Source organism: Fictibacillus sp. b24 (assembly GCF_030348825.1).
Lineage (GTDB): Bacteria > Bacillota > Bacilli > Bacillales > Fictibacillaceae > Fictibacillus.
The window spans coordinates 691,303-748,973 of the sequence record NZ_JAUCES010000005.1 but is presented as its reverse complement, the minus strand read 5'-3'; the positions used below and the strand labels follow the sequence as shown (position 1 = coordinate 748,973).

The following is a 57,671-nucleotide window of genomic DNA, read 5'->3' as shown; positions in this document are numbered from 1 at the left end:
CATCTATATTTGGACCTGTGCTTTTTTCATTATGAGAATTTTTTTTATTAATTACATCTTGTATGTATGTTTCACTTTCAAGTTGTTGTAATGCTTGAACAATCATTTCTTTGCCTAGCTGTTCTCTTCCAAGATGTCGATGTTGTTTAGCTTCCTGTATAGCTCGCTCCAACTTTTCAATAGCTTTTGGTTCGAAAGGGTTTGCCTTTATGTATTCTTGTGTCTTTTCAATTGCCTCTGCAACATTCGCTGATTGCTGTACTTGTTCTCTCGTTTCCCGTATTACTACTTTTGGTTGTAGTTGTATATCTGCTTTTCTTGTTATTACTTCTGATAGTTCATTTTCGATTTGTTCCAGCGCATGAATAATCCTTTCTTTTCCTAACTGTTCTCTCCCAAGTTGTTGATATTGTCTCGCTTCTTGTACTGCTCGTTCTAACTTTTCTAAAGACTTTGGTTCTAGAGCTATTGACTTCAGCATTTCCTGAGTTTTTTCTATCACTTTTATGACTGTTGGTAATTGTTGTACATGTTCTTTCGTTTTAAGAAGAACCTCTTTTGGATGTAAATCTGATATTTTACTTCCCACTTGAAAAATAATCTCTTTACCTGCTTTATTAGTAGATTCTTGCATGTCAGCATCTACTTGTTGAAGAACTTGAATTAAGCGATCTTTAACATTTTGAAGTTTATCATGTGAAAGGCTTACATTTAATTCTTTAAAAAGGGCACTTAGCTCTTCACTAGTTTGTGGATGTATAAATGGAGCAATCCTACCAAGCGTTTGATTAACCTGTTTTACTACATAAACAGGATTTGTCTCATTCTTTATTGCATTAGTAGTAACTCTTACTTCGTTTTGAATAGCCTTGAATACACCTTTATTAAGAAGGTTGAGATGTTCATCAAATTTTCCAGAAAGAGCTTCCTTTATATGATTGTTAATTGCAATATCAGATTGTAAACCTTTTTTATTCATAATAGTTAAGAGTGGACCAGAAGCCTTGTGATTACTGATTATTTTTCCTGTTTCTATAGATTGAAGACTATTATTACTTTGAGTATCTAAACCGTTCCTTAATGTAACTTTAGATTCAACTTGTATTGTATTTTCAGATACATTTAAAACTTTTAACCTAATCTTTTCAGATTCGGGAATTTCATTTGTAAAATCTGCTTGAAATTCTTGTCCTCTGATAACCAGAATAGCTTTAGTAGCAGATATCTTTTCTTTTAAAGTTGCAGTAGTGGTTTCACCTTGTTTAATTGGAGTTGTACTGTGTATTTGACTGGGGTTTAAATGATTGTGGATATTCATAGTTCACTCTCCGAATAAATGACCTTTCATTATATATCGGAAAAGTATTTGTGTATTTAATAGGGATATGGGTTTATAAAGCGATTAGGTAGCAGAAGAGCAAAAAGAGATCTTAGATAAACTAAGATCTCAGAATAATAAATTTTAATTAACGAAGAAGTTGAAGAACACCTTGTGGTTGTTGGTTTGCTTGTGCAAGCATGGCTTGTGCAGCTTGTCCAAGAATAGAGTTCTTAGTTTGTTCCATCATTTCTTTCGCCATGTCTACGTCACGAATACGAGATTCCGCAGCAGTTAGGTTTTCAGAAGATGTGTTAAGGTTATTGATAGTGTGCTCCAGACGGTTTTGGTATGCACCCAGTTTAGAACGCTCTTTTGAAACTTCAGTAATAGCACTTTCAATGTTTGTAACTGAAGCTTTTGCTGCAAGGTGGTCTGTAACGTCAACACGGCCAGCGGTTGCAAGATTAAGCACACCATCCGTTTTCATGTTACGAATATTTAAACTTAGATTTTGGTCTTCATTAGCACCAATTTGGAATGTAACTGAACCAGCATTAACTACAACATTACCAACTGCATCATCAGCAGTATATCCTGCATTTGTTTTTAATGTTATTCCAAAATCAGAGAAGTTTAATTCTTGAGCACCACTAGCGTTTGTTATTGTCTGTGTTTTTGTACCAGCACTGTTAGTCATAGTTAATTCACCAGCAGCACCTGAAGATATAGTATAAGTATCTGCAATAGCACCATTTGTTGTTGCACTAGCAACACCAGTAACTGCTAATACAGTTGTTGTTGTTGCATCTTGATCAACAGTACCACCCAGACCACCATTAAGCAAAGTCTGTTTGTTAAACTCTGTTGTATCACCGATACGGTCAATTTCTTTCTTTAATTCAACTAATTCTTCCTGAATAGCATCTCTATCTTGTGTTACGTTTGTATCATTCGCACCTTGAACAGCTAGCTCACGCATACGTTGAAGGATTGAGTGAGTTTCGTTAAGAGCACCTTCAGCAGTTTGAATCATTGAAATTGCATCTTGTGAGTTACGAGATGCTTGTTCTAATCCCCTAACTTGTCCACGCATTTTTTCAGAAATTGCTAGACCTGCCGCGTCGTCTCCTGCTTTGTTAATACGAAGACCAGAAGAGAGTTTCTCCATCGACTTCATTTGAGCATTATTAGCTCCACTTAATTGACGATGCGTGTTAAGAGCTGCGATATTGTGATTAATTCTCATTTTAATTTCCTCCTTGAAATTTGAACCGCCCACGTCCTTGTGGTTGGTTGGATGTGTTTTTTATAAAACGAGCGTACATTTACCGGCCGCTAAAAGTACAACTTGTTTCTATATGTTATATCGGAGAATGGAATTAATCTTTAATAGTTTTAGTAATATTTTTTTGTGTTTTTAACTGTTTGAATGTGTCTAGTGAAGTTTGGGATGCTTGATTGTTTTCTTCTTGTATAGAAAGATAGATTTCTTTTCTATGAATCTCTACATTTCTTTGAGCATTAATGCCTAGTTTAACTTGGTCTCCCTCAACAGCAAGAACCGTTATCTCAATATCGTGACCAATTTTAATAGCTTCTTGTATTTTACGGGTTAATACTAGCATGATTAACCCTCCTGTCTAACAAGAGATTCTGTTAGTTTATGTCTTGTTCTATAATGATTATCTGTCAAAATAACTTGCTTACAAAGATTATTTTTTGAATTGATTACAACAGGAGCTTGAAGATTTGCTGTTGATTTTTCATATGGGTCTTGGACTGTAATAATTACTTGTACAAAGACATCTTTTTCATTTTCTAACTTTAAAGATTCTATGTCTGCTTTACTTAACTCAAAGTCATACGTTTTAAAAAATTGAAATGGATCAGTCGTTATAAAGGCTAAATCCCTTGTCCCGATTGACTGAAGCAGTGACAATTCTGTACCTACTATGGGTAGCAAAACAAATTGTTTTTCATGCTCAAATCCTGGCAGACCTTGTTCAAACGATAATATATCTGACTCTTGTATTTCGATCACTTCTTGAAATTTCGTCTCAAGTTTCATGTTTTCATCCCTTTACTTTTTTTGATCAATATTTAATCCTATAACCTCTATATGTAAAGATGGCATCTGTTTCATTTTTCCTCGTACGACACCTGGTGAATAATGATGACGAGGTTTGTTGACTTTTACGTTTATATCTGGCTGATGCGTTTTCCAATTAATATTCACTTTAGCTGGTCTATAATTCATTTTAACGCTAAAGGCAGATGGAATAAATCCTACATTGTAATCTAAAATAGGCGATTCACTATTCATCTTCGCTTGAGAGATTAATGGGTTACCCTTGTTTTCAATCCTCATAAGTTGATCTCCCTGAGATGAGGTTTTCGCTAGATAAGATAACCAATCTTGATATCCGTTTCGAGCGTACTCTTCGATTCGCTTAAAAATGTGCATTAAATTCATATCTGCCCAAGCCTGGGTTTGATCGATGATCAGTTTTCCTGGTGTTGTCTCAATATCCATCTCCGCTGATCGTTGTCTAATCGTCATATCTGCTTGTGGCTGCTCAATCTGTTGAACAGCTTTTGTAATGGTTAATCCTAATTCACCTTTTGTTGACTGCATTCTTAATTGAGGAAAGTTCATACTGTTTCCCTCCTATATAGAGAAAGAGCTATCAGTTGATAGCTCTTTTTTCTTATCTGAGAAAGTCCATTAGTGATGGCTGAATAATTCTTGACCCAACAGCCAGTGCGGCACGGTGCACACTTTCTTGCATCTTTAGATCGGTTATCACTCTTTCAATATCCGCATCTTCATTGTCAGATAGAATTTTGCTAGAGATTACTTCTTGTTCACTTAAACGGCTGTCCATCAACTCAATTCGGTTATACCGGGCACCTAGTTCAGAACGTTCTGAACCAATGCCTGAAATATGGTTATCAATTTTGGTCAGAAACTGATCCAAATCCGGCGCACCATTTTGTAGAGCAGCCTCTAGATCTTCCATATCTTTAAACAATTGTTTAGAAAAAACGTTTGTCGGGTTAATGTTAACAGGTATTTTAATCCCATCAGATAGTTCGAATTCAACTGCATTTTGATTCGTAGAAACATTGACGTTGTTACTTGCTAAGTTAATTCCGTCAGACAGTTTCAGCATTATAGGATCCTTATCTGTTGGAGTAGGGGTTGAACCATTTAAATCAATTGGTTTATTTTTCGTATCGTTACCGTTGAATATATACTTACCGGCCACTTGGGTATTTCCAATCGAAGCAAGGTGTTCTTTCAACTGAGTAATTTCCTTTTGTATCATACCTTGCTGACCTTCTTCGTATGTTCCATTGCTTGCTTGAACAGTAAGATCACGTACACGCTGAAGGACACTTGTCGCTTTATCAAGTGACGAGTCAGCAGCATCCATCCAGTTATATGCTTCTGATAAATTGCGGCGATATTGCTCGACTTGATTTAGAGACGTTCGATAAGTCATACCTTTCATCGCTACAACAGGATCGTCAGAAGGTCGGCTAATTTTCTTTCCTGTCGAAAGCTGATCTTGATATTTTCCCATTCTTTGAAAGCTGTTACTTACATTTCGCAACATATTATTGCTTAACATATTTTGAGTAACTCTCATCCTACTAACCTACCTCCCTCCAACACCCATGCCATTAATGATCTTATCTAGCATTTCATCAATGACCGTTATGTTTCTAGCAGATGCATTATACGCATGCTGAAACTGAATCATGTTTGTCATCTCTTCATCTAACGATACACCACTAACAGACTGTCTCCTCTTGTCTACTGTATCTGTTAACATGAGTGAATTGTTGCTTAGTCTAACTGATTCTTGAGAGCTAACAGCCATGCCACCAATCATAGATTCATATTTACTTTTTAATTGAGTGGTATCCTTTACATTTGCAAGAGCAAGTGCGTTGCTACCGTCACCAGAATAAGCAACCGTATCTGTTCCTTTAGGGGAAGCTGCTGCTATCTTGTCTAGATCATTTTTAATAGGATTAGAGATTTTCAGTTTGCCTGCTAACCCTGTTAATTGATTAGCATCAATTTTGACGTCATTTCCTGAAGCATCTTTAACCGCGAAAAAATCAATCCCGTTGCCTTTTAAGCCTACTTCTACATCATCCATCGTCCACCCTGCGTTATGAACGCTGTTAAATGAAGTTGCAAAATCATAAGCTAACTGATCTAAATTAGCCAACATTTCTGGGAACACAGTATTATACGCATCAGTTAATCCTTGAAGTTTCCCTCTAAATTCAGTGGATGAGAGCGTAGTTGCCGTTGCTCCATCATTTAGCTGGTAACCTGAAACAGTCCCATTAGACTCTACTGTTTGCAGTTCATTACTTGTTAAAGCAGTCCCGTCAACTAATTTTCCTAAAGACGCACCATTCTTATCGATTATGTCGATTGTATATTTACCTTCAGAAATAGCTATAGCATTACCACCACTTTTTACAGGTGTTACTTTGATATTCACTAGTTGTGAAAGACGATCAACCAGGTTGTCTCGCTCATCATAAAGGTCGTTAGGAAGATAACCATGCGGCTCAATCTCATTGATTTGAGAATTTATGTTGTTAATTTGAGTGGCTAATGAATTAATTTCTTTAACCGTTAGATCAATTTGACTCTTGTGGTCATTACGAATGGCATTTAAAGAGTTTGATAGGTAATTAAACGTATCACTAACCGCTTCTCCACGCTGCCTCACTACCGAACGTGCACCATCATCTTCTGGATGAACGGATAAATCCTGTAAAGACTGCCAGAAACGATCAAGAGTCTTTGATAAACCATTATCCGAAGGTTCATTCATGATATCTTCCATTTTAGCTAACGCTTCACTTCTTGTATTCCAATAACCGAACTTGTTATTCTCTTCGCGAAATTGTGTATCCAAAAAGCCTTCACGAACCCGTTGAATTGATCCAGCTTGCACTCCCGTTCCCATCTGACCCGGAATGTTCGGGCGGTTCATGGCAGCTGCTGGATATGGTTCTGTTTGTGTAAAGTTTACTCGTTGACGTGTATAGCCTGGAGTATTTGCGTTTGAGATATTGTGACCCGTCACCTGTAGAGCAGTTTGTTGGGTAAACATACCTCGCCGAGCGGTTTCCAGTCCTTGAAAAGTTGAGCGCATTGTAGGTTTCCTCCGTAGGATTTAAGCTTTTGAGTCAAATAAAGAAATACTGTTAGATGAGTACTCATCAGTAATGTTCTTAGAGTATAGATCTGGTTCGTATTGTGGTTGAAACATGCTAAGAGACATATTCACATACTGCAGTGATTGCTCTAACAACTCCTGATTGAGTTGATTTCTGTTTTTTAAAGATTCATACATCTCAATAAGTCTGTTTTGAAGAACCAGTAATCTTTCTTTTTCGGGCTCTTCTGCTTGCTCTAAAACGTCACTCAATGTCACATTCGCAAACTTAAGCATTCTTTCTTTTTCGATGATTTGAAGTTTCTTTACCTGCAGATCTTCTTCTTTCAATAAAACATCCAGTGATTTCATATCACCTAATTTAAGCACTTCTGTTTTGCGTTCCCCTAAAGACATGAGATCTTCGTGAGATTTAAACAAACGTTCAAGAAGTGATATCATATGTGCGGTTTCCATGAGGGTTCTCCTTATGCCTTATAGTAGTAACTAATGATGGATGCAGCGGTTTTTGCAACATTCACTTTAAACGTTCCACTATCCACTTGTTGTTTTATTTCCTGTACTTTATCCATTCGGTCTTGTTCAAATTTAGAAGACGATAATAGCTTTTTCGCTTCATCTGAAATTTGAATTTCGTCCTTTTTGTATGCAGACTTTACATGAATCTCATTCATATGCGGCACCTGTTTTTTGTATGGGTTGTTTTGTATCGTTTTAAAATGATTAATTCGCATATTTAGTCACCTCATTTAGAGACTTTTATTCTTAGTTTTTATATCGGCTATCTCAAAAAAATCTTTAAGTTATGAAAAGAAATTTGGTTAATTGTCATCCGTATGGTAAGAAGGTAATGCTTCTTCTTGTTTTCGCTTAATAAAATCCTCGATGGAAAGTTCCGACTTCAGTTTGTCCTTGCACGTTTGGCAGAGTCGTCCATCATTTATTGGGTTGTGGCAACCATCACAAGGATACGTAAAGTTTGGATACCCCTTTACCCGAATCCTTCCTTGATGGATGAAGTAGATAATCTTATTTTCTGAAACCATTGTTGCTTCACTAACATCAACGATTGTTGCGTTGCGGTTTACACTTTTTCTTATAAAACGGTAAATCTTGTCATAATCTCGCTCTTCTTCTTGAAAACATACATCGCACTTTTCACGAATGTATTTTACAAAAAGTCTTCCGCACTGCGGACAGTTCATTAAATTGTCCATTACGTATCCGCTCCTTAACAACTCTAACTTCTCTTTATATCGGAGTACGATACGCAGGTTTTAACAGGTCATTCGTTTTATTTATCGAGCAAGAGTGATAGATGAAACTTCTTTGGCGCCCGCATCTAACAGGACTTTCGCCGCATATCGGATTGTGCTGCCTGTTGTATAAACATCATCAACTATAAGAATGCTTTGATCGAGCACTTTTTCTGCAGCAATTACTTCAAAGGGATTGTCTTTTTGCAGCATTCTTTCTTCACGGGTCTTCTTACTTTGTTTTTCTTCATGCATTTTTCTTTTTAACAGAAGTGCTGGTTGTGCGCTAATTCCTCTCGCTAAAAGTTCAGCTTGGTTAAATCCTCTTTCGTAATGTCTTTCATCACTTAAAGGGATCGGAACAACGATTGCATTTTGGGAAATCTTTTTAAATGCAGGTTTAGCGACTGGGTAAAATGCTTTAACGATTTCAGCATCTCCACGGTATTTCAACTTCGCAATAACCTCTTTTAGAAAGTCGTTATAGACATAAAGTGACCGATTTTGCTGTAGAACGCCGTTCCATGTTGGATTTCCCTCCCACCGAATGCAGTCAAAGCAACAGTCACCCTGTCGATATTGCTCGGGAAATAATGAAAACCCACGACCACATTTTCTACAAATCTCTCCTTTAATCAACTCCAACTCACCTTCACAGTCCTGACATAACAATGGTGAATTCACTAAGCCGAACAGAGCCTGCCATGACCATGTCTCCGAGTATGATTCATGGCAAAATAAACAATAACTCAAGATTCAGCCTCCTTGTTCATTTCTCTTATATGCTTAATCGCTCTCACCATACTCAACGATTTCCCATAATGAAAAAAGACTACTCGCCCATCGTGGTCGTCTTTACTTCTCCCTGCTCTTCCTGCTATTTGAACGAGAGCACTCTCAGAGAAAACATCATGGTCTGCCCCAAAAACCGCTACATCTAAAAAAGGAACTGTAACACCACGCTCCAAAATAGTTGTCGTAACTAAAAGCTGTATCTCTTTTTTCCTGAATTTCTGTACTTTCTCTTTTCGTAGAGGATCTTCAGCATGAACACTATCTAACTGGACGGATACGTGTTTTTTTATGATGTCAGTCACTGTATCGAGCATAGATACAGACGATACAAAGATCATGGCTCGCCTCCCACTATCTGCTTGTTTCTTCACCCACTTCTCAAAAACAGTCGGCAATTTCCCAGCGGCTATTCGCTTTCTCCACTCTCCGCTCCAAGCCATCTTTGGAACAGGTAACGGATAACCGTGAAACCGCTGAGATATCTTAACATAAGGAAGCTGGCATTTCTCTGTAGCTTTTTTCATTGTTAGAGAAGGCGTTGCAGATAAATATAGAGTGAAGTTCTTAGGGAAAACGGCAAGAGAAACTGCATGCTGAAGGGTTTTATCGTAGGAAAACGGAAAGGCGTCCACTTCATCTACAATCATTATGTTAAACGCTTGTTTAAATCGGTACAGCTGATGAGTGGTAGAAATGACGAGTTGAGCAGGTACCTCTCGTTCATCTGATCCGCCATAATAACTGGCTACTAGTGTTTCAGGAAATACAGCTTTTAGTCGAGGAGCCAATTCTAATACAACATCTGTTCGAGGTGTTGCGATGCAAACGCGTAAGCCCAACTTTAATGCTATCTCAATTCCTTTAAAAAGCACTTCTGTTTTCCCTGCTCCACACACAGCCCAAATTAACAGTTCACCCTTACCACCAACTCCATCAACAAACCTCTGTGACGCAACTTGCTGTCCACTTGATAACTTGCCATCCCACATAAGATTATTTTTATCAGACCATTGTATATCTGGTCCATTCCACGTCAATAAAGGCGTACACTCGCTTACTCTTCCCATCATGATACAGTTTCGGCAATATACACATGCATCACTTTTGCATCTATAACAAGAAAAAGAAGCAAACAAGTGACTTTTCTCATTACCACACCGACTGCATGCATAACCATACTTGCTCTTACGTACACCAACTGAGTATTGTAAATATCCATTCTCATAATGCTCTTGAATTCTTTCTACTATAAAGGGAAGTTCATCAAACAGAAGTGACTTACCATGAAGGATTTGCTGAAGGTTTTCATCAAACGAAAATGCTGGATTTAAGGTTGTTTGATTAACTGATGGAAGTTTACTAAACGGAACTGCTTTTAAACTGGAGTCATTCACGAGGTGTTCAGGGGCGATTGTTAAACGATTGTTTAATAAAAAGGAGACAAACCTCATTGTGTTGTCTCCCGATGTGTTAGAGATTTCATTTTCATCTCTCCAATGGTTATTCTTTTATCCACGTAATTCCGAGTGAACCTTCGCCTAGGTGAGTACCGATTACAGGTCCAAAGTAGCTAACCCAAACATCCGCGTTCACAAACTTTTCGCGAAGCTCTTCAGCGATTTCAACGGCTTCAGCCTCACGCTTGGCATGAATCACACTAATTTTTATTTTGTCATTAAGCTTTACATCTTCATCCATGATGTCGAAAATACGCTTTAACGCTTTTTTCTTTGTACGGACTTTTTCAAACGGAACGATCTTCTTGTCTTCAAAGTGAAGAATCGGTTTAATTTGCAGCAAATTACCTACAAAAAGCTGAGCTGTGTTTAAACGACCGCCGCGATGCAGATGGTTTAAATCATCTACCATGAAGTACGCTGGAATTCCATTATTCTTCATTTGCAACAAGTGATTCATAATGTCATAACCGTTATAACCTTCACTTGCTAATTCAGCAGCTTTCAATACGTAAAAAGCTTGTGGTGAACAGCTAATTTCAGAATCAAACACGTGAAGTTTGATTCCTTCAACCATCTCTCCTACCGCAACCGCACTTTGGTAAGTACCGCTTATGCCACTCGATAACGTAATCATAATAGCTTCATCATAATTCTTTGAAAGCTCTTCTAATAGTTCGACGAGTTCGCCAATCGCTGGCTGAGATGTTTTTGGCAGAGTTTCCTCTTTACTCACCATATCGTAAAAATCGTCTGCTTTAATTTCGGCTTCTTCTTTGTATGTTTCATTGTCAAAAACCACGTTGAGCGGAATCATTACAATATTTTTTTCGTTGCGGATATGTTCGGGTATGTATGAAGTACTGTCTGTAATGACGGCTACCTTGCTCATATTTTTAGTCCTCTCTTGTGCAAAAATCTTGTTTTATCTCCTCTAACAGTGTACACCATCAGGAAAACTAATTCACTAAATTCACTTTTTATTAAAGACTGTTTTTGCCATCATTGTAGTTCTTGAAAGTAGTTGATCTCCGCTCCAGGATGCTCACTTTTTGGTGGGCGTGCGGTGAGCCTCCTGCCGCTTTGCGCCATTAGGAGTCTCCATCTGACCGCTCGTCCCGTAGGAGTCTCGCATCCTTCAATCAACTTGTCAATGAAGTAAATGAATAAACCAAACTGTTGAAGAGGAATCTTAAACTAACTATTCGCCTTCCCCTCTTTCTATCCTTTATAGGGATTCATTACGGTTTCCTTCATTTTGTTTTGACTACATAAAAATGTTGGTCATTTACTTAAGGGAGTTTAATAAATTCCGAAATAATACATGAGCTATTTTTAGTATTTATATATTTTTTCAATAACTATAAAAGTGATACATTTAGGGTGTTCATTATTCAGCACGCGAATACTTAAACTTTTTAAAAGTTTTTTTCGAAGTAAGAAGGAATTTGTAAGAAATGGAAGAATTTACAATGTTAAACAGGATTTAAGGGAGGGTTAGGACCATTGGATCATAATCTATATATCGTAATATTATCTCTATTCGTTTGCTTTCTGTTTGCTCTAGTTTCTATAGACTGGGCATTAAGTCACTTAGAAAAGCAAAAGTCGCAGCTCTATTTCTTGTTAGTAGGTTCCGTTACAATGGGTATCGCTGTGTGGGCTACGCATTATATGGGAATGTTATCTATCCAGAGCCCTGTTCCGTTTGTCTATAAATTGCCTACGATGGCTGCCGCATTTGCTACCGGCATCGTTTTTTCTTACTTGGCTTTTTTCCTATTCACCTCACCAAAAGTTCAAAATAAACGGTTGGCACCAGCTCTTACTTTTGCCAGTGGTCTTATTTCCGTCCATTCGATTGGGATGTTTTCCATGCACATTCATATGCCGTTTCAGTCAAATACATTTTATCTCGTCCTCTCTGTTGGTTCTGCTATTGTTTTTTCAGTTTTAGGCTTTTCGATTTTATCCGTAGCCCACTTACCATTCAAAAAAGTTCTTACGAGTTTGTCATTCACAACTGGCGTCAGCCTTATGCACTATATCGGAGAAATGGCATTAATAACTGGTAGTCCAACTTTTAATTGGCATAACGACTTTCCGTTAAATAATATAAATATGGTCGCTACGCTGCTTGTCTTCGGAGCGACGATCGTCGTATTAATTCTATATATTTTAGAACAGCGCAACCAAAAAAAGCTCGTTCAACAACAGATCGAACTACTAGAATCCGAACATCGTTATAACTCACTCTTTGAATTAAACCCTGAAGGTGTATACGTAATCGGGCCCGACAGATACTTTATAAAAGCCAATTCTTCCTTCTTAAGTATGACTGGGTATACACTTCAAGAGCTACAAAACATGCCCTATACAGATCTTATAAAAGAAGAAGAAATCGACACGTCTCTTGGATTTTTAAAACAAGTTCTGCAAGGTGGCACTGCAAAGCGTACCCTCACGATTTTTAATAAGAGTGGACAAGAAATAGAGCTCGAGGTTACAAGCATCCCCTATTCTACAAGAAATGATATTACCGCAGTTATCGGGATCGCAAAAGACATGACTGCGATAAATGAAGCGCAAAACTTTAAGCAAAGAGCAAATACTCTTGCTTATGTAGGTGAACTTGCAGCAGGTCTAGCACACGAAATACGTAATCCACTCACTTCTATCAAAGGCTTTGCACAGCTATTTAAATCTCAAAATACAACAGAAGAAACACACCATTTCTTAGGCATCATGCTTCGAGAAACCGAACGCATTAACTTTATCATCAGCCAGCTTATGATTTTGGCAAAACCGCACATGATCTTAAAACATAACCATGACCTAAATAAAGTCATTAAACGCTCTCTTAAATTCATTGAAGACGAAACAGACTTTCACACAACTTCACTGGAATTGAATCTGCCCGATCAACCGGTAATTTTCAAATGTGAAGAAAATTTGATGACACAGCTCTTTTTAAATATATTGAAAAATGCAATTGAAGCCACACCTTCATGGGGAAACATCTCTGTTCAGTTAGAACAGGATGAGGAAAGCATACACATATCCATCCAAGACGATGGCCCTGGCATACCCGATCACCTTCTATCAAAACTCGGGCAGCCTTTTTATACAACCAAAGAAGGCAATCCTGGTCTAGGCCTGCTGATCTGCTACCAAATCGTCGAAAACCACGGCGGAAAGATGCAGATCGAATCAAAAGAAGGCAGTGGTACGAGGGTCTCTCTTGAATTTCCACTTAATGTGACCGCTGAGGATCGAATTCTTGAGATGAGCATGAGTTAACATGTTAAAAGGACTCTTAATTAGTTTTTATTTTTAACTCTTTTTGTTTTTACTCTTCACTGACAAGTTGATTGAAGTGAAAGATGCGAGACTCCTGCGGGACAGGTAGGCAGGTGAGACACTTATACGTGGAACGTACGAATGTGGCTCACCGCCTGCCCCGCGGAAAGCGAGCATCTGTAACGGAAATCAACTGCTTACAAAGCATCCCTGCAAAGCAAAAAACATTTAACATTGTCCACAATAAAATTTTCATATAGAATCTTCGCATCAAAGCTCCACGCCATAAAGCTCTTCATAAGAAAAAGACCTTCTCACTCGAAGGTCTTTTTCATCACGATCAATTAACGTACTTTTACCCAGCCATTTTTAATCGCTTCAACAACAGCCTGCGTACGGTCGTTCACATTCATCTTTTGAAGAATGTTACTCACATGGTTTTTAACCGTCTTCTCGCTGATATACAGCTCTTCCCCAATCGTTCGATTGCTTCGTCCATCAGCTAACAATTGAAGCACTTCACACTCACGACGCGTTAAGATGTGCAGTGGCTTTCGGTATTCTACTTCTACAAAACCAGCTTTGTTTTGCTGCGTTTTATTCGTTGTCGATAAACGACGGAACTCGTTTAGAAGATTATACGTAATCTTCGGGTGAAGATAAGCTCCACCATCAGCTACCACTCGAACCGCTTCAATCAATGAATCAGCGTCCATCTCTTTTAATAAGTAACCCGATGCACCTGTCTGAACCGCGTGGGACACATATGTCTCATCATCATGGATCGATAGGATGATTACCTTCGTATCTGGCGATTTCTCAACCAAACGGCGAGTCGCTTCAACGCCATTGATGTTCGGCATGTTGATATCCATCAAAACAACATCAGGATTATGGTCGCGGACGATATTTTCCGCTTCTGATCCATCATCGCCTTCAGCAACAACAGAGAACTGATCTTCCATATCTAGAATGCGTTTAACTCCTTCACGGAACAAACGGTGGTCGTCGATAATAGCTATTCTTGTTTTCTCAGGTGCTGAGGCGTTATTTTCGTACACATTAACATTATTCATGTGTGAACCCTCCTAGTCTTGAATGGGAATTTGAATGTAAACACTTGTACCGAAGTTTATGCGGGATTTCACTTTTAGCGTGCCTTCGAGCAGTTCTACCCGCTCCCTCATCCCCATCATGCCAAAGGAATTGGACTTTGCAGGCTTGGCCATATCGAATCCTTTGCCATCATCTCGGATATATAATGAAATAAATTTCTGGGTAAACTCGAGTTTCACTTCAATCAGCTTTGCGTCAGAATGTTTGACTGCATTGTTGACTGCCTCTTGCACCAATCGGAAAATCGCGATCTCCATCTTATTCGGAAATCTTCTTGTTTGGCCGAGTGCATGTAAATCTACCTCTTTGCCTGTACTTTCCTTCACGTTGCGCAAATACTTGCTTAGTGTTGGGACGAGGCCGAGATCATCTAATGCCATCGGACGTAAATCATATATAATTCGGCGAACTTCTTTTAATGAGTCGCGAACCATAACCCTTAAGTCTTTTATTTCGGCACGAGCAGCATCAGTTCCTTTTTCGACATAGATTTTCTCTAAAAGCTCTGATCGAATGAGGACGTTTGCCATCAGCTGTGCAGGACCATCATGTATTTCTCGGGATACCCGCTTCCGCTCTTCTTCCTGTGCCTCTATGATCTGAAGACCGAATTCCTGCTTTTGTTTCGCATCTTGAACGAGTTCGTTAATTTTTCTTAAATCCCCGTTAAGATAATTTAAAACAACAGAAATCTGTCCTGCCAAAGATTCAGCCTTTTGCACCGTGTCGTTCAGTGCGCCGATTCTCCGTTCCAGCTCGTCTCTTTTTTCACGAAGCTGTTTTTCCGTTTGCCGGATGATCGATAATTCAATTTGATACTTATTCGCATTCTCATACGCATCGCGAATGTCCGACTCGCTGTACTTCTGGAAATGCTTGCTCACCTCAGCCAAACGTGTTCGCGCAAGCTTAGCATACTCTTCAGTCCGATCCGACTTATGAATGACCTCGATCACCTGCTGCTTCACCAATTCAAGCTCTCGGCGCAGCTGTTCAAACTCCTGCCGCGATTGTTCGCTAATCTCAAAGATCTGAGACTGACTTTCTGTAACGGTATCGATGGTTTGATTTAATATTCCGTCCAACAAATGTGGATCTATCGTTAACTTAGCTGCAGTCATGTAAATTTCCCCCAATTAAAACGATAAAGAAGTATAAACGGAAGTTCTAGAACCATCTTGCCTAATTTGCATATAGGACTTCTTAACCACCCTTGGCACTAAACATAAAAAGACTTAAATCCTTCTAATATACTACATTCGCCAAGATGTGGAATTTTATGACTTTTCTTGCTAAAAAATTTTTAAGAATTTGAATGCTTTTTATAATCACCTTATAATGAAGGATATCATGTTCTGCTAAAGGAATGAAGATTTTTCGACAATTTTGACATCAATTTCTCTCTTTTTGAGGTTTGATGGTTTTACTTGTTTAATAAATGGCTTTTGTACGCATCATTGACTATTTATCCGGCATGTATAGCCTCCTAATTTGGTTCAGCTAATACTATTTGCTGCATTTTTTTCAAGTAACATTTTTGCTTTCAAGTCATATGTACTATCTTCTCTGCAAAGTTGATGGGAGTGCAAGGTGCGAGACTCCTGCGGGACAAGCGGTCAGGTGAGACCCTTAAGGGCGCAAAGCGGCAAGGGGCTCACCGCCTGCCCCGCAGAAATCGAGCAACCTGGAACGGAAATCAACCACTTTCAAGCTAAATTAAATACTTTCAAAATCTAAAGGAGCTACCCAATAAATGTTATCCAACTATCTTACTGTAAAGAAAACCGGCCAGCACGAGATCGTCATTGAAAAATCGCGCTTTATCGCCCATATTGCACGAGCAACAACAGAGGAAGAAGCGATTCAATTCATCCAGCAAATAAAAAAAGAACACAACAGCGCGACACACAACTGCTCTGCCTATTTAATCGGAGAAACCGACAATATCCAAAAAGCAAACGACGACGGTGAACCGAGCGGTACAGCGGGAGTTCCCATGTTAGAAGTGCTCAAAAAACGGGAATTGAAAGACACGGTTGCTGTTGTGACCCGTTACTTCGGCGGAATCAAGCTTGGTGCAGGAGGATTAATCCGCGCTTACGGCAAGTCCGTTTCAGAAGGCCTCAATCACATTGGCGTAGTTGAACGCCAACTTCAACAGATCGTTCACATCACCGTAGATTACACACTTCTTGGTAAAATGGAAAACGAACTTCGCAACTCCCTCTACCCCATTAAAGAGATGAACTACATGGAAAAAGTAGAGATTCAGATGTATGTACCGATAAAAGAAAGGGATTCTTTTAAAGAGTGGATTACCGACCTCTCCAATGCTCAAAGTGAGATTGTTTTTGGTGAGCAGGAGTATTTGGAAGAAGATGTGAAATCATAAGTCTATACCCAACAAGCATTAGATCTTGCCGAAATCTATAATGTCGTAATTTCGACAATTGTCTAACTTTGTCTATTGCGATATTATGAAGAAGTTAAATTTGATTAATTACCTCCAATACAAATTGGACTAAGGGAGTTTATATATTATGAATCAACCTAAAAATACGAGGATTCGTCGTCGGAAAAGAAGAAGCCCCTTTCGACGTTTAATCCGTTTTGTCTTGTTAGTTACCCTCTTATTTGGATTGACCGCGGCAGGATACGGAGGCTATCTAGTATATAAAATTAAAGCCAATTCTGATAAAAGTATTGTCGAATTAAAAGAGAATAAATCTGATTTACGTCTCAACGAAGTACAGCTCGGAAAGGATCCGGTTACTATCCTTCTTGTGGGAATTGAGAACTATCAGGAAAATGATGTTGGACGAGCAGATGTTGTAAAGCTCATCACAATCAATCCTGAAACGAAAGAAGCAGCCATGGTAAATATACCTCGTGATACAAGGACCTATATTCCAGCAATTGATAGAAAAGATAAGATTAATCATTCTTACGCATACGGAGAAAAAAACCAGCGCGAGAAAGCGGTAATGGAAGCGACTGAAGAGCTTTTAGATGTACCTATTGATTATTTTGTTTCCACCAATTTCGAAGGTTTTGAAGAAATTGTTGATGAATTAGATGGCATTACTGTAAATGTTCCTTTTGATTTTAAACAACCTTCTTTTGAACGAATGATCTATTTCAAAAAAGGTGAAATGGACCTAAACGGCGAAGAAGCTCTTGCGTTTGTTAGAATGCGTAAACAAGACCCGCGTGGGGATATTGGCCGAAACGAACGGGAAAGTGAAGCTATTCGTGCAATAATGGATAAAGCTATTTCTGTTCAATCCGTTACAAAAGCAGACAATGTTATTGATCAACTTGGCAGCAATGTTAAAACTAATATTACTCTTAAAGAAATGTTTGCTATGAGAAATTTTTACAAGACCATCAAAAATAAAGAACTTGAAACATTACCATTGGAAACCTATCCTGAAATGATTAATGGGGTTTCATATGAAATTCCGAAAGATGATTCGATTGAGGAAGTAAGAGAAAGAATCAAACAAATACTTGAAATCAATTCCTCAAATTCAAATTACCAGGATACAAATAATCAAGAAAAAGATGAATATTAAAAAAATATATTAACTTCATGAAATACCCTCCGATAATAATTTCGGAGGGTATTTTTTTATGAAATTTATAGGAAAAAATGTTTATTTTTCTACTTTTTGATATATTTTTGAATATTTTTCTATTTTTTTGAACAAAAAGCGACAAAATTTTTGTAGAATAGTGGTAAATAGAAAGGAGAGAAGGATGAAACGATTTATTGCATCTTCATTAGTTATTACTTCTGTACTAACTCCATTAACTGTACATGCTCAAAATAAATCATCTAACATGATAACTAATGCAGATTACGTAAATGTTAGAAAAGGCGCGACTACAGACTATGAAGTTATTGCACGTTTGAAAAAAGGACAGGCTGTAAAAGTCATTGATCAATTCACAAATGGTAAAAAAGAAGTTTGGTATAGAGTAGACCTTGGAAACGTTAAGGGTTGGGTGATTTCTCAGTTTCTTACGGCTGACAAAACTAAGGTAGAGAAACCTCTTTCAAAAAAAGGAGTTTACGTTCTTTCGGATAAGACTAGCTTGCGAAGAGGAGCTTCTATTACCTATTTAACCGTAGAAAATTTGAAAAAAGGACAGCAAGTTACGGTTCTTGAACAATTTAAAAATCAAACAACTGGTGAATATTGGTCAAGAATTCAAAGTAATAAAAATGTTGGCTGGATCCAAGAAAAGTATTTAAAAGATATGGATTCAAAATTAGACAATGCCCTAACTGAAAAAGTAATGTATACAAAAACTTTAAAAGCTAACGTACATAAAGGGGCTACTAATACCTACCCTACCGTTTTGACACTAAATCTAAATAGTAAAGTTAAAGTCCTTGATCATTTTACTAACGCCAAAAATGAGGAATGGTCTCGAGTTCTTGTCAATGGAACATATGGATGGGTACTCTCAAGTTCGCTTAGTAGCAACATAAGTAACACCGTGATTAAACAAAACGCTACAAAAAATTTGTATGTATCCCAACATAATCTAGCTGTTAGAAAAGGGGCTTCAAACTTATACCCATCTATTACTACTTTAAAACTCAACCAAAAAGTAACCATTATCGATGAGCATAATAGTCCGAGTGGAAAGTGGTATCGTCTAAAATTATCATCAAAATCTTTTGGTTGGGTTCCAGCAAAACATCTTTCTCCACAGCAAGTAAAAGCTGTTAAAATTACGGTTAAAGTAACTAGTGCTATCATAAGAAGTGGTGCGAGCACCTCATATAAAAAGGTATCTACCCTGCCAAAAGGTAAATCCTTTAATGTTATTGATACTTTTATTAATAGCAAAAATGAAACATGGTACAGAATTGAATATAGCAAAAAACGTTATGGCTGGATCAGCTCAACTGTTGTATCAGGTGGTGCTCCAGCAATTAAAACAATCTCCAAATATGTTGGTACCAAAAATGCCTATATATATCGAGGCGCTGATCTGGGCTACAAAGTTACAAAAAAACTTTCTTATGGTGAAAAGCTAACCATTCTAGGGGAATTTACGAATAAATCCACAGGACACAAATGGTTGCATGTTAGAACAAATAGTGGAGTAACTGGATGGACACCTTCTTGGGAGCTATATGACTCTTTAAAAAGTATGCCGCACCTTTATAGCGTATCTTCAACTAAACTATATAAAAGTGCATCATCTAGTTCATTATCGGCAGGTTCAATAGCTGCAGGCACTCCTTTAATTAAGCTTTTGTCACTAAACAACTGGTACAATGTCGAGACAACATCTGGGGTCAGAGGATGGATTTTAAAAGAGAATGTCTCTGCCACATCTCCAAAGGGGTTATTGAATCCAGTTATTACAAAAAAAAGTTCAACAACCCATCATATTCAATGGGAAAAAGCAAGTGCTGTCAGTTCAATAAAATATACAGTTCCCGCAACTAACCAGCTGTTAATTAGTGGTGATATTGCTTCTATTCAGCTTCCAGGTAATGTTACTGGAATTGTAAATACAAAAATTATAACTAACAATAATGGTTCCAAATCATTATTAGTTATATTGCATGCTAATTATACATTTACTCTACGAAACTATGAAAATGCTTTAAATTTAAAGGTTATGCCAAAGGGGCTTAAAGGAAAAAAAATAATAGTCGATGCTGGTCACGGGGATTATGACCCAGGAGCTATTGGACCTAGTGGCGTAAAAGAAAAAGATGTTAATTTAGCCGTTGCAAAGTATTTGAAAGCAGAGTTAGAGCGAAGTGGCGCTAGTGTTTTGCTGACTCGATCAAGTGATGTTTTCTTAGAATTGAGTGAACGAACGGATATCTCAAATAAATCAGATTACGATGCCTTTGTAAGCATTCATTCCAATTCTTTTAGCTCTACTTCACGCGGAACTGAAACATTTTATAATACATCTGAAAATTTTAACGGCTCACAAAGCAATTTTCTCGCAAAGGATGTTCAAGCTGCTCTTAGCAAGGAATTAGGTACATACAATCGTGGTTATACAAACAATGATTTTTATGTAACACGGGAAAATGAATTACCTAGTATTTTAGTAGAGCTAGCCTATTTATCCAATCCAAAGGAAGAAAAACTGCTAAAGTCAGACGCTTTTAGAAGAGATGCTGCAACTGGTATTCGCATTGGGTTACAAAACTTTTTCAATTAATTTTAGGGGGAAATGGAAAATGACTATGAAAAAAAGATGGGCAGCAGGATTATTAGGTGTTGGTGTAATTTTTGGTTCATTTGCAACAGGTACAAGTGCGGAGAGTAATGTTTTACTCGCAAGCGTTGAATGGGTAAATGCGCAAATCAATCCAATGAAAACTAAAATTTCTACATTGGAAACGAAAGTGGCACAGCTTCAAACAGAAGTAGAACGTTTAAAAACTTCTGGCGGAACAACTACGACTACTCCAACGACTGTAACGATGCCAAGCAAAGTATATGTAAAATCAACGACTGCTAAATTATACTCTGGTGCAGCTACTTCCTATAGACTTGTTGCACAAAAGCCTTATGGGACAGCTATGAATGTTGTCGCTCAATTTAAGGCTTCAACAGGCATCTGGTATCGTATCAACCTTGGTAATAATCTATACGGCTGGGTTATAGCAAGTAATGTTTCAACAACGTCAGTTGCAAGCCCTACTAGCGTTACAACAAAAGCATCTACACATATCCGTAAAGGTGCAGCTACTTCATATGCAATTGTAAAAACCGTTCCCTCTGGTACAAAATTAAAGTATATAAACAGCTTTACGACTTCTAACGGGGATCTTTGGTACAATGTTGAAACTTCTACTGGTTTGCGCGGCTGGATGGCTGCCTCTCTTGGTGAGGTGAAATAAGGCATATGTTAAAGAAATTAGCATTAACTTTATCAGCGACCGCTGTGATGTTGTCTCCTCTTGCTACACAAAAAGCGGATGCAGCAACTTCCGTTAGCTATTCATCTCCGGTAAAAGTACAGATATACAACAATACAAGTTTTACGCTCTATAATAGTGGGTTTTATGTATTGCATAACTTACAGACCGGTGAAAAAGCTTTTTTACAGCCAAATGCAAATGTAAGTTTCTCAAAAAGTGGAACTAGCCTTGTAGCAACCTTAAATAATATTAAATTTTCTTCTACTACAGGCTTTCGTCTTCAAGAGTTAGTCGGTGGGGGTCAAATTCACAGTTTCTCATCAGATACAAATATATACAAAAGTGCTTCTACTGCATCTACTCTAGCAACCACTGCTAAAAAGGGCGAAGTTGTTGAGCATATTGGTGTTCACACCGCTGCAAATGGAGACAAATGGTTTAACGTAAGAACAGGAAGTGGAATTATTGGATGGGCTTCAAGAAGTTCAACATATGAACCCGTATCAGCTCCTTCTCTTTCGCTAGCAACTATAAATGGACGAAAGTATCGTGGCAGTATAGAAATTGATGCGACTGGTAAAGTTATCAATAACTTAGATATGGAAAACTATTTAAAAGGTGTTGTTCCAAATGAAATGCCTGCCTCTTGGGAGCCAAAAGCTTTAGAAGCACAAGCCATTGTGGCTCGAAGTTTTGCTCTTAAAGCAGGAAGTACATTGAGCAGTGGAACGATGAGCCAAGTTTACCGTGGATATAGTTCAGAAGCATCTCGATCTTCTGCAGCAGTTGAAGCAACAAATGGACTTGTCGTAAAATATAACGGAGTTCCTGTCCAAACGTTCTTTTTTTCAACTAGCGGCGGAAGAACTGCAAATGTTTCAGATGTGTGGAACTCTAGTCAGTCTTCTTTTCCTTATTTAGTAAGTGTTAACAGCCCGGATGAGGCATCTCCATACAATTCATGGACAGAGGCATTGAGTGCTAGAAAGATATTAAATAATTTTGGTTACAAATCTGATACTGTCTTATATGACATTAAATTAGATAAGCCTGGACAGAATGGAGAAGTTAGAGGTGCAACACTTGTAACTTCTGAAGGAACAAAATCGTTTTCAAATTTAAATGAATTAGCTATCCGTAAATACTTCCAAACAGATTCGAATTTATTACGTTCTAACTGGTTTGATCTTACGTTACAAAAAACATACAACGTACAGACTGCTAGTGGAGTAAATTCACAGTTTGGGGTTAGCGGACAATCCGTGCAGCTTAGTGGTAAAACGGATTCAGTTACCACTTCAAATGTCAGCATTCAGACAGCGAGCGGTGTTATATCCAAACCTTCTGATCCTGCAACGATTAAAGCTATAGGTAAAGGTTGGGGACACCGTATCGGGATGAGTCAGTATGGTGCACAGGCAATGGCTAAAAAAGGTGTTTCTGGCGTCGACATTGTTAAGCATTACTTCCCTGGAACGACAGTATCAAAATAGTGTTCTTAGCTTCACGAATGGGGAAATTAGGTTTTACTGTACGTATTCTTATATTTGTTACACTTTCGCGCAAAGAGTTCGCGCACACCATGTACATTAGCCCCACTTGATAGGTTTCTTCTCAATATAAATATCATTTAAACAGGAAAAGCTGAACTCGAAAGTTTCTTTATTAACTTTCCAAGTCGGCTTTTTCTGTTTTTGCTTTATAGATAATATAAAGTTTACTTCTTCATCCAATTTACAAAAAAAACTGACCGCAAAAGCGCACAAAGCGCATTCAAGGTCAGTTGGACTCTACTTTTGATCTAAATTCTTTAAAATATCATCGACGATTCGTTTCCATGAATATTCTCTCACAACAAACTCTCGTCCATTTTCCTTTAATTGCTGGAAGCTTTCTTCAGGTAAATTGGCAAGGTACCTGACTTGTTCAGCAATAGCGTCTACATTTTCTGGTTCTGCTACTGCACCGCAGCAATTACCCTCAATTAGATCAGCAGCCTCCCCTTCCCCACAATACAAAACAGGAGTTCCTGTTGAGAGTGCTGGGAATATCTTCGAAGGACGAGCACCCTTAAAAATTTCTAAATTCTTTAATGGTACAATGCTGTAATCTGAAATTGAGAATACTTTTGGCATCATGGCTACAGGCACAGAATCCTTAAACGTAACGTTTGTTAGGTTAAGTTCTTCCTTCATTTTTAAAAGCTTCTCTTTTTCCTGTCCATCTCCAATGAATAAAAAGTGAACATGCGGTAGTTCTTCTTTTACTCTTTGTGCTACAAGTAAAATAGAATCAAGTCCTTGTGCATACCCCATTGTCCCTGTATACGCAAACACTTTCTTGCCGTGAAGGGATAGCTCGTCCATTAGTTCCGCATCTGGTTCGAGCGGTGCAAAAGTATCCGTGTTTACACCGTTAGGAAGCATGAATGTATCTTCTTGGCGATTCACTTTATCACCGATATATTTCGTTATACCTTCCGTAGCACCCGCCATTTTCCATGACTTTTTATATAAAAACTTTTCAAGAATTTCAGCTAGGCGTATAAATTTTTTATTAGTCAATATACCAAGCTTCACAGCAGATTCAGGCCAAATATCAGCAACAAAAAGAACAAATTTCGCTCTTTTAAATAACCCTCCAACATAACCTGTTATTCCTAAGAATAATGGAGGAGAGTTTGTAATGATGACATCCGCTTTTTTGGCTTTAGCTAAAGAATAAAAAGCACTGAATGTAAAAGAAAAATAAGACATTAACCGTCTCCAGAATGCACCCTTTGGACTTGGATAAATCCATGAACGGTGAACAGGAATTCCGTCATAATCTTCCTTCATATAGAACATTCCTTGGTACTCTTTCGGGATCACACCCATCGGATGGTGTGGAAAGGCAGTTACAACTTCAACCTGATGGCCTCTGCTGATTAATTCTTTTGCAACTTCATAAAATCTAATTTGCGGCGCTCCCACTTCAGGCGGGAAGTGCTGACTAAGTAAAATGATTTTCATAATATCGTTCTCACCTTCAATTCATTACACCGATTGAGACTGTCTTAACGTTTGTTGATACAGTTTTTCCATTCGCGACGCGTTTTCATACCAATCGTATTCTTTTCTGACATGCACGACACCACTCTGTCCCATTCGTATCCGTTCCTCTTTATTCTCAATCAACTGGTTGATGGCAGCTGCTAGTTTCTCAGGATCTTCTTTCGGAACGATGAATCCTGTTTCACCTTCCATAACAACTTCTGGCAGTCCACCAACATTCGTTACTACAACAGGTACGCCGCAGGCCATCGCTTCAACTGCAGCCACCCCAAATGATTCTTGATCTCGTGAGGGTACTGTGAAAATATCCATCTCATTAATAAATTCAGGTACTTTAGTATTAGGGATTCTTCCTGCAAATTTTACGTGTTCACTAATACTCAAGTCTGCCGAAAGTTTTTTATAATCGTCTAATTGAGGACCTCCCCCAACAATAACTAATTCAGTATTATGATGTTTTTCGTGAACCTTCTTAAATGCCTTGATCAAAGTACCAATCCCGTATTTATCAGATAAGGCTTTTACAATACCAATCTGAATATTGGCCTTCTCTGCTTTTGCCATAGGCTTAAACACATCAAGATCCACACCAAATGGGGTGATGCTGATTTCTTTGTTTGTATATTTATTAGTCTCTTTTCCCATCACATGACTAGTAGAACAAATACGATCTGCTCTGTTCAACGTAAATTCGATCATTTTTCGATTTAATGAATTTTTTTGTGGGAATTGAAAGATATCCGTTCCCCATACAGAAACATAGTAAGGATGAAAATCCGTAAGAGCCCCGATTAATCCATAGCTTGAAAGAAAATGAGCATGGAAAATATCTGGCTGAAACGTGCGCAAAAGCTTTTTGATAAATGGTACCGCTCCAAAGTAGCTTAGTTTTCCTGGGAGCTTTTTTGGCAGGATAACCGTATCAATCTCATTGGCATTTTCCTCAGAATAATGATCTTGAAACGTAGCTACTTTTACTTCCCAGCCCTTTTGTTTAAAATACATCGCCCATTTGTGAGTATGAATCGAACGGCCAGGGGCTAATAATAAAAGTTTCATTTCGTTTCCCCCACAAGTGTGTTTTTTACAGTTTTTACTCGTGCAAGCCAAGAATTTCTTTCAAGAAACGTATCCTGAATATTGTTCCGATAGTTATTGCATTCTGTCTCAACATTTTCGATGGCTTGAATTAAAGCATCTTTTCTGTCGTCACAAACAACACCATAATTGCCTGAATCGATAAAAGCCTTCTGTGCCTCACAGTCTGTTGCAACCACTGGCAATCCGTTGGACAAATACTCTACAAGTTTAACAGGAACGGAAAAATTATTATACTCGCTCTTTAATCTTGGGATATAGGCATAATCCATGGAATCATAAAGCTCTGTAAGTTCATCTCCGCTAATATGCTGAAGATTAACATCAAGCATATGCAATCGCCGCTTTTGTTCTTCAGGAAGCTTATTATATTCGTTCTCACGGCATACAATTGTTAATTTAGGCTGCATTTTATTTGAAGGATAGTTTTCTAAAGCCTCTAATAAAAGAGGTAATCCGTAATCATCATTCGCTATTCCACCCACGTAGATGCCTTGATGAGAAAACGTTTTTTTAATATTCAATAAATCTGTCTTTTTACCGCCAGGAGGCAAAGGTACTTTTGGCTGGTTAATATCAACATATTTCCCCATAGCTGCACTTGGCAAAAAGATTGCTGAAGCGTATTTTTCGTAAAATCTTTCTTCACGGCGATAGATCGTCTGCATGACTTTTTTCTTTAAACCTTTTAAAGGATAAAGATCATCAAATTTCCAATATACATCCCGATAAAAAATGCCCATCGGTACATTTTGTTCCTTTAAGAATTTAAATACTTGGGTATCAATAAAAGGCTTTTTCGGTTTATGACCAGGATCTGTGAGCCAAATCGGGATTGTTTGGTTCTCAGCATAACAAAACCAAAGATTTTGAAGCTTTCCTTCTGACTTTAACTGATTAAACGCTGTTGTTCTTTCTTCTGAAGTTCCATTGATTTCAATAATCTCTACATCTTCTTCTTTTCCCCATTGTCTAAATGCTTTAAGCATTTCAAGTGGACGTAATTTCGAACCACTGTCCGCCTTTTCAGCTAACTTGAATGGAAAATAAACTAAAATTGCTTTGTTACTCATTGCCCTGCTCCTTTACCATTTTTCAAGAAATCCATAACTCCAATGCGGACTTTGATTACAAAGTATACAGAAAAGACGAATACGGAAATCATAATCCAAAGAGGATTGAAAATAAAATCAAAGAAACCTCCAACTACGGACCTTGGAATATTGATGGTGAAATAGATAAACATCCCCAAGAAAACAGGGTTTTTAGGTAATCGAAGGAATATCATATAAATAACAGCTAAAAACATACCCATATATAAAATAGACATGATAACTCCAGGATAGGAGTAATTTGCATAAGCTTCTCCGATAAAGAGCGTATTAAGCACCCCTGCGGTACCCGCTTCTACCTTTTCTGGATAAAAATAGCCCATAGCTACACGTCCAGATCGTGCGTGCACTTGGTCAAACATCTGATTAATAATGCCAGGGAAACTGCTACCTTCTAAAAACGGAAAACCGTTGCCGAATAGTTGAAGATGCATATAGAATGGTGCGATCTGCGACAAGAACATTCTTCCTATCGGTCCAGAATTATAGGATAAGAAGGAAGAAGGATTAGCACCTAAAGCAGCATACATACCGAACAATAATGCAAACCCAACTATCCCTATCAGTAAGATTCTTTTATATGATAAGCGCACAAAGCCAATGTAAATGGCAGTCAAAATCATGCTAAGCATATAAAAGAATACCGGAGATTTTGAAAGATCATAAGTAGTGATCACAAATGATGCGCCGATTAATAAAACAGCAAGGACAATCCACTTTAGCTCTCTTGTCTTATGAGCAAAAATAAAGGCGATAATCGATAAAATAGGTGTTAGGGCAATAGCAAAAATGTTACGGATAAGAACATTTCCCTGAAAACCTCTTGAAGCTTCAATTCTTAGTTGACCCGCATTACTTGAGCCCTTTATTAGTTCAAGTAAAGGAATCGCGTTTAATTTTAGCATCGTATAGGCAACTGCTAATAAACAAATGGTAGATAGACCGGCAAAAAGAACATAGAATTCTGTTTTTTCTTTCGTAAAAGGAAGAACGACCGGTTTATCAAAATAGTGGTTAAACTCCTTTGCTGCATTGAAACCAACTAATTTTTGAAGTAAAAATACAGTTAAGGGGAGAAAGATCATGACAAGACAGACTAGAATGAACCCAATTAACCGATACTCATCATTCGGAACCTTATGCATCATATAAAACTGATCCGTTTTCGTCACAATCAATAGACTGCCTATAAAACTGGACACGAATAAGGAGTAATAAAAGACAAGAGAAAGAAGATTAGGTCTTAAAATGGAAAGACTTCCCCCTGCTTTTTTAAACAAGGTTATTGATATTCCTAATACGATCAGCCAGATCATTGCGTAAGTCAAAAACATGATTTTCCCCCGTTACCCTGATGTAGATCTTTATTGTTGAATGGCTTGGACAATTTTTTCAGAAGCCTTTGCATCGCCAAATACTTCTTTATACGTCGGGTTTACTTCTTTTCGAGTTGCTTCTAATATTGCTTCAACATCTGTACCTACCAAGATGTTCGCTTCACTCTCAAGCGTTTCAACCCATTCCGTTTGTTCTCGTAAAGTAACACACGGAACCTGCATGAAGTATGCTTCCTTTTGAACACCGCCTGAATCTGTTAGGATTTTTTTCGCATGATTCTCCAGAGTAAGCATATCTAAATAACCCACTGGTTCGATAACAAGCAAGTTTGGAATAGAAGCTAAATCAAATCCCATACTCTCAAGCTTGTGCTTCGTTCGTGGATGAATCGGCCAAACCTTTTGATCTTCAATCTCAGAAAAAGCTTTTAGGATGTTTGTAATGTTCTCAAGGTTATCTGTATTCTCTGCACGGTGAACCGTAATCAGTAAAAACTCTTTGCTCTTCAAATCATGCTTTTGAAGAATCTCTGATTTATCAGCTGCAAGTTTACGATTATATTCAACCGCATCATACATAACATCACCGACATTGATTACGTTGTTTGTGATATTTTCATCATGAAGATTTTTGACTGCCGTATCAGTTGGACAGAAAAGGAATTCAGATACATGGTCTGTCATGATACGGTTGATTTCTTCTGGCATCTTTTTGTTAAAGCTGCGCAATCCAGCTTCGATATGGATAACAGGAATATGTAGCTTTGCTGCCGCAAGAGATCCTGCTAATGTTGAGTTCGTGTCACCGTAAACCAATAAATAATCTGGTTTTTCATCTAAAATAATTGCTTCAATATCAGCTAACATTTGTCCTGTTTGTTTACCATGATTACCAGAACCTACCCCTAGATGGTAATCCGGTTTTGGAATATGAAGCTCTTCAAAGAAAATATCAGACATGTTGGCATCGTAATGCTGTCCTGTATGAACGATAATTTCTGTGTGTGACTTGCGTAAAGCTCTTGATACAGGTGCGGCCTTAATAAACTGCGGACGCGCTCCTAGTACTGTTAACACCTTCATGAATAGCACCTCTTAGCTTTTAATTTCTTTTAAGACTCTTGAAACCCCAAAGGCAGCTGCAAATAACAACCAAGGGAAGGTTAAATAATATACTGGTAATTCTGCTATATGCAACCAGACGAGTGAGCCCATAGCAATCATACCTGTAGTGAATAGAAAAACCATCTTACCTACCGGTAGCGGTATGTAATAAACTTGTTGGCTCTTTCTAAAAATCATTACACAAGCAAATAAATAGGAAATGACAACTGCTAATGCTGCACCCCAAAGGGATATCAAAGGGATCAAGACTAAATTGAGAACGAGACTGATTACTGCTGCAGCGATAAAATAGACAGAGATATACTTAGTCTCTTTTTTAATAAATAATCCTACCGAAATAATTAGGTAATAAAAGTTCAAAAATGTTCCTGCACTTAAAAGCGCAATATAATGACTAGCACTATAAAAGTCAGGGTCCGAAATCATAAATTTGAAAATATAAGGAATAAAAGTTGCAATTCCCAGTAATCCTATAATGCCCCCGACAAGAATAATTATAGAGAACTTAGAAAAAATCTTTTCAGCATCAGGGCGTTCTTTAATTGACATTGTATAAGGACGCCAAGCCATCTGAACACTGGATGTCAGTAATGTGATAACCGTTGCGAACTTAACAGCAACTCCATAAATACCGGCACTCCCTAATCCCTCAAAGTAAGTTAAAAAGAACCTGTTAGAAGTAGCAATCACCCAAAAAGCAAGAGATGCTGGAACAAGCGGGGCGGCATATTTCAAAATCGCCCATAGCTTTTCTTTGTCTACTTTAATTCTTACAAGCCTGAACAATTCAGGTAAAAGCAGCAATACAATAACACCAGCTGCAATATTACGGCCGTAATAGATAACATCTACTTCTTCCATCCACATCTTTAAGAAGATATAAGCGAATAAAGCCGCTCCGCCAAGACGAAGAACTGTGTATATCACAACTTTCTTGACCTTGAACTCATAACGATAATAAGTCAGAACAAGCGTAATGATTGACTCTAGTACAAGTGTTACCATCGCTGCAATGACCACGAACGCATATCCAGATTTCCCAGTCACTAACACAGAAACCCATTCTCCGCCTATTATGGCACCTATCAAACAAAGTAAAGAAATAGCCAGTCTAAATTGGAGAACCGTTTGGACATAACTGATTTTCAACTCTTTTTTATCTGTATCAAAAAAGTAGAACGCAAGTGCTGAATCTGTACCGAAAATAACAAGGAACGTGAGCATAGATGTAAAAGCGTCTGTGTTTTCCAAGACACCCATCTGCTCTTTTCCTAGATACGTCGTAAAAATTGGTAGCATCAAGAATGCGATTAATTTGGTACCCACATTCATTAACGCATAAAGGAGGGAATCCCCTCCTAAACGTTTAAGCTGCGCTAACAAGTTATAACAACTCCCGCTCGTCAACCTGCTTGCTATATTTAGCTGGTACGCCTTTGATGACGGTCTTTTCTTCTGTATCCTTTGTCACTAGAGCTCCAGCAGCTACAAATGTTTCTTCCGCAACTGTTATGCCTGGGAGAATGATGGACGCTCCGCCTACACGAGCTCCCTTCTTCACGATTGCTCCTTTAATCTTGTCAAAACGCTCTTCTGTACGGCCCATGAAGTTGTCGTTTGTAGTCGTCACGCATGGCGCGATAAACACATGATCCTCAAGGGTTGTATAAGCGGTAATGTAAGAGTTCGATTGAATCTTCGTGCGTGTTCCGATTGATACATGGTTTTCAACCGTAACTCCGCGTCCCACAATAACATAATCTGCGATCTGAACATTCTCACGCACACTGGCAAGGTCTGCAATCAGGGTGTTACTTCCGATTTCTGCTCCGCGATAAAGGACCGCGTTCGCCCCAACCGTAACCTCTTCGCCAAGCGTTAAAGCAGGAATATTATCGGAAAGCTTAACCGTACTTGTTTTAGCCGGTTTTGGTGGTTTGCCGAGTACAGCTCCATCAGAAATCGTACTGTTATCTCCAATCACTGTATCCTCATGAATAGTTACACGGTTCCCGATCACAACATTTTTACCGATCTTTGCACCTTTTTCGATTACACTAAAGTGCCCTAGCTTTACAGATTCATCTAACTGTACTGTTGAATCAACAAAGTTCATCATCTCTAAGTTCCCCCTTGCACTCAACTTTAAATTAAAGCTTAACGTAACGAGCTGGTTTATTCTCTACATCTTTCATCGCATTACGTGTATCAAATAGTACATCACTGTTTTGAGCGATCATTTCATAATCAAATGCCGTATGATCTGTCGTTAATAACACTAGATCAGCTTTTTGAAGAAGTTCAGGTGTAAGTGAGTATGTCTCCACTGTCTGTCCATCCAATCTAAATGTTGGAACGTGTGGATCAACAACCGTTACATTGGCACCTGAAGCATTCATTTGAGAAAGAATAGGAAGTACCGGTGATTCACGCATATCATCAATATCTTTCTTATAAGCTACACCTAGAACCACAACATTTGAACCGCGAAGAGCTTTTCCATCTTCGTTCAACAAACGCATCGCACGGTCTACTACGTATTCAGGCATCGCGTTGTTGATCTCACCAGCAAGCTCAATTAAACGAGTGTGATAGTTATATTCACGTGCTTTGTATGTTAAGTAGAACGGATCGATTGGAATACAGTGTCCGCCAAGACCTGGTCCTGGGTAAAACGCCATGAATCCGTATGGCTTCGTTTTTGCAGCATCAATCACTTCCCATACATCAATACCCATACGCTGACAAAGAATCGCCATCTCGTTTGCTAATGCGATATTGATATGACGGAATGTGTTTTCGAAGATCTTTTCCATTTCAGCTACTGCAGGAGTTGATACTTCATGCACATCTCCTTCAAGCACTTCACGGTAAAGAGCAGCCGCGACTTTTGTACAGTTCGCTGTAATTCCACCAACTACTTTTGGTGTGTTTTTCGTATTAAAGTGTTTGTTACCTGGATCGACACGCTCTGGTGAGTATGCGACAAATACGTTTTCTCCTGTAACAAGTCCTGCTTTTTCAAGTGCAGGTTTAACGATTTCTTCTGTTGTACCAGGATATGTCGTAGATTCAAGAACAACTAACATTCCTTCGTGAGCATTTTTTGCAATTTCATTCGCTGAACTTTCAACATATGAAGTATCCGGCTGCATGTAAGTATCAAGAGGTGTAGGAACACAGATCGCAACAGCATCCACTTCACTGATTTTCGCGTAATCTGTTGTAGCTTCTAAACGACCAGATTTGATCATTTCATCTAAATCTTCATCAACAACGTCACCAATATAGTTAACGCCGTTATTTACTTGATCTACACGTGCTTGCTGTACATCGAATCCGATTACTCTGTATCCAGCTTTTGCTTTTTCAACAGCTAAAGGAAGACCTACATATCCTAGACCTACAACTCCAATTACTGCTTCTTTATTTTCTATCTTCTTAAGTAGTTGTTCTGAATGGCTCATTTACTACATCTCCTTTGATCTTTAAAACTTATGCTAACTTTACTTCTTTTCCAGTTTCTGCCGATTCAAGAATCGCTAAAATCAGCTTAACTGGTGCCATGCCATCTTGTCCAGAAACAATCGGTTCACGATCTTCTTGAACGGCTTGCACCATATCTTCAATGATCCACTGATGTCCTGGTTTACCAAGAGGATTATCCTTAATTGACTCGTTGAAAGATTCTTTTTCTCCTTCAATGCCGTCTTCCATATCCCAAGTCTCGATATAGAGAGCATTGCTGCCACCGATTTTCACAGAAGCCTTTTCGCCAAAAATGGATAAAGACTCTTCAAGGTTTTTCGGGTAAATCGTTGTTGCTGCTTCGATAACACCTAAAGCACCGCTTTTGAAACGAACAACTGCAGCTGCTACATCCTCAGCTTCAATTTTCCGTAAGCGAGTAGCCGCCATAGCTTGTACACTTTCAACTTCACCCATAAACCAAAGCATTAAGTCTAGGTTATGAATAGCTTGGTTCATGAGGACACCACCGTCAAACTCCTTCGTTCCTCTCCATGGTGCCTGATCATAATAAGCTTGTCCTCTATTCCAACGTACAGTAGCATTCGCATGGCTCATCGTGCCAAATACACCTTGGTCCATCTTTTCACGAAGCTTCATAATCGCTGGACGGAAACGATTTGGGTGAACAACTGCTAACTTCACGTTGTTTTCTTTTGCAATCTTGATCATCTCTTCTGAATCCTCAAGTTTAAGAGACATCGGCTTTTCAACAACAATATGACGCCCGTGTTCTGCCACGATCTTTGTTAATCGGGCATGCAGTCCAGATGGTACACAGATATTTACGACTTGTATATCTTGATTCATTTTCAGCATCTCATCTAGGTCTGTATATGTTTCGTACTTTCCGGAATATTCTTCAAGGCGCTCAGCTGCTGCATCACATACAGCAACTAGTTCTGCTCCATCTGCCTCATTAATTGCTTCGACATGTTTCTTAGCTATGTGTCCCATTCCTACGATGGCAAATTTAATCATTTCTTCTATACCTCCGTGCGTCTTCGATATATTTCCATAAAATGAGTGATACTAAGGATAAAAACAGACCTAAAACCAGTCCAAGTGCCAAGATTGGCTTTTGATTACGGCTGCTTTCAGTAACTGTCGTATCAAGCTGTTGTGGTTTTTCAAAAAACTCAATATCTTTTTTGTTATTATCAATTTGTTGTTCCAGCTCTATAGAAGCTAACTGAAGTTCAGTCATTCTGGACTCTTCTTCCGGAGATAGAGTATCTTCATTCAACCTCTGCCCGTAAACATCTGTTAGTTTGTTAAGGCTCTCTATGTGTTTCTCTTTTCTCTGCATCTTTTCTTTAGTAGATAAAATTCGTTTATTGTATTTTTCATTTAATACATTGATATGCTTTTTACTAATTGAAGAAATGACATCACTTACTTGTTCAGAATTGTTACCCGTTACCGTAAATACCAATTGCCCTCTTTCAAAGACTTCTACAGACAGGTTATTACCCTCTACGTCGTCTTTATACAAATGTTTAATAACTTCTGGATCAGTTTCAGAACCTTTCAAATCCCCCGTATAAATAATTGTTCTTCCTTGATATTCCACAGGCTGCATCATGGAAAACAAGAATGCCAATCCGAGAGTAATCAATGGTAAGAGGAGAAACCACCATTTCTTATTCCAGAAAAACACTAAGTAATCATACAAAACATACCGCTTTTCTTCGTGCACAAAAAAACCTCCAATTTTATCGCGAATGCTAAAAATGAAACAATTCGCCCCCTGATTAAGAGGACGAACAAATTTCCTTATTTATAAAATGCCGCAATTTGTGAAACTACATACTCTTGTTGTTCCAATTTCAGCTCTGGGAACATCGGTAAGGATACAGCTTCTTTAGCAGCTTTTTCAGCTTCTGGGAAGTCTCCTTCTTTATAGCCAAGCTCTTTGAACACAGGCTGAATATGAAGACAAAGCGGGTAATATACCATCGTGTCGATACCTTGTTCTTTTAGGTATGCTTGCAGCTCATCACGCTTTTCTACACGCAGTGTGTATTGGTGGAACACGTGTCTGCGGTTTTCAAGAGCAACAGGTGTAACTACTTTGTCACCTAGTTGTTCTTTTAATAATTGAGTGTAGTTTGCAGCATTTTGCTGACGCATTTCACTCCATTTATCTAGATGAGGAAACTTCACATTTAATACTGCAGCTTGAAGCTCATCTAGACGGCTGTTGTACCCAAGAACGTGGTGGTAATATTTCGGTTTACTTCCGTGTACACGAATAACAGACATTTTTTCTGCCATTTCATCGTTATTTGTAACGATCATTCCACCGTCACCATATGCACCTAAGTTTTTAGTTGGGAAGAAACTATAAGTAGCAGCCGTTCCAAGTTCACCAACACTCTTACCTTTATAAGTAGAACCAATCGCTTGAGCAGCATCCTCTACGATAGCAAGATTGTGTTTGTTAGCGATTTCTACAATCGGATCCATGTCTGCCATCTGACCGTATAAATGAACAGGAATAATCGCTTTTGTCTTATCCGTAATTGCAGCTTCAATCTTAGACGGGTCAATGTTGAACGTTACTGGGTCAATATCAACGAAAACCGGTGTAGCACCAGCACGTGCAATCGCACCAGCCGTCGCAAAGAAAGTAAATGGTGTAGTGATTACTTCATGACCAGCTTCAACGCCAGCTGCTTGAAGTGCGATGTGAATAGCATCGCTTCCATTACCTACTCCAACTGCATATTTTGTATTACTGTATTTAGCAACATCTGCTTCTAACTTTTTCACATTATCTCCAAGGATAAAACGGGAAGAACCCATTACTTCATCTAATACTGAAATCATATCTTCTCTTAATGTTTGATATTGTTCTGAAAGATCTAGCATTGGTACACGCATTTTTACAAAACTCCTTGTAATCAAATTGTTTGTTTTGGCTTTTAACACACAGGTCTCATTTTATCATATTTTGATTCTTGACACCTTTTTTATATCCTTTTAAAAAGCCGCTCGCGTAAGCAAACGGCTTGTGCTCCCTTTATTGTTTCCCAGTAACCTTTCGATAAATCGCCATGAATGGTTTGTATTTATGATGTACGAGTCCAATCATTTCTGCTATCAATTCAATAAAAATAAGAAGGCTTATCAATATGAAAACTGATCCGATCATCGTAGAATGCGATAATATGATAGCACTTATGGCAAAAATTAATCCTAATCCATAAATCGCGATCACTGTTGTTCTGTGGGAAAACCCGAGAGCGAGCAATCGATGATGAAGATGATGTTTATCAGGTGCAGAAATAGGTTTTTTATTCACAATCCTGCGTATAATAGCAAATGTTGTGTCAAAGATAGGTACGCCTAAAATAATGATTGGTACGATAAAACTAAACAGCGTTACGGATTTATAAAGCCCTAGCAATGACAAAATGGAGATAGAGTAGCCGAGAAATAAAGCACCTGTATCACCCATAAAAATCTTGGCTGGATTAAAATTATAAAATAAAAATCCTAAGATACTTCCCATTAAGATTAATGCTAAAGTGGAAATAAGCATCATACCAGCTGAACCTGCCAGAAAAGCAATTGTGGATATAACGATTAAGGATACACCCGCTGCTAGACCATCTAAGCCATCAATTAAATTAATGGCATTCGTAATTCCAATGATCCACAGAATGGTAATCGGAATGGTCCACACACCAAGGTCAAAAACCCCAACAAAGGGAATCGTTAAGAAATCAATTTTTAAGCCCGTAGCCACGACAATTCCTGCAGCCAGAAGTTGACCAAGCAACTTTATTTTTGCTGATAGTTCGTACATATCATCAAAAATCCCTGTTGCTAAAATCACAAGTGCAGCTATTGTAATACCCGTTACTTGTTCACTGTAAACACCGCCAGCGAAGTATCCAGCCACTACACCAATAAAAATTGCTAGCCCGCCGAGACGAGGCATCACCTTCTGATGTACTTTTCTATGATTAGGTTTATCTGTTGCTCCAATTTTTATAGCAAATTTTATAACAAGTGGTGTTATAACCAGGACTGTTATGAATGATGCAATAAAAGCAAACCATAAATTTAAATTCATAAGAATCCCCTTTTAGTAAATAGTCTTAGTAAATTACGCAAATAATCGTATCATAATCAGTGCTTAAATCAATCCCATTATCTAATTTTCATTAATTCTTAACATAAAAAACAAGAATCACTTTTAATTTCCCATAAACCTCTAATCCTTAACCTTAATTTACAGCTTTTGCAGCATTTAATTATTTCCAAATATGCGACCTCCAAAAGAATTATAAAGGACGCGTATCATTACGATTAAATTATGTGAAATATCCTATATTTTTTATGCCTTTACTCATTATTGTTCGCATAAAGTCTAAAAATAAGGGGATGTTACATGTTTCCATCATCATATTTTTCTTGAATGTGGCTGATCTTCGTTTCAGGACGCTCGCTTTCCATGTAATACGGTGAGCTACCTTGTGCATTTCACCTGCCAGAAGTCTCACACTTTTCAATAAAGAAATAAGCCAAATAGCAACAATCTTATAGAAGAAGCCAAAAAAAGCTGACATCAAAAGGGCAGTTTACATACCTTTTGAGTCAGCTTCTTAAGAAGATCAAAGTTTACCTTTTTTCAATTTTTCAATCGCATCATATTGCAGCAAAAAATCAGAAAGTTCCACTTCATACTGAACTCGATCATAATTAGTTCTGCATTTTTCAACGTCTACCTTTTCACCTGTTTTAGTATCTGTACAAATTCCATTTTCAAAAACTCCGTCTAATGACATCTCGAAATCATAGTTTTCTGAGAAAAAAGAGAACGGAGTAATTTCATGCCTAAAACCAACATAACCTTCTTTTTTCATACTTAAATCATAACCAAGCTGATATAGCGGCTGCTCGATTCCAAACAAAGAAGTAACAGTCGGCGCGATATCCATCTGACTAGCAATGACTTCGTTAACTTCCCCCTCTGTTTGAGTTGGGCGATGAATGACTAATGGGATATTAAACATTTCCTTTTTGTTAAAATTTATGTTTAAGTCCTTTTTTAGCTGATCGGCGTTATCTGGAATCAAACCATAATGATCTCCATAGTAAACGATTACCGTATCTTCATATAATCCTTCCTGTTTTAAATCCGCTAATAATTGCCCAAAAGCTTGGTCGGCGTAATACACATTTTGAAGATAGTGACCAACAGGTGTATCATTCATATGTGCAGGAAGGTTTAGTTTTTGATGCTCTTTTGGAAGTTCAAAAGGTCTGTGGTTGGTTAATGTTACGACAAAACTGTAAAAAGGTTTATCTTCTTTCTTCCATATGTCAACAAGTTGTTTAAAGAAACTTTTATCATCGATTCCTAATCCAACTACATTTGAATCATCTATCGCAGGATGCTCTTTGCTGTAAAAAATGTCATACCCTTGAGCAGGATAAGCATTCTTGCGGTTCCAAAAATCCGGTACATTTCCATGTGCTGCACTCGTTTCATATCCTTCATTTTTAAAGATTTGTCCTAACGACTGGAATACCCCATTTTCATACGTACGATAGGCACCATCTTTTTTGCTTGGATATAATGAATTATTTGCCACAAACTCCGCGTCCGATGTATTTCCTCTGCCGATTTGAAGATACGTGTTAGGATAATAACTGCTTTCTTTTATAAAGGCATTTAGATTCGGCGTAACCTCTTGGCCGTTTACCTCTAGATTAACGATGAAGTCATTTAAAGACTCGGCTTGAATCATAATCAAGTTCTTACCTTTAGCATCACCAAAATATGGTGACATCTGCTGGGTTTTTTGACGTTTTTCTAACTCGCTTTCGTATTCCTTCAATTGCTTAATAGAATCTTGCGAGCTGAAGACTTCGGCAGCTGACATACGCTCCATGTAACTGTTATACGTTTCAGATATATGAGTTGGTATTATGCCTGTTTTCGCTACTTTTAACTGTTCACTAAAGTCATCGTTTACAAGATGCAAATACGTATATTTCATGGAACTATACCCTAAGATTAAACAAAAAGCTACTAATACAAAATGAACACCTGGACGCTTATAACTCATCTTTGTTAAGGGATAAAAAAAGAAAAGGATAAGAAGTAAAGTATCAGCTGCATACCATATATCTGTCGACCGCATAAGTGTTAAGATCGAATCATCGACAGCTTTAAGCTGTCCCGCCTGCCCCATCATTTCTATAGAAAGAATGGAATGATAATAGCGCTGGTACACGACATCCGCATATAATAAAAAAGAAACTAGTACATAAAAAATAAATGTTAAACTAAATGCCCATTTGGAAATTCGAACCATTAGGGGACTTATTAGTATTAAAATGACGCCAGCGCTTGTCAGCAGGATTCCTTTTTTATGAGGGAGAATTCCCATCTCGACTGAAAAATATATATTTTTAAGTGTCCATCCCACTAGCAAAATAAAAAATACAGAAGCAACAAAAATGAAGTTTCGTTGTATGTTTAATTTCAAATCTCAGATTCTCACTTTCCATTCCATTTTCAGTATATTATATTACAAGATTGTAAATATCTCCAATAGATGAAAGTGATGAACGTGTCGAATTTTGATAAAAAAACGACCTTTTAATAGAATAAAAGATTGATATCCACTGATTACCAATTTATAATGATGAGAAGAGAAATATAGTTAATTACCTACTCACTCTTTTTAAAATATTAAAAAAGTAAATGAGGTATTTATGAATTTTCAAATATTTTTGGCAGCAATCGTCTCTTTTTTAGTGGTTCTACTCATTACACCACTCGTAATAAGGTTAGCGATTCTAATAGGAGCTACAGATCAGCCAGATGCAAGAAAAGTACACAAAAAGATTATGCCGAGACTTGGTGGATTGGCTATCTTTATAGGGGTTATGGCAGGTTATTTTGCGGCTGAGCTACACAATCAGTCTATTAAAGGAATCACGCTCGCTGGCATCATCATTATTATTGTAGGAATAATTGATGACCTTTACTCCCTATCTCCAAAATACAAACTATTAGGTCAGTTTATAGCTGCTTTTATTGTTGTCCACACAGGGTTGGCAATTGATTTTATTACAATTCCTTTTGTAGGACAATTTGATCTGGATCTACTATCTTATCCCGTTACAATTCTTTGGATCTTAGCCATTACGAACGCAATTAATTTAATTGATGGTCTCGATGGCCTTGCAGCTGGAGTTTCTGCCATTGTAATAGCGACTATTGCGATTATGGCCGGCTTAAATGGAAACATTATGATTTTAACCATATCCATGATTGTCTTAGGTTCAACAATTGGATTTTTGTTTTACAACTTTAATCCTGCAAAAATCTTTATGGGAGACACCGGCGCTCTGTTTTTAGGGTATTGCATTGCAATTCTTTCATTGCTTGGACTGTATAAAAGTGTTACGTTATTCAGTTTCGTCGTACCCATTATTATTCTAGGTGTTCCTATCTTTGATACAACTTTTGCAATCTTAAGAAGACTTGCCAATGGACAGCCAATCTCTGCTGCTGACAAAGGGCATCTTCATCATCAATTGCTTCGGTTAGGCTTGTCACATAAAATAACCGTTATTATCATCTATATATTAAGCATTATCTTTAGTCTAGCCGCCGTTATATTCTCAACCACAACGCTGTGGGGCTCGTTAGCTATAACTTTCGGCCTGTTGCTCATGTTGGAATTAATAGCAGAACTAATAGGTTTAGTTCATCACAAATATAGACCATTACTCTACATGTACGATAAAGTTTTTGGTCAAGGTAGAAACATTAACCGCTCGAAAGCTAAATAATTAATTTTAAAAAAAGTCTATGTCTAATCGACATAGACTTTTTATCTGTCCATTTATACAAAACTAGTAATTGGATACAATTTTTGGATTGAAATCTCTCATACACTCTTATATAATAGTAAAGATGTAAAACAATGTAAAAAAATGATGATATATGTAAAATATTTAAAAGGAGTAATTGTTATGGGGTTGCGATCTGATTCAAAAAGAAAGAAAAAAAAGAAACCTTTACTTAAAGGTTTGATTATTTTTCTCAGTATAATCTTACTTGCAGGGGCAGGCTATACCTATTATGTTTATAACTCTGTTAAAGAAACGGCTAACAAGATGCATGAAAAAAGTGAATGGTCAGGTTCCAAAAAGCGAGAAAATAAATTAGATCTTTCTGCCAATCCTTTGTCTATATTAGTTTTAGGTGTCGATGAGCGGGAAGGTGATCGTGGCCGTTCTGATACATTAATGGTTGTTACTGTAAATCCGAATGATAATTCTACCTACATGATGAGCATACCGCGTGATACTAGGACAGAAATTATAGGTAGAGGTAGCCAAGATAAAATTAACCATGCATATGCTTTTGGTGGTACAAATATGACCATTCAAACGGTTGAAAACTTCTTGGATATTCCCATTGATTATTATATGAAAGTAAATATGGAAAGCTTTAAACAAATTGTAGATGCCTTAGGTGGTGTTAGGGTAAATAACCAACGATTAGCTTTTAATTATCAAGGTTATTCTTTTCCAAAAGGTACACTAAACCTTACTGGGGATGAAGCTCTAGCCTACTCTAGAATGAGAAAAGCAGATCCAAGAGGCGACTTCGGACGTAATGAGAGACAACGCCAGGTAGTAAACGGCATTATTAACGAAGGTGCACAAGTATCTTCCATTACTAAACTAGGCAGTATACTAGATGTACTTGGAGATAACATAGCAACAAATATGTCGTTTGACGATATGAAAGACATACAATCCAATTACAAAGACGCTAGAAAAAGCGTACAATCTATAGAGATTAACGGACAAGGTGGAAACATTGGAGGAGTATACTACTTTAATGTGAATGAAGAGGAAAGAACACGTATTAGCTCTATGCTAAAAAAACATCTTGAACTTTAAAAAAGAGGATGGCTCTGTTTGAGCCATCCTCTTTTTTTAACTAACTTTTGAGTTTACAAGAAAAGCCACAAGAACGTATCTTTCTGGGGCTGCCCCTACAAAATTAAAGGGGTAGCACGTGCTTACGGTTAAGGTTGATCGCGGCTTAGGAACAATCACCGTACGATCATCCTTATCAACGATTCTGACTTGTTTTACTTTATAAGTAAATTCTCCAGCAGCCGTTGTTACTACAAGCAGATCACCCTTTTTAACTTCACCAAGCTTCCGAAATACAGTGTCACGATGCCCGGAAAGTACAGAATTATCTTTCTCTCCTGGCAAGACGCTATCTGCAAAGTGACCTACACCTTTTTCAAGTTCATCCTCATTTGTACCATGAAAGATTGGTAATTCCGCTTTTAACTTCGGGATGTACAAATTCCCAATGTTTTCTCCCACTTTAGGTCGATTTGTATATAGTTCTGTTTTAGCAGATACTTCCTTAGTAGCTGATGCTTTTGTTTCTGGTTTAGTAAAAGTCTGCTCTCTTTCATCTTGTCCCATCTTAAAAATAAAATAACCCTTAGCAAACTTGTATGCATTGGTTGATGAGAACCATAGACCGAAAACAACAAACAAAATAGCAATAGCTGAAAATATGAATCTTTTTTTCTTCATATTACTGTTGTCTTAGACGTCTAAACATAAAACCACCAACTAATGCAATTCCGAAACCTAGCATCATATTTGTTCCATAATCAGATGCTGTCTTTGGAAGCTTTGCACCCTTAACTGTTTTATGTTTTTGTTTCGGTGAACTCTTAATTTTTTCAATCTTATCTACTACTTTTGGAACTTCTTTAATATCTTTACCAGTTTCTTGGATAATTTCAGCACCAATCATTTCAGCAGTAAATAACATATCTAAAATAAAGTTATTATTTAGGTCAGATAATTTGATCATAAGTTTGTAACCCGTTTTCATTTCTTTTAAGAATAGTAATTCTTTTAATGTGAGTGGTTGCGTATCCGTACCATTCGTTAAGTAGAATTCAGATTTAAGCTCAAGAATTTCAAGCACTTCTTGTGCAATCGATAAGAACTCTGCAATTTGTGCGTCTGTTAGTTCGTCAACACTTTCAAAATCTTCAAAAGCCATCATACGATCTGCAAGTTCCATTAAACGCTCTTCCATTGCTGGATCACTAAGTTTTTCCTCAAGTGCTATCAAATGTTCCATAATTGAATTTAGCTCGTCTTCTGTCAAATCAAATTCAGCGAACATATCGTCGAATTCAGGCATCTCTTCAGCATCTAAGAAGAAACTTACGTCAAAATATAAATCATCTACAAATATGTAGTTATCAATACTTTCTCCGTTTTCTTCAAGTAAAGAAAATAAAGTCTCCTGGTCTAACTCAAAATCTTCATATATCGTTTCAAGGTTACTATAGTCTGATTTAATAACAGGACCAAGAGAATCTCTTAATTCTGAAACATCTTCAAAAAAAGAAAGGTCTTCTTCATAATATTCCATCACATAGTCTTCAAGATCCTCTTTGGTAAACTCGATTCCCCGCTCCGCACTAACTTCTTCTAAATACTCAGTTAGTTCTTGCTCATCTACTGCTGCAAATGAAACGGTTGGAAATAACGAAAACAATAGTGCAAAAACAGACAACAAAGCAAAGTATTTTCTCACCCAAAACCCACCCTATTATTTATTTGACAATAACATAATCATAGGGTAAAAAATGACATTTGTATATAAAAATTTTTCCATTAATTTGATATTTTTTTACATAATTTGATAAAAAAACACCTCTTTCATGGACAAAAAGAGGTGCCGTATCAATCTATTATTTTTGTAAGGAAATCCAACTTGATTGTGTTATCGATTTGTTTCCTGAAACATCAGTACTTTCAAATACAAACCTGTATTTACCTGCCTTTGCAAAGGATTTACTTTGCGTTTTACCATCCCAGCTTTGAGTGTGTGATCCCGGTTTTAGCGACTTCTTGCTAGCCAAAGTCCTGATTTTTTGACCATTATTGTAAACAACATAAATCGTTACCTTTGAAGCTTCATTTGTTGTGAACTTACTAACAGCCGTGATACTTTTCCCTGCTTTGTAAACAGAGGGGGATATCGCAGCACTCTTAAGAAGTGGCGCCTTGCTATCAACTATTATCGTTGCTGTCTTCCGATCTGCTTTTTGATTATTAGCATCAATACTGTCTATTCTCATCAGGTAATTTCCATCTGGCACTTGTTTTCTAGAGCTATTATTACCACTCCAGCCTATCGTTTGACTACCACCTGATAGACTTTTATTAGATATGATATTTTTCACGTGTGCACCTTTTGCATCAAAGATCTTTGCTGTAACTAACTGTGTTTTATTGAGCTTTATAGGGACAACTCCCGTTTTCAATACTTTAGGAGAATAATACATTGTCGTTTTTTCTAAAACTATTGATGGCTTTAATTGATTCTTAACGGTAAAAGAAGTCTCTTTCGACCTAGCAGCAGAACCTTTAACTGCCGTAACAATTATTTTGTAAGAACTACTATCTGCGTAACTGCCGTTATCGATTCTCCCATCCCATGTAATGTTAACCTGTTTGTCAGTACCTTTAACATTTTTATTAATGGTCTTTACAATTTTACCTTTTGCATCTTTTACAACTACGGAAACCGATGTACCTATATAAGCCTTATATGACGCTGTTATAGAGTTTGCTCCATTTATTACTAATTCTTTTGCTGATGGAGTTGTGATTGAAAGTGCTGTCGGAGTATTTTTAACCGCTAAAGAAGCATCAATTCTACCAAATCCAGAAAGATTATCCCTCCCAACTTGATAGAGGTCTACAGTCGATTTTTTCAAAATGGTATCTACCTGAGTTTCTGTTAAAAATGGGTTTTTTGAAAGCATCAAGGCAATGGTCCCAGTTACGACAGGAGATGCCATTGAAGTTCCACTCATATAACCATACTTTCCATATGCAATTGTAGAATAAATATCCTCTCCAGGGGCTGCATAATCAACATAGCTTCCGTAGTTGGAAAAATAAGCAGCACGATCAGTATTGTTAGTGGCGCTGACTCCAAATACACCATTATAAGCAGCTGGATACGTTTTTTCATCTACATGATCATTGCCAGCAGCAGCAACAACTATAGCTCCTTTAGACCTTGCGTAAGCAACAGCATCGTCAATTACTTTGCTATAATAGTAACTGCCTAAACTCATATTAATTACATCTGCTCCCTGATCTGCTGCATAAAATAAAGCGGATGATATTTCTTCAGCAGTTGTAGTAGCTCCGTAAAAAACATTTATCGGCATAATTTTAACATTAGGAGCAATACCCGCTACTCCTACCGAATTAAATGACGCACCTATTATTCCTCCAACATGAGTTCCGTGATCGTCTGGATAATAGATAGAATCCCCATCCACTGCATCATATGGCTTGTACAATTTTCCTTTTAATTCTGGGTGCTTACCATCCACACCGCCATCAATTACTGCTACAACTACGTCACTTGCCCCTTTTGTCGTATCCCATGCTAAAGGCGTATTAATTTTGGAATGAAACCATTGTTTTTTATATAGAGGTTCAGAAGGAATATATTCTTTATGTATTTTATAGTTGGGTTCTACATATTCAACTAGTTTGTTCTCGTATAGCTTAATAACTAATTTAGAAATATTTTTTTGACTTGGAAAAGAAACCACATAGAAGTTTTCTCCAATTGGTTTTATATTTATTAAATTAAATAGACTTTTAAAATCAGATTTTTCTTTCTTATATAATTGTTTAGAAGTTTTAATAATGAGTTCAGTATTTACGTAGTCTTTACCTTGAAACATTTTTTGAAATGCATATGCTGTTCTTTCAGATGGTATTGATTTACTTGCTGCGAATGTATGGGTAGAGGAAAAGCATAGTGAAGTAAAAACCAAACAGCTTAGAAGTTTTTTTTTGTTCATAATGGCCCCCAAAGTTATGGAATATAAATTTATTATACTTTAAAAACCACTTTTTACCACTTGATTTCATAGATTTTAAATAATAAAAAACAGCCTGCATTTAACAGGCTGCTGCTTATTTAGATATGATCAGCTTTTGACCAGGATATATAGAAGCTGATTTTAACTTATTCGTTTTCATAATTTGATTTACAGAAACACCATAGCTTTTACTAATTCCCCAAAGTGAGTTTCCGCGTTTAACTGTATAAGAGATTGTTTTTGTAGTAGATGCTTTTGAAACTGTTGTTGTCTTTTTAACAGATGCAATTTTCACTGTTGAAGCTTTTTTTACAGCTGGAGCTTGCCCGCTTACCTTCAACACCTGACCTACTTTTAGAGAAGTAGATTTTAAATTGTTTAATTTTTGGATAGCCGAAACAGTTGTTTTATACTTTTTGCTAATGCTCCAAAGCGTTTCCCCTTTTTGAACCTTATGTACTTTTACTTGAGCTGTACTGGCAGCTGGTTTAGATTGAACAGGCTTCTTAGCAGCAGAAGCTGTTGCTTTCTGAGTAATGACACGTCTACCTGTTATATATCGAGCTCCCCAGTAATATTTTGAAAATGCATCCGTATAGGCAACTCCGTTTGATTGTGCATTAAGCATCTTTCCATTACCTGCGTAGATTCCAGCATGATTGACTCTTCCATCAAAGTCAGTGTCGTAGAATACTAGATCACCTTTTTGAAGATTAGCTTTTGAAACAGCTACTCCAGCAGATGCTTGTCCAACACTTGTCCGGGGAATTGTAATTCCGTTTTGTGCAAAAACGTATGATGTAAAAGAAGAACAATCAAAAGTACGTGTATTTCCAAAAGCTGAACCGTATTTATAAGGTGTACCTAAATATTTATGACCCGTCTTTATAATGTTATCTCCGAGTGAAGCATGAGCAAACTCTCCACCTGATAAAATTACGCCAGCAGCAACTGCGATAGACAAAATCTTCTTTTTCATAATAAAATACCCTCCAATTGATTAGGCTAGATATAACCAATTGGGTTCAAGTTAATCTAGTAGACTAGTTCAATTTATGTAGTAAAAAACAAGTATGTATTGTATGTTTCTACCTTTTGCTTGACCCCATCGTCCTATGTCTATGGTAGCATAAGTAGACTAACCAGTTTATTACATGTTCGTTACATATCTGACAGCATTTGTGTAATCTTTGTAATATTATGCTAAATAATGTCGGATATAGGAAGGGATCTATGGATTGCAAACCGCCTAAATTAGTTCTTTATTCCCATATCATTGAGGATGGTTTTGTAAGGAAAGGTTCCTTAGAATAAATAAAATTGCATATAAATAGAAAAATAGAAAAATAAAAAGCTGACGTCCAAAAGGTCACATGAAATACCTTTAGGATGTCAGCTTCCATATTATTTTAGAACTTCCCTAAACACATTTTTCACTTTAGGAGTTACATAGTGGCTGCCGTTACGTTCTTCAACGTCTTCAATCATCATGGAAACGAGAAGGGATGGATTTTGTGTGTTATAGCCCACAAACCAGCCCAATTCTTTCCCTTTGTCTTCTCCCGCAGCTTTAAGCTCAGCCGTACCAGTTTTTCCTGCTAGCGGCAGATCCTTCATATAGGCATCTTTATGTGCAGTTCCATTTTTATTGGCTACAACCTGGACCATATCAGCACTTACCAATTTCGCTGTCTCTGGTGAAATCACGTTTTCCTTCCAGATAGAAGCCTCTTTCGCCTGATCTAGTCTTGGCGCCAACAAGTTCCCTTCATTTAGGAACGGTGTGTAAGACATGGCAACATGCAGCGCACTCATCTGGATCTGCCCTTGACCGAAGCCACTGTCAGCGAGCTGTCCCTCACTCATGCCACCTTTACCAACGGAAGATGCAGTGAATGGGAAGGAAACAGGTAACTCTTCTCCAAATCCAAATCTCTTCAAGCCTTCTGTAAATTTGTCTTCGCCGAGGTTAAGCGCAGCTTGAGCAAAATAGATATTATCTGAGTAGATTAGCGCTTTTTCTAAGTTAACGCTCGGAACATCAGTAACTCTTGTTACTTTGTAATTGCCCCAAGCTTTTTTATCTTTTTGCCACGTTTTACCCGATACTTTCATTTCTGCGTTAGGGTTTAGGGTCCCATTTTCAAGCCCGATTGCAGCCGTTAAAGGTTTGAGTGTCGAACCTGGTGCGTAGACATATTTGAAACGGTTTAGCATTGGCTGTTTTGGATCATCTGCCCATTTTTGTCTAAGAGACTTTGTTAATCCTAACGTAAATTGATTTGGATCATAAGATGGACTGTTTACTAGCGCAAGTACATCTCCTGTTTTGGGATGAATGGCCGATGCTGTTCCAACGTCAGCCTTCATCTGGTTATAGATTGAAAGCTGTACTCTGCTATTAATCGTTGTTTTAACATCTGTTCCGTTTTGAACTTCTTTTTGTGCAAGTATAGATTTTTCCTCACCTTTACTGTCGAGGATCTTGATCAGCCCACCGCTCGTTCCACGCAGCTGTTCTTCGTATACTTGCTCAAGACCCGCCTTACCAATCCAATCTTGTGATGAATAGCCTTTTCCTTTTAACTTCTCTAAATCCTCAGCTGAAATGGGTGCAATATAACCCGTAAGATGTGCTGCGGCTTCTTTTAAAGGATAAAGTCGTGTCGATTTCTTTTGGTAATCAACACCATCTAGGGCGATGATGTCTTTTAACTTCGCGTCATCTGCTGATACCTTTTTAATTGGTACAGCTTGATCTGGCTTTACCCACGGCTGATCCAGCTGCTTTTGTATCTCTTCTGTCGTTATCCCGAGCAGTTTAGATAAAGGCGTTAGTGTTTTTGCTTTATCTTGAGGCAATTTATCAGGAACAATAATAATTTCAGCTGCTACACCATTAATGGCCAGCGGCTTGCCTTCATTGTCTAGAATCTGCCCTCTTTTAGGAGAGATAGTAGAAGCAGAGATCCGGTCACCTTTTTTCATTTCAGGAAAAATGTGCGACGTATTCCACTGAATTCCCCACTTCTCAGAATCATCCTTTTTTTCAAGGTTCATTTTCATGTCATGTGAATATTCTATCGGTCCGCCAAGTGTTTCCATCTTAACCGTATAAGGAAGACTCACATTCTCACTTTCTTCTTCCTCGTTTTTCTTTTGCTTTTTCATATCCACTTCTAACTTACTAACTTCTATTCCACTATAGATCGCTTCATAACGCTTTACAAAATCTTTCTCAGAGATCTCCTTCTTGGATTTAGAATCTAGCAGTTTATACATATTCTTATAATCTTGCTTTTCCCAATAGCCTACATACTTTTTCAATGTATTTTCCGGCTTAGGTGGTTCTGAACACGCTGATAACAGCCCTAAACACAAGACAGTCATAAAAATGAGTTTACATATATTCTTCAAATCATATCTCCTTCTCAACAAGTTTTGTCACGACATATATTTTCCCTTTTAAACACTTATTTATTATAACAAAATAGTTGGGAATATATGACTGATAAACATCTGATAGTTTACTGATAAAGAAAAAACCTTCTGATGGGTCAGAAGATTTTTTCCAGAATGCTATATTAATAGTTTACTCGTTTAGAGCCCAAATATCTATTTTTCCAATAGGAAAGGTTCATATCGCTCACAGTTACGCCTGTACTTGATCCAGCGTGTACAAATTGACCACTGCCTATGTAAATACCTAAATGAGAAGGTCCTGCTGTGTACGTTTCAAAATAAACAAGATCTCCTACTGCTGGATTACTTACAGATTTAGTTGCGTTCCACATTTGCGCTACCGTTCTAGGAAGCTGAACGCCTTCTTTTGCATAAACATATTGGATAAATCCGCTGCAGTCGAACCCATTTGTTGTCGTCCCACCCCAAACATAGGGAACACCCATAAGTTCAGAAGCATTAGCAATCACATTGATCGTTATTTGATCACGTGTCTTGCTTGGTTTTTGAGTCTGGTTTTTCTCTGCCTGAGACAACTTCGTTAACACCGAATTTGTCACTTCACCTGTAACCGGAAGACCATTTACTTTTTGGAACTTTTCAACACTATCCTCTGTTACCGTTCCATAATAATCAGTAATCATAGGGTATGTAAAATAACCAAGATTTTTTAGGCGGGTTTGAAGCTGCTTAACTTGAGTTCCTTTGCTGCCAAATTTGAGTAATACAGTTTCTTTAGTGGGCTGCGCAGGTGTTGACACATTTGGTTTGGCTGTTGCAGGTTTTGACGGTGTCGGTTTCGTTGTAGTTGGTGCCTTCTTTGCCGCTACTTGCTTCTGAACCCGATCAAGAGTTATTCTGTCAGCTACCCCAGTAGCCTTTAAATTTTGGTTGATCTGAAACTTTCGAACGGCTTCTGTTGTAATCGTTCCATAGAAATCAGTCGTTTTATAAAAAGTGAAGAACCCTAGACTTTTAAGATCTGTTTGAAGTTTTTTCACTTCAGGACCTGTTGAATTAAGCTTTAACACTTTACCGGCTTTTTGAACTTGTTGAGTTGCAGCTGGCTTAGTGGTGGAGACTGTTGGTTTTTGTACAGTAGGTTTTTGCACTGTTGGTTTTTGTGCTGCCGGCTTTTCTTCCTGATGGGATTTCTGCAGCAATTTACCGTATGTTTGCTTTCCCACAATTCCATCTACAACGAGACCATTTGCTTTTTGGAAGTCCATAACCGCTTGCTTCGTAATTGGCCCGAAATAAGTGGTAGTCTCTTGATAATGAAAATACCCCTTACTTTTTAGAATGGATTGCAGTTCCTTTACATCACTATTTGTATTTCCTAATTTAAGAGTTTGGTCCCCTAGTGCAGCTTCTCCAATCACCGGTGCTGCCAAGAACGCTCCAGCAAAAGTAGAAGTCATAATAAAACGCTTTAAAATCTTTTTATTTTCCATTTCTTCCTCCTTTTACTAATTTACCTTAAGTCTCACTTCTTCTTTTATCGACAAATTCCTTCTAAATTACAGAATAAATATGCAATATATTAAAAGGTAATCGTTTTATGTCGTTAAATGAATTCAATTTTATGCTTAAGTATCTAATATTTTGGTAATATATGTAGTAACTTGAAGACAAGGAGTATAAAGTGAAAAAACTTTTAATCGTTTTGTTTGCAGCGTTTATCCTTGGAGGTTTCTTAGGCTATCAACAAAATAAAAAACAAAAAGAAAACAGTCAACTTGCTCTGTTAAGTGCGGCAGCAGGTGCGACCAAAGAAAATGGCGTTACCTTACTTGATAATGTTCCTTTAATTCAACAAAAGCCTGAACTAGACCGCGGATGTGAAGTTACCTCATTGGCTATGGTCCTTCAGCACGCTGGTGTAGATGTTGATAAAATGGAGCTTGCTGAGAAGATAAAGAAAGTGGATACCCCTTACAAAAACGAGAATGGAACCTATTATTATGGCAATCCGAACGATGGATTTGTCGGGGACATTTATACGTTTGATAACATGGGATATGGTGTTTATCACGGCCCTGTGGCTGAATTAGCTGAGAAATACTTACCTGGCCGAATCGAGGATATAAGTGGTGGAACTTTTGATGAATTGTTAGCAAAAGTCGAAAAAGGAAAACCAGTATGGATTATTATTAACGCTGATTTCAGGAAGCTTCCTGCGAGTGAATTTCGAACATGGAATACTCCGTCAGGACAAGTTAAAATTACGTGGAAAGAACATTCCGTCGTGATAACGGGGTTTGATAAAGAACATGTTTATGTGAATGACCCACTGAATAAAGAGAAAAACCGGAAGTTGCCGCGAGAGGATTTTGTGAAAGCATGGAAGCAGATGGGATCGCAGGCGATTACTTATAAATAAAAGAAGGAACTCACACTCGAGTTCCTTCCTTCTTAATTCACACCATGCAGATCGATAAGTTCATAAACTAAGCGAGTGGAGTCTTTTTTCCACGTCACTTCTTTAATAACAGCTTTTCCGACCGGAGAGCTGTTTTCTTTTTTTTGCACGGGTACAGGATGATCCAAAATAAACAGCTTATAACCGTCTAATGAAATTTCAAACACATTACCTTCTAAACGCTTTTCTTTTCCAACCGTCACTAGGTTAGATTGCATGGTTATCGGCATTTGCATGTTATCACCTGCATTCTTTTTCTTTTATTGTAGCACTTATCTAAATTCTTTTTGTACGAATTTTTTTGTAGATGAAGAATGCTAGCGTGATTCCAATCAGTCCACCCGCAGCATCAATCATTACATCCTCTACATGCGGCGTTCGGTTCGGTGTAAAGCTTTGGTGAACCTCGTCAGATATGGCATACAGAATGGTTAGGATCCAGGAGGCCATAAACGTTAAACGGTTGTTTAAAAAATAATAGCTTAACGCCCGATACATCAGGAATCCCAATACGAAATACGTAAAAAAGTGTGCCGCTTTCCGTATAAAGAACTCAAGGAAGTGAGCTGCGCCTAACGCTTGTATGCTAATTTCGTCACCCGCGTAATGAAACGTAAAAGATGAGAATAGATTTTCTATGATACTCAAGTCCAAATTCGCCGAGAGCGTAGGACGAAGATCTTGTTCTTCATATGGTTGAGAGCTGGCATAAAAGATAATACCCATCCAAAGGAGGACCGGAAGCCAGTACAGTAAGATTTTTTTCATGATAGACCACCTGTTTAATATAGTACGTTTAGTAACTATACCATATCCTAGCAATCAAAAAAGACCCCGGATACCCGAAGTCTTGACTGCTATTTAAATACAGAAATCATATAATCTGCCCAAAGCTTGTGGCCCTTTGCGTTAGCCATTAAAGTACTACTGTTATAATAGTCTTTGATTTCCTCTGAATCTACGCTTGGCCAGCTGGTCCAATAATTTAGATAAGGTATATCTTTCTCTTTTGCATATGCCTCTAAACCTTTGACTTGATTCGCATATTTTACTGGAGAACTGATTGGATTGGATGGCTGTATGAAAACAATGGCGTCACCGTTCGTTTCTTTTATCCCTTCTATCAGGTTTCCAAGTACGAACAGCGTATCACCCATACTTATACCATCATTATCATTTAGTAAAGGAGCCTCAATTAAAATCACATCAGACTTAATTTTCTGAATCTCCTCATAAAGCGGATCTTCTTGAAGTTCAAGGCTTGTCTTCTCACCTATAGTTGTCGTTTGAATATCGATATCTTTTGCATATGTTTCAGTCATTTGGTTAGTAAAAAGCTGTGCCCATGTTCCTTCTTCTGTAGAAGTGTTCGTTGAGCCGATGAGATGAAACTTGAGCGGTTCGCCAGCATCCTTCTTTTGTTTGTAGAGTTCAGCTACTTCTTTTGGTGCATTGGTGAAGTGAGCTTCTTTTGATGGTTTGGCCGCTTCTGTTAAGACTTCTTCTGTAGCAGTCTCTTTTTGCAACATCCCCATCTCCCGTTTTGCTGCATAAGCCGTTTCTTCTAGTTTGTTATTGTAATAAAAGTGTCCGCCAACCACGCTAGATAAGCACGCAATCATGACAAACACCGTTAAAATGCGACGTTTCTTCACCCGCTCCAACCCCTTATATAGTCTACCATTATATTAATGTGTAAAATTTCCTAATACAAGAAAATTGTTGAAAAACGTAGAATAAAGGGGAATTGAATGTTGAGTGATAAACATACAGTTTTATCATGTGCCGCAACTCTTATTCTGCAACCATTTCTAATTGAGAATGGATACAAAAAAATCTGAATTATTCATTAATTGGTATACCAAAATGGCTTTTATTAAAAATTTTTCAGCTGATTTATAGACTTTAATCGAGTTTTGGTATACAATATACACAAGTGATAGTGATTATCATTTGAGTTAAACCATTAACGTACAGGGGGAAATGATATGTTCAATTACTTATTCGGTTCAAAAAAGGTTCAAAAACTTATTGACCGTAAAATGAACATTTTAATGTCTATTATCAAATACTAACAGAAACAAAGCATAAAAAAACCCGTCTCCTATGAGGCGGGTTTTCTGTGTACTTTTTTAAACTCATAACCTATGGATTGGTGAGAATAAAAGACGTTTACGGATGCGTCTTTATCGCAAAAACAGCACGGCACTTTTTGTGTCACTTCTTTAATATGGGGAAGTACTAAGATCTGAAGAGCCTTTCTGACATGTTTCCTACAAACGAGCATAAAGCATGTCCTCCCTTTTTAAGGTGAAGTTACAGGTGTTCGTACAGGAACTACTTTTCTTCTTTGTACCATTTTAGTAATTTCCTTGTCCCAGCTTAATTCAACATCACCGTTTACAAATGTTTGGCAGCCAAGACGGTAGCCTTGAGCGAGCAGCTCTTCACCTACTTTTTTTTTCTCGACCGGTTTGATTTTATCTGTATGTTCAATGCCCTTCTCGATCTTACACACACACGTCCCGCAGTTTCCTCCACCGCAACGATTTGGAAGTTCGCCATCATAGCGCAGAGACATTCTTAAAATATTGGAGTTTTCAGGTACCTCAAATTTCTTATCACTTGTTAAGTAATGAATAGTGGGCATATGGTTGACCTCCTAATATTGTGTTCTTGGTATACAATATACCATATTAAAAAGATTCTGACAATAATAAATTTTCTTATTATTTGCCGTTATTACGTTGACTATCGAAATTTAACCTATATAATTTTAGGTATACAATATACAATCTTGCTTATGAAACAGTCTCATACTTACAGGAGGTATAGCCATGCTTAAGGTAGGTCTTATAGGTTTTGGAGCGATTGGAAAGGATCTTGCTACTTATTTTGACGGCAGCAAAAATGGGTTGGACGCAGAAATTGCTGGAATTCTCGTACGCTCGCCTGAAAAGATTCAAGAACCGCCTTATGAAAGATGTGTTATAACAAATAATGAAGATATATTTTTTGGATTAAATTTAGATGTAGTGATTGAAGCAGCAGGTCATCATTCGGTAGAACTATATGGTGAAAAAGCTTTGCTAAATGGGTGTCATCTTATCATCGTTTCGGTTGGTGCACTAACAGATGATCATCTTTTTACCTCATTAAAAAAAGCCGCTATGTCTTCTCATAAACAATTAATTATCCCCTCAGCTGCCATTGCAGGACTGGATCGTATTCACGCAGCAGCTAATCATACGCTACATGAAGTTCAGTTAGTCAGCAGAAAACCTCCAAGGGCATGGTATGGGACATTTGTAGAAGAAAAGGTAGATTTGGCGACGATTTCAGAGCCCGTTTGTGTGTTCAATGGCAACGCAAGAGAATCTGCAAAACTATTTCCTGAGAGTGTGAATGTGTCCGCTGCTTTAAGTCTTGCGGGGATTGGTTTTGAAGAAACGAAAGTGCAGGTGTTTGTGGACCCTTCAATTGAAAGGAATTCCCATGAGATTATTGCTAAAGGACATTTTGGAGAGGTTTCTGTTAAAGTACAAAATACACCTCTGGCTGATAATCCTAAATCCAGCTATATCGTCTCCATGAGTATTGTTAAAGCATTAAAAAGTTTACAATCTCCTGTAGTTATAGGTGTCTAAGATGATACAAAAAAGAGTGAAGAGAACAGGTAAGGCTGTCTCTTCACTCTTTTTCTTTTAATCGATTTAAAAAAGCAATGTACGCTTTTTTTGAATTCTCAATGTGGATTTTTGTTAAATATTCGCCCATCTCTACTTCTTTGTTACGAACAGCTTTCATGATTTCCAAGTGTTCTCTCATCGACTCTTCTTTTCTTCCGGGCGTCTCATAACTAGAGTTAGCAAAGATTCGAATGTAGTCGGTCAATCCTGATAGAATTTCGTGCAGCTTCGGACTTTTTGCAGCTGTGTGTATGATCTTGTTTGTCTCCATATGCAGCAGTGATATTTCTTCTTCCGTTTTCCCTTCCAAATCTTGAAGCTTTTCAATCATCTTGTCAAACTCCGCTTGTGTCTCTTCACTCATTTTTTGTGCAGCGAGCTTTGATGCAAGCACTTCAAGTGATGATAGAATAGTGAAAACTTCAATCACTTCTTCTTCTGAAATGCGTTCCACGACCACTCCTTTACGCGGAACGGTCTTTACAAATCCTTGTGATTCTAATCGGAATAAAGCTTCTCGAATCGGAGTACGACTTATGCTGAGTTTCTCTGCAAGCTCTCTTTCAACGAGTCGATCTCCCGCTTTATACTCTCCGTCTAAAATCATATCTTTTAAATATCGGTATGCACGTTCTCGGATGGACAATAAGTCTTCTTGCGCCCACTTATTTTGCATAATAAAACTCCACCTGTCATTTGCTGTTTGGTATACAAATTATATCCTTAATCGCTTATAAGGGCAATTTATGTCATCTCAATAAGAGAGAAAGATTCCTCCATAGAATAAGGAAGCGACGATTACGAGTGCTGGATGAATCTTCAATTTCTCCAGCAATAGCAGACTTCCTAGCCCAAGGATAAGCAGATGAAGAACTCCAATATCCTCGAAGGCCGTTAAAAAGAATTGAAAAGCTAGAATGCCTAGAAGAATGGCAATAACAGGCTGAACTGATTTGGTCATCCACTTTACTTGTGGTGCATTCTTAAAATGATTAACAAAAGCAAACAGAATGATAACGGCAATCGCAGAAGGTGCGACCGTTGCGATCAGGGCGATAACTAATCCCACAACGCCACCTACTTCATAGCCAATATATGCTCCCATCTTAGTTGCAATCGGTCCTGGCAACACGTTTGCCATCGCTAAAAGATCACCAAATTCTTTTAAAGTAAGCCAGTTGAATTGATTGACCACTTCATTTTGAATCAACGGTATGGTAGAAGGTCCCCCACCATAACCGAGTATGTTAGATATAAAAAATGCCCAAAAAATATCCCAATAGATCATAGTTCTTCCTCCCGGCTTCTAACAACCCTTTTTATCCAAAATGGCACTTTTCCACTTTCTTTATAGGTGCTCCATACAAAAGCACTGGTCAGGAAAAAGATGATCACGAATCCAGGGTGGAGGTTTAGTACCTGGATGATGCAAAGAGAAAAAAGAGACATGCCAATCATCCATTTGTTGCCGAGCCCTTGTCTTCCTTTTTGAAAAAATTGATAGGCCATCACGGCAAGCATCACGCCAACTACAGGAGCAACCCCATGAATCATGCCTTTGACTACAGGAGAATTTTTAAACGCATACAAGCCACCCAGCAATCCTATCATAGCTATAATAGATGGAACGATATGGGCCATGATAGCAACAAACGCACCAAGAGGTCCTTTAATCTTATAGCCGATATAAGCTGCCATTTTTGTCGCGATCGGTCCAGGAAGGGTATTTGCCAGCGCAAGTGAATCCCCAAATTCTTCTTCTGTCATCCATTTGTATTTTTTTACAGCTTCATATTCAATTAAGGGTATAGTTGATGGGCCGCCACCATATCCCGTCACTCCGGTTCTTGCAAACCCAACACAGAGTTCCCAATATGTCCTCACACAAACACCTACTTTCTTTTCATAAGGTTCTAGTAACTTACGGTTAATTTTCAAAAAATATTATTTTGCAGATGTCCTTGCATGAAAACCAACCTTACTTAACAGACCGCTTCATAAAACACATGAAATAAACGGAGGGATATTCTCTATAAATAGAAAATATCCCGGTTTTTCTTATACTTTTATATCTGCTTCAACGAGTACTGGATGTCCAGTTTCTGATAATTGATCATGAAGCGCTTGAAGAGCAGCCGTTCCAACAGCCGTATCTTGCTCACCATTGCCTCCTGAGATTCCAACTCCTCCTACTACTTCCCCGTTTACAACGATTGGAAAACCACCTACGAATACGGCAAATTTTCCTCCTAGCATATGCTGAATGCCGAAAGCTTCGTTTCCTGGGAGTGCTGGACCATTTGGATAAGCATTAAACAAATGGGTAGATCTCTTGTGTCCAGCAGCCGTAAAGGCTTTTGCAATTGCAATTTCTGGACCTGTAATGCGCGCACCGTTCATTCTCTCGAGGGCAATCACATAGCCACCATCATCAACAATTGCAATCGTTTCAAGCACATTAATCTCTTCCGCTTTTTGTTTTGCAGCTTCTATCATAACTTTTGCTTCTTCTAATTCGATTTTA

The 57,671-nt window shown here is 37.8% G+C and carries 54 protein-coding genes (2 of these 54 only partly in view); 12 read left to right on the top strand and 42 right to left on the bottom strand.

What is annotated here, in order from left to right; all coding sequences use genetic code 11:
- The 13 genes from QUF49_RS03690 to QUF49_RS03630 all read right to left on the bottom strand — a co-directional run.
- On the bottom strand, positions 1 to 1,318 hold the 5' portion of the coding sequence (locus QUF49_RS03690) for a hypothetical protein (protein ID WP_289494399.1). It extends 1,526 nt beyond the left edge of the window; the window shows 1,318 of its 2,844 coding nt (coding positions 1–1,318); it begins with the start codon at positions 1,316 to 1,318; the stop codon falls past the left edge of the window.
- 148 nt (positions 1,319 to 1,466) lie between these two features.
- Positions 1,467 to 2,567 (bottom strand): flagellin, encoded by a 1,101-nt coding sequence (locus tag QUF49_RS03685; RefSeq protein ID WP_289494398.1) that lies wholly within the window; start codon positions 2,565 to 2,567, stop codon positions 1,467 to 1,469.
- A 133-nt stretch (positions 2,568 to 2,700) separates the two neighbouring features.
- Positions 2,701 to 2,946, bottom strand: coding sequence for a carbon storage regulator CsrA (gene csrA, locus QUF49_RS03680; protein WP_289494397.1), 246 nt, complete (start codon positions 2,944 to 2,946; stop codon positions 2,701 to 2,703).
- Positions 2,947 to 2,948: 2 nt separating this feature from the next.
- Entirely contained in the window at positions 2,949 to 3,389 is a 441-nt protein-coding gene (gene fliW, locus QUF49_RS03675; protein ID WP_289494396.1) for a flagellar assembly protein FliW, read from the bottom strand.
- Between the two features lie 12 nt (positions 3,390 to 3,401).
- Positions 3,402 to 3,977 carry a DUF6470 family protein gene (locus QUF49_RS03670; RefSeq protein WP_289494395.1) on the bottom strand — a complete coding sequence of 192 codons (576 nt, stop codon included), beginning with the start codon at positions 3,975 to 3,977 and terminating at the stop codon, positions 3,402 to 3,404.
- 52 nt (positions 3,978 to 4,029) lie between these two features.
- Positions 4,030 to 4,974, bottom strand: a complete 945-nt coding sequence (gene flgL / locus QUF49_RS03665; RefSeq protein WP_289494394.1) for a flagellar hook-associated protein FlgL — start codon at positions 4,972 to 4,974, stop codon at positions 4,030 to 4,032.
- A gap of 9 nt (positions 4,975 to 4,983) precedes the next feature.
- Positions 4,984 to 6,510: a flagellar hook-associated protein FlgK gene (gene flgK, locus QUF49_RS03660; protein WP_289494393.1), complete on the bottom strand. Its 1,527-nt coding sequence runs from the start codon at positions 6,508 to 6,510 to the stop codon at positions 4,984 to 4,986.
- Positions 6,511 to 6,531: 21 nt separating this feature from the next.
- Positions 6,532 to 6,990, bottom strand: a complete 459-nt coding sequence (locus tag QUF49_RS03655; protein WP_289494392.1) for a flagellar protein FlgN — start codon at positions 6,988 to 6,990, stop codon at positions 6,532 to 6,534.
- An 11-nt stretch (positions 6,991 to 7,001) separates the two neighbouring features.
- Positions 7,002 to 7,268, bottom strand: coding sequence for a flagellar biosynthesis anti-sigma factor FlgM (gene flgM, locus QUF49_RS03650; protein ID WP_289494391.1), 267 nt, complete (start codon positions 7,266 to 7,268; stop codon positions 7,002 to 7,004).
- Between the two features lie 87 nt (positions 7,269 to 7,355).
- Positions 7,356 to 7,751 (bottom strand): TIGR03826 family flagellar region protein, encoded by a 396-nt coding sequence (locus QUF49_RS03645; protein ID WP_289494390.1) that lies wholly within the window; start codon positions 7,749 to 7,751, stop codon positions 7,356 to 7,358.
- Between the two features lie 81 nt (positions 7,752 to 7,832).
- Positions 7,833 to 8,543 (bottom strand): ComF family protein, encoded by a 711-nt coding sequence (locus QUF49_RS03640; protein WP_289494389.1) that lies wholly within the window; start codon positions 8,541 to 8,543, stop codon positions 7,833 to 7,835.
- Complete coding sequence (locus tag QUF49_RS03635) at positions 8,540 to 9,979, bottom strand: DEAD/DEAH box helicase (protein WP_289494388.1); 1,440 nt, start codon at positions 9,977 to 9,979, stop codon at positions 8,540 to 8,542. Before QUF49_RS03635 ends, QUF49_RS03640 begins: the two co-directional genes overlap by 4 nt.
- Positions 9,980 to 10,085: 106 nt before the next feature.
- Positions 10,086 to 10,934: a DegV family protein gene (locus QUF49_RS03630; protein WP_289494387.1), complete on the bottom strand. Its 849-nt coding sequence runs from the start codon at positions 10,932 to 10,934 to the stop codon at positions 10,086 to 10,088.
- Positions 10,935 to 11,548: 614 nt separating this feature from the next.
- Between QUF49_RS03630 and QUF49_RS03625 the strand changes: the two genes are divergently transcribed.
- On the top strand, positions 11,549 to 13,342 hold the full coding sequence (locus QUF49_RS03625) for an ATP-binding protein (protein ID WP_289494386.1): 1,794 nt from the start codon (positions 11,549 to 11,551) through the stop codon (positions 13,340 to 13,342).
- Between the two features lie 83 nt (positions 13,343 to 13,425).
- Positions 13,426 to 13,602, top strand: coding sequence for a hypothetical protein (locus tag QUF49_RS03620; RefSeq protein ID WP_289494385.1), 177 nt, complete (start codon positions 13,426 to 13,428; stop codon positions 13,600 to 13,602).
- Between the two features lie 84 nt (positions 13,603 to 13,686).
- On the opposite strand, the gene QUF49_RS03615 is transcribed toward QUF49_RS03620, so the two are convergent.
- Complete coding sequence (locus QUF49_RS03615) at positions 13,687 to 14,418, bottom strand: response regulator (protein ID WP_066245383.1); 732 nt, start codon at positions 14,416 to 14,418, stop codon at positions 13,687 to 13,689.
- A 12-nt stretch (positions 14,419 to 14,430) separates the two neighbouring features.
- Positions 14,431 to 15,579 (bottom strand): sensor histidine kinase, encoded by a 1,149-nt coding sequence (locus QUF49_RS03610; RefSeq protein WP_289494384.1) that lies wholly within the window; start codon positions 15,577 to 15,579, stop codon positions 14,431 to 14,433.
- A 453-nt stretch (positions 15,580 to 16,032) separates the two neighbouring features.
- On the opposite strand from QUF49_RS03610, the gene QUF49_RS03605 reads away from it, so the two are divergent.
- From QUF49_RS03605 to QUF49_RS03580, 6 genes are all read left to right on the top strand, one after another.
- Positions 16,033 to 16,173, top strand: a complete 141-nt coding sequence (locus QUF49_RS03605; RefSeq protein WP_289494383.1) for a hypothetical protein — start codon at positions 16,033 to 16,035, stop codon at positions 16,171 to 16,173.
- A gap of 38 nt (positions 16,174 to 16,211) precedes the next feature.
- On the top strand, positions 16,212 to 16,850 hold the full coding sequence (locus tag QUF49_RS03600) for a YigZ family protein (RefSeq protein WP_289494382.1): 639 nt from the start codon (positions 16,212 to 16,214) through the stop codon (positions 16,848 to 16,850).
- A gap of 148 nt (positions 16,851 to 16,998) precedes the next feature.
- The gene (locus QUF49_RS03595) at positions 16,999 to 18,033 is read left to right on the top strand and encodes an LCP family protein (protein WP_289494381.1); all 1,035 of its coding nucleotides are present in this window, start codon (positions 16,999 to 17,001) and stop codon (positions 18,031 to 18,033) included.
- A gap of 184 nt (positions 18,034 to 18,217) precedes the next feature.
- Positions 18,218 to 20,665 carry an SH3 domain-containing protein gene (locus QUF49_RS03590; RefSeq protein WP_289494380.1) on the top strand — a complete coding sequence of 816 codons (2,448 nt, stop codon included), beginning with the start codon at positions 18,218 to 18,220 and terminating at the stop codon, positions 20,663 to 20,665.
- 19 nt (positions 20,666 to 20,684) lie between these two features.
- The gene (locus QUF49_RS03585) at positions 20,685 to 21,350 is read left to right on the top strand and encodes an SH3 domain-containing protein (RefSeq protein WP_289494379.1); all 666 of its coding nucleotides are present in this window, start codon (positions 20,685 to 20,687) and stop codon (positions 21,348 to 21,350) included.
- Positions 21,351 to 21,355: 5 nt separating this feature from the next.
- Positions 21,356 to 22,864, top strand: coding sequence for a SpoIID/LytB domain-containing protein (locus QUF49_RS03580; protein WP_289494378.1), 1,509 nt, complete (start codon positions 21,356 to 21,358; stop codon positions 22,862 to 22,864).
- Positions 22,865 to 23,161: 297 nt separating this feature from the next.
- Here QUF49_RS03580 and QUF49_RS03575 read toward each other — a convergent pair whose 3' ends face one another.
- The 13 genes from QUF49_RS03575 to QUF49_RS03515 form a co-directional block, all read right to left on the bottom strand.
- Positions 23,162 to 24,382, bottom strand: coding sequence for a glycosyltransferase family 4 protein (locus QUF49_RS03575; protein WP_289494377.1), 1,221 nt, complete (start codon positions 24,380 to 24,382; stop codon positions 23,162 to 23,164).
- Positions 24,383 to 24,406: 24 nt separating this feature from the next.
- Entirely contained in the window at positions 24,407 to 25,483 is a 1,077-nt protein-coding gene (locus QUF49_RS03570; RefSeq protein ID WP_289494376.1) for a glycosyltransferase, read from the bottom strand.
- Positions 25,480 to 26,595: a glycosyltransferase gene (locus tag QUF49_RS03565; protein WP_289494375.1), complete on the bottom strand. Its 1,116-nt coding sequence runs from the start codon at positions 26,593 to 26,595 to the stop codon at positions 25,480 to 25,482. The genes QUF49_RS03570 and QUF49_RS03565 overlap by 4 nt, the downstream gene beginning before the upstream one ends.
- The gene (locus QUF49_RS03560) at positions 26,592 to 27,968 is read right to left on the bottom strand and encodes an O-antigen polymerase (RefSeq protein WP_289494374.1); all 1,377 of its coding nucleotides are present in this window, start codon (positions 27,966 to 27,968) and stop codon (positions 26,592 to 26,594) included. Before QUF49_RS03560 ends, QUF49_RS03565 begins: the two co-directional genes overlap by 4 nt.
- 30 nt (positions 27,969 to 27,998) lie before the next feature.
- Positions 27,999 to 29,054 carry a non-hydrolyzing UDP-N-acetylglucosamine 2-epimerase gene (gene wecB, locus QUF49_RS03555; RefSeq protein ID WP_289494373.1) on the bottom strand — a complete coding sequence of 352 codons (1,056 nt, stop codon included), beginning with the start codon at positions 29,052 to 29,054 and terminating at the stop codon, positions 27,999 to 28,001.
- Positions 29,055 to 29,066: 12 nt separating this feature from the next.
- Entirely contained in the window at positions 29,067 to 30,479 is a 1,413-nt protein-coding gene (locus QUF49_RS03550; protein WP_289494372.1) for a lipopolysaccharide biosynthesis protein, read from the bottom strand.
- A 1-nt stretch (position 30,480) separates the two neighbouring features.
- Positions 30,481 to 31,212: an acyltransferase gene (locus tag QUF49_RS03545; protein ID WP_289497573.1), complete on the bottom strand. Its 732-nt coding sequence runs from the start codon at positions 31,210 to 31,212 to the stop codon at positions 30,481 to 30,483.
- Between the two features lie 34 nt (positions 31,213 to 31,246).
- Positions 31,247 to 32,563 (bottom strand): nucleotide sugar dehydrogenase, encoded by a 1,317-nt coding sequence (locus QUF49_RS03540; RefSeq protein WP_289494371.1) that lies wholly within the window; start codon positions 32,561 to 32,563, stop codon positions 31,247 to 31,249.
- 28 nt (positions 32,564 to 32,591) lie between these two features.
- Positions 32,592 to 33,605: a Gfo/Idh/MocA family protein gene (locus QUF49_RS03535; protein WP_289494370.1), complete on the bottom strand. Its 1,014-nt coding sequence runs from the start codon at positions 33,603 to 33,605 to the stop codon at positions 32,592 to 32,594.
- Positions 33,598 to 34,323 (bottom strand): Wzz/FepE/Etk N-terminal domain-containing protein, encoded by a 726-nt coding sequence (locus QUF49_RS03530; protein ID WP_289494369.1) that lies wholly within the window; start codon positions 34,321 to 34,323, stop codon positions 33,598 to 33,600. Before QUF49_RS03530 ends, QUF49_RS03535 begins: the two co-directional genes overlap by 8 nt.
- A gap of 77 nt (positions 34,324 to 34,400) precedes the next feature.
- Entirely contained in the window at positions 34,401 to 35,510 is a 1,110-nt protein-coding gene (locus QUF49_RS03525) for a DegT/DnrJ/EryC1/StrS family aminotransferase (RefSeq protein ID WP_289494368.1), read from the bottom strand.
- Positions 35,511 to 35,649: 139 nt separating this feature from the next.
- Positions 35,650 to 36,708: a glycosyltransferase family 4 protein gene (locus QUF49_RS03520; protein WP_289494367.1), complete on the bottom strand. Its 1,059-nt coding sequence runs from the start codon at positions 36,706 to 36,708 to the stop codon at positions 35,650 to 35,652.
- 541 nt (positions 36,709 to 37,249) lie between these two features.
- Positions 37,250 to 39,133 carry an LTA synthase family protein gene (locus tag QUF49_RS03515; RefSeq protein ID WP_289494366.1) on the bottom strand — a complete coding sequence of 628 codons (1,884 nt, stop codon included), beginning with the start codon at positions 39,131 to 39,133 and terminating at the stop codon, positions 37,250 to 37,252.
- A 229-nt stretch (positions 39,134 to 39,362) separates the two neighbouring features.
- Here QUF49_RS03515 and QUF49_RS03510 point away from each other — a divergent pair, with 229 nt between their 5' ends.
- Both QUF49_RS03510 and QUF49_RS03505 read left to right on the top strand, forming a co-directional pair.
- A complete protein-coding gene (locus tag QUF49_RS03510; RefSeq protein ID WP_289494365.1) occupies positions 39,363 to 40,448 on the top strand; it encodes a glycosyltransferase family 4 protein in 1,086 nt (361 codons plus the stop codon).
- Between the two features lie 144 nt (positions 40,449 to 40,592).
- Positions 40,593 to 41,570, top strand: a complete 978-nt coding sequence (locus tag QUF49_RS03505) for a LytR family transcriptional regulator (RefSeq protein ID WP_289494364.1) — start codon at positions 40,593 to 40,595, stop codon at positions 41,568 to 41,570.
- A gap of 36 nt (positions 41,571 to 41,606) precedes the next feature.
- Here QUF49_RS03505 and QUF49_RS03500 read toward each other — a convergent pair whose 3' ends face one another.
- The 6 genes from QUF49_RS03500 to QUF49_RS03475 form a co-directional block, all read right to left on the bottom strand.
- Positions 41,607 to 42,230 carry a class D sortase gene (locus QUF49_RS03500; RefSeq protein WP_289494363.1) on the bottom strand — a complete coding sequence of 208 codons (624 nt, stop codon included), beginning with the start codon at positions 42,228 to 42,230 and terminating at the stop codon, positions 41,607 to 41,609.
- A gap of 1 nt (position 42,231) precedes the next feature.
- A complete protein-coding gene (locus QUF49_RS03495) occupies positions 42,232 to 43,254 on the bottom strand; it encodes a processed acidic surface protein (protein ID WP_289494362.1) in 1,023 nt (340 codons plus the stop codon).
- A gap of 157 nt (positions 43,255 to 43,411) precedes the next feature.
- Positions 43,412 to 45,553, bottom strand: coding sequence for a S8 family serine peptidase (locus QUF49_RS03490; RefSeq protein ID WP_289494361.1), 2,142 nt, complete (start codon positions 45,551 to 45,553; stop codon positions 43,412 to 43,414).
- Between the two features lie 115 nt (positions 45,554 to 45,668).
- Positions 45,669 to 46,553, bottom strand: coding sequence for a LysM peptidoglycan-binding domain-containing protein (locus tag QUF49_RS03485; RefSeq protein WP_289494360.1), 885 nt, complete (start codon positions 46,551 to 46,553; stop codon positions 45,669 to 45,671).
- 425 nt (positions 46,554 to 46,978) lie between these two features.
- On the bottom strand, positions 46,979 to 48,991 hold the full coding sequence (locus QUF49_RS03480; protein ID WP_289494359.1) for a penicillin-binding transpeptidase domain-containing protein: 2,013 nt from the start codon (positions 48,989 to 48,991) through the stop codon (positions 46,979 to 46,981).
- A gap of 167 nt (positions 48,992 to 49,158) precedes the next feature.
- Positions 49,159 to 50,490, bottom strand: a complete 1,332-nt coding sequence (locus QUF49_RS03475; protein WP_289494358.1) for a peptidoglycan-binding protein — start codon at positions 50,488 to 50,490, stop codon at positions 49,159 to 49,161.
- Positions 50,491 to 50,681: 191 nt separating this feature from the next.
- On the opposite strand from QUF49_RS03475, the gene QUF49_RS03470 reads away from it, so the two are divergent.
- The gene (locus tag QUF49_RS03470) at positions 50,682 to 51,419 is read left to right on the top strand and encodes a C39 family peptidase (RefSeq protein WP_289494357.1); all 738 of its coding nucleotides are present in this window, start codon (positions 50,682 to 50,684) and stop codon (positions 51,417 to 51,419) included.
- Between the two features lie 32 nt (positions 51,420 to 51,451).
- On the opposite strand, the gene QUF49_RS03465 is transcribed toward QUF49_RS03470, so the two are convergent.
- The 4 genes from QUF49_RS03465 to QUF49_RS03450 form a co-directional block, all read right to left on the bottom strand.
- Entirely contained in the window at positions 51,452 to 51,694 is a 243-nt protein-coding gene (locus tag QUF49_RS03465) for a DUF2584 family protein (protein ID WP_289494356.1), read from the bottom strand.
- A gap of 40 nt (positions 51,695 to 51,734) precedes the next feature.
- Entirely contained in the window at positions 51,735 to 52,226 is a 492-nt protein-coding gene (locus tag QUF49_RS03460) for a VanZ family protein (protein ID WP_289494355.1), read from the bottom strand.
- Positions 52,227 to 52,315: 89 nt separating this feature from the next.
- Positions 52,316 to 53,113 (bottom strand): SGNH/GDSL hydrolase family protein, encoded by a 798-nt coding sequence (locus QUF49_RS03455; RefSeq protein ID WP_289494354.1) that lies wholly within the window; start codon positions 53,111 to 53,113, stop codon positions 52,316 to 52,318.
- Between the two features lie 650 nt (positions 53,114 to 53,763).
- Positions 53,764 to 54,108: a 2Fe-2S iron-sulfur cluster-binding protein gene (locus QUF49_RS03450; protein ID WP_289494353.1), complete on the bottom strand. Its 345-nt coding sequence runs from the start codon at positions 54,106 to 54,108 to the stop codon at positions 53,764 to 53,766.
- Positions 54,109 to 54,295: 187 nt separating this feature from the next.
- On the opposite strand from QUF49_RS03450, the gene QUF49_RS03445 reads away from it, so the two are divergent.
- Complete coding sequence (locus QUF49_RS03445) at positions 54,296 to 55,105, top strand: aspartate dehydrogenase (protein ID WP_289494352.1); 810 nt, start codon at positions 54,296 to 54,298, stop codon at positions 55,103 to 55,105.
- Between the two features lie 43 nt (positions 55,106 to 55,148).
- On the opposite strand, the gene QUF49_RS03440 is transcribed toward QUF49_RS03445, so the two are convergent.
- From QUF49_RS03440 to QUF49_RS03425, 4 genes are all read right to left on the bottom strand, one after another.
- Positions 55,149 to 55,823: a GntR family transcriptional regulator gene (locus tag QUF49_RS03440; protein WP_289494351.1), complete on the bottom strand. Its 675-nt coding sequence runs from the start codon at positions 55,821 to 55,823 to the stop codon at positions 55,149 to 55,151.
- Positions 55,824 to 55,901: 78 nt separating this feature from the next.
- Entirely contained in the window at positions 55,902 to 56,435 is a 534-nt protein-coding gene (locus QUF49_RS03435; RefSeq protein WP_289494350.1) for a chromate transporter, read from the bottom strand.
- Positions 56,432 to 57,085, bottom strand: a complete 654-nt coding sequence (locus QUF49_RS03430; protein WP_289494349.1) for a chromate transporter — start codon at positions 57,083 to 57,085, stop codon at positions 56,432 to 56,434. The genes QUF49_RS03435 and QUF49_RS03430 overlap by 4 nt, the downstream gene beginning before the upstream one ends.
- 120 nt (positions 57,086 to 57,205) lie before the next feature.
- On the bottom strand, positions 57,206 to 57,671 hold the 3' portion of the coding sequence (locus QUF49_RS03425; protein WP_289494348.1) for a GlcG/HbpS family heme-binding protein. 14 nt of this gene lie beyond the right edge of the window; the window shows 466 of its 480 coding nt (coding positions 15–480); its start codon lies off the right edge, out of view; the stop codon is at positions 57,206 to 57,208.

What these genes read in the sequence shown, in the direction of transcription:
- QUF49_RS03685 (WP_289494398.1), bottom strand. Translation starts at nt 2,567, where the DNA reads ATGAGAATTAATCACAATATCGCAGCTCTTAACACGCATCGTCAATTA.
- csrA (WP_289494397.1), bottom strand. Translation starts at nt 2,946, where the DNA reads ATGCTAGTATTAACCCGTAAAATACAAGAAGCTATTAAAATTGGTCAC.
- fliW (WP_289494396.1), bottom strand. Translation starts at nt 3,389, where the DNA reads ATGAAACTTGAGACGAAATTTCAAGAAGTGATCGAAATACAAGAGTCA.
- QUF49_RS03670 (WP_289494395.1), bottom strand. Translation starts at nt 3,977, where the DNA reads ATGAACTTTCCTCAATTAAGAATGCAGTCAACAAAAGGTGAATTAGGA.
- flgL (WP_289494394.1), bottom strand. Translation starts at nt 4,974, where the DNA reads ATGAGAGTTACTCAAAATATGTTAAGCAATAATATGTTGCGAAATGTA.
- flgK (WP_289494393.1), bottom strand. Translation starts at nt 6,510, where the DNA reads ATGCGCTCAACTTTTCAAGGACTGGAAACCGCTCGGCGAGGTATGTTT.
- QUF49_RS03655 (WP_289494392.1), bottom strand. Translation starts at nt 6,990, where the DNA reads ATGGAAACCGCACATATGATATCACTTCTTGAACGTTTGTTTAAATCT.
- flgM (WP_289494391.1), bottom strand. Translation starts at nt 7,268, where the DNA reads ATGCGAATTAATCATTTTAAAACGATACAAAACAACCCATACAAAAAA.
- QUF49_RS03645 (WP_289494390.1), bottom strand. Translation starts at nt 7,751, where the DNA reads ATGGACAATTTAATGAACTGTCCGCAGTGCGGAAGACTTTTTGTAAAA.
- QUF49_RS03630 (WP_289494387.1), bottom strand. Translation starts at nt 10,934, where the DNA reads ATGAGCAAGGTAGCCGTCATTACAGACAGTACTTCATACATACCCGAA.
- QUF49_RS03620 (WP_289494385.1), top strand. Translation starts at nt 13,426, where the DNA reads ATGCGAGACTCCTGCGGGACAGGTAGGCAGGTGAGACACTTATACGTG.
- QUF49_RS03615 (WP_066245383.1), bottom strand. Translation starts at nt 14,418, where the DNA reads ATGAATAATGTTAATGTGTACGAAAATAACGCCTCAGCACCTGAGAAA.
- QUF49_RS03610 (WP_289494384.1), bottom strand. Translation starts at nt 15,579, where the DNA reads ATGACTGCAGCTAAGTTAACGATAGATCCACATTTGTTGGACGGAATA.
- QUF49_RS03600 (WP_289494382.1), top strand. Translation starts at nt 16,212, where the DNA reads ATGTTATCCAACTATCTTACTGTAAAGAAAACCGGCCAGCACGAGATC.
- QUF49_RS03595 (WP_289494381.1), top strand. Translation starts at nt 16,999, where the DNA reads ATGAATCAACCTAAAAATACGAGGATTCGTCGTCGGAAAAGAAGAAGC.
- QUF49_RS03590 (WP_289494380.1), top strand. Translation starts at nt 18,218, where the DNA reads ATGAAACGATTTATTGCATCTTCATTAGTTATTACTTCTGTACTAACT.
- QUF49_RS03585 (WP_289494379.1), top strand. Translation starts at nt 20,685, where the DNA reads ATGACTATGAAAAAAAGATGGGCAGCAGGATTATTAGGTGTTGGTGTA.
- QUF49_RS03580 (WP_289494378.1), top strand. Translation starts at nt 21,356, where the DNA reads ATGTTAAAGAAATTAGCATTAACTTTATCAGCGACCGCTGTGATGTTG.
- QUF49_RS03575 (WP_289494377.1), bottom strand. Translation starts at nt 24,382, where the DNA reads ATGAAAATCATTTTACTTAGTCAGCACTTCCCGCCTGAAGTGGGAGCG.
- QUF49_RS03570 (WP_289494376.1), bottom strand. Translation starts at nt 25,483, where the DNA reads ATGAAACTTTTATTATTAGCCCCTGGCCGTTCGATTCATACTCACAAA.
- QUF49_RS03565 (WP_289494375.1), bottom strand. Translation starts at nt 26,595, where the DNA reads ATGAGTAACAAAGCAATTTTAGTTTATTTTCCATTCAAGTTAGCTGAA.
- QUF49_RS03560 (WP_289494374.1), bottom strand. Translation starts at nt 27,968, where the DNA reads ATGTTTTTGACTTACGCAATGATCTGGCTGATCGTATTAGGAATATCA.
- wecB (WP_289494373.1), bottom strand. Translation starts at nt 29,054, where the DNA reads ATGAAGGTGTTAACAGTACTAGGAGCGCGTCCGCAGTTTATTAAGGCC.
- QUF49_RS03545 (WP_289497573.1), bottom strand. Translation starts at nt 31,212, where the DNA reads ATGAACTTTGTTGATTCAACAGTACAGTTAGATGAATCTGTAAAGCTA.
- QUF49_RS03540 (WP_289494371.1), bottom strand. Translation starts at nt 32,563, where the DNA reads ATGAGCCATTCAGAACAACTACTTAAGAAGATAGAAAATAAAGAAGCA.
- QUF49_RS03535 (WP_289494370.1), bottom strand. Translation starts at nt 33,605, where the DNA reads ATGATTAAATTTGCCATCGTAGGAATGGGACACATAGCTAAGAAACAT.
- QUF49_RS03525 (WP_289494368.1), bottom strand. Translation starts at nt 35,510, where the DNA reads ATGCGTGTACCAATGCTAGATCTTTCAGAACAATATCAAACATTAAGA.
- QUF49_RS03520 (WP_289494367.1), bottom strand. Translation starts at nt 36,708, where the DNA reads ATGAATTTAAATTTATGGTTTGCTTTTATTGCATCATTCATAACAGTC.
- QUF49_RS03510 (WP_289494365.1), top strand. Translation starts at nt 39,363, where the DNA reads ATGAATTTTCAAATATTTTTGGCAGCAATCGTCTCTTTTTTAGTGGTT.
- QUF49_RS03505 (WP_289494364.1), top strand. Translation starts at nt 40,593, where the DNA reads ATGATGATATATGTAAAATATTTAAAAGGAGTAATTGTTATGGGGTTG.
- QUF49_RS03500 (WP_289494363.1), bottom strand. Translation starts at nt 42,230, where the DNA reads ATGAAGAAAAAAAGATTCATATTTTCAGCTATTGCTATTTTGTTTGTT.
- QUF49_RS03490 (WP_289494361.1), bottom strand. Translation starts at nt 45,553, where the DNA reads ATGAACAAAAAAAAACTTCTAAGCTGTTTGGTTTTTACTTCACTATGC.
- QUF49_RS03485 (WP_289494360.1), bottom strand. Translation starts at nt 46,553, where the DNA reads ATGAAAAAGAAGATTTTGTCTATCGCAGTTGCTGCTGGCGTAATTTTA.
- QUF49_RS03475 (WP_289494358.1), bottom strand. Translation starts at nt 50,490, where the DNA reads ATGGAAAATAAAAAGATTTTAAAGCGTTTTATTATGACTTCTACTTTT.
- QUF49_RS03465 (WP_289494356.1), bottom strand. Translation starts at nt 51,694, where the DNA reads ATGCAAATGCCGATAACCATGCAATCTAACCTAGTGACGGTTGGAAAA.
- QUF49_RS03460 (WP_289494355.1), bottom strand. Translation starts at nt 52,226, where the DNA reads ATGAAAAAAATCTTACTGTACTGGCTTCCGGTCCTCCTTTGGATGGGT.
- QUF49_RS03450 (WP_289494353.1), bottom strand. Translation starts at nt 54,108, where the DNA reads ATGCCCACTATTCATTACTTAACAAGTGATAAGAAATTTGAGGTACCT.
- QUF49_RS03445 (WP_289494352.1), top strand. Translation starts at nt 54,296, where the DNA reads ATGCTTAAGGTAGGTCTTATAGGTTTTGGAGCGATTGGAAAGGATCTT.
- QUF49_RS03440 (WP_289494351.1), bottom strand. Translation starts at nt 55,823, where the DNA reads ATGCAAAATAAGTGGGCGCAAGAAGACTTATTGTCCATCCGAGAACGT.
- QUF49_RS03435 (WP_289494350.1), bottom strand. Translation starts at nt 56,435, where the DNA reads ATGATCTATTGGGATATTTTTTGGGCATTTTTTATATCTAACATACTC.